The following is a 54,259-nucleotide window of genomic DNA, read 5'->3' on the forward strand; positions in this document are numbered from 1 at the left end:
AACCTGTTGGTGCTCTACTTCACAAGCGAGTCGCACATGTACGACGTGGCGCAGCGGCTCGGTGAGTTCGGCGTCGAGCCGGTGCCCGCCGAGAATCCGTTCTGGGCGGCCAACGGCGGCTTGACCTTTCCCGATCCGGACGGTTGGCGCGTCGTGCTGATGCCGCGACCGGTCTTCTGATGGCGGGACGAACCCGCGACGACCGCATCGACGCCGCGGTGCTCGCCGCCGCGAAGGAACTGCTCGACGAGGTGGGATACGCGGACCTGTCCATCGGGCAGGTCGCGGCCCGTGCGGGTCTGCACCGTCCCGCGATCTACCGCAGATGGCCGTCGAAGCGGCACCTGGTGGTCGACGTCGTCGCCGAAATGCTCGGCTTGCGACCGACCCCGGACACCGGCGACCTGCGCGCCGACCTGAACCGCGCCATGCGGGATCTGGTCGCGGCACTGCGTGATACGTCGCTGCACCGGGTGTTGCCCGCGCTGGTCGCGGACCTGGCGGGTGACGAGCGGTTGCGCGCCCACTTCCTGGCCACGGTCTTCGAACCGCGGCGGCGGACCACGGCGACGGCGTTGCGCTCGGCCATCGCGCGCGGCGAAGTGGACCCGGGCATCGATCCGGATTTCGTGCTGGACGCGGTCGCCGCGCCGATCTATTACCGGGCGTTGTTCGGACACTTACCGCTGACCGATGAACTCGCCGAACAGTCGGTCACGGCAGTGCTGCGCGCGATCACTCGTTGACGGCAGGCAGCGCGCTGAGCGTCGCGAGCACCTCGGTCGCGGCATTGGCCACCGCTTCGACCTCGGCCATCGCCAGCGCGGCCGCCGTGGCGGCCCGCACGCGCGGCAGCAGTGCCAGGCAGGCCGCTGCGGCGGTACGGTCGGCCGGGGCGAGCTCGGCGTCGTCCTCGGCGGCGGATTGCCATGCCGCGGTGGCGATCACCTCGTGCAACCAGTTGAGCAGCTCCAAGCGCAGCGGTTGCGGATCGCGCAGCCAGGCGCGGACATAGGTCACGTCGGTGCGCTCGTGCAGCAGGGCGCCGAGCACGACTTCGGCGGCGGGCGCGGTGACCGAGTAGATCGAACCCTGGTGCAGCACCGCGGAGTACAGGAAGACGATGCCGCGCGCCTGGTCCTCGACAGCCGCGCTGATCAGGTCGGCGAGCATGGCGGGGGCATCGCTCGCGGATCCGTGGGCGTGCGCCAGCCCGGCCCAGTCCGTCTCGCGCAGCACGGTCGCCGCGCGTTCGTGGTAGATCGGCGCGAGCGCGGCCGCCGCCCGGACGCGAGCTTCCGCGTCCGTCGAATCGAGTGCGCGCTGGAATGCCGCCAGCGCCACGTCCGGCTCGCCGAGTTGTTCGCTGAACACCCCGATATCGAAACTGGCCCGCGCGGCCACCGCGGGATCGTCCGAACCGGCCAGGGACCGGCTCACCTCCCTGGCCCCCGGCAGATCGCCCGCCTCGCTCAGATGCTGGACGAGATCGCCCGCGACGATGAGCGACTGATCCTCCGGCCAGCCGTCGATGACGGCGCGGTAGGCGGCCTTCACGCCGTCCAGATCGTCCTCGGAGCGCAGAAGGTAGGCCAGGTTGGACAAGGCGAGCCGGGCGATGTCGCCCGGGCCCGCGTCGATCGCGTGCTGGTAGGCCGTGCGCGCCGAATCCGAGTCCCCGCGCTTGGCGCGCGAGTAGCCGAGATTGATCCACGCCCGCGGCGCCGCGTCGGGATGGCCGGATTCGGCGGCGCGCTCGTACATCGCCTCGGCTGCCGCCGTGTCGCCGCGCTCGGCCAGCAGCAGGCCCAGGTTGTAGGCCGCGCGCGGCCCGGCGTCCTCATGGCCGGAATCGACCGCGACGTGGTAGGCGCCTTCCGCGGCCGGTTTGTCACCCGCCGCGCTCAGCAGTCCGCCCAGCTCCGCGGCGGCCAGCGGCGCCCAGTTCGGATGGCCGGAGGCGATCGCGATCTGGAACGCCTCGCGCGCGGCCGCCACGTCGTTGCGCCTGCGGTGCATCTTGCCGAGGTCGAAGGCCAGGTCCGGCGGCCGCTTCAGCATTGTTCCCATTCCAGCCTCGGCACCGAGTGGTGCGGATCCTTTTCCGAGAGTTCTACATCGGCGCGCGATTCATGGCTACCCGTGGCGTGGGATAGGCCCGGTGCGAGACGGTTCAGTCGGGGCCGATCTCGGTGGCCAACGTGCGCAATCCGGCGATCAGCTCGTCGGGCGACGGCGCGTGGTCGGGATCGACCAGCCACTGGGCCATGAGACCGCCGATCAACGCGTGCAGCACCGCGCCCACGGCGCGGTCGGCCTCCGCGCCGCGGCTCGGGCCGAACAACTGCCAGAGCTGCTGGCGCGCGTGTTCCTCCGCGGTCGCCAGCTCCGCGCGTACCTCGGGGGAGTGCAGCGCCTGCGCGAGGCCTTCGATATTCGCCGACCAGAGCGGCCGGTCCTCGGTGAACGACGCGATGAGCTTGCGCCAGAAGACTTCCAGGCGCGCCGCGGGCGTAACGAGGTCGTCCTGCGGCAATGCCTCGGCGATTCGCTGCACCGCCTCCGTGCTCGATTCGATCATCGCCTGGTTGAGCAGCTTGTCCCGGGTGCCGAAGTGATAGTTGATCGCGGCCAGGTTGCTGCCGGAGGCGGCGACTATCTCGCGCACGGTCGTGCGTGCGTAGCCGCGCTCGGCCAAGCATTGCTTGGCCGCGGCGAGCAGGTCTTCGCGGGTTCCCACTCCAGCACCTTAGCAAGGGGCCATACGTGCGTTTATAACGTACGTTTCAAACAGGCGTATGTGACAAGCGTTTCAAACGTACGTATGGTGGGGTGCGTCCGCATGAGAAGGAACGAGATGATGACCGATCACCGCCCCCTGTCCCCCTTCGAAAGCAGCTACTTCGGCTCCGACACCAGAATCGGCAGCATCCCGGTGGGTGGCATGCCGCTGTTCATCGGTTCGACCGTGCAAGGCGTCCTCGACGTGTCCGCGCTGCGCCGCGTCCTCGCCGAACTGGCGGCCGCGCACCCACTACTGCGCAGCCAGGTGATCGACGCCGAAGGCGCGAAATGCTTCCGGCGCGACGAGTCCTATCGGCCGCGCTTGACGATCACCGAGGGCGGCGAGCCGGAGTACCTGGAATTGGTGAATACCCCCCAGGACTGGACCGGCGGGTTGTTCCACGCGCATCTCCTGCGCGACGGCGACCACGATCGGATCGTGCTGGTCATCCACCACGGAATCGCCGACGGCAGATCCGCTTTCGCGCTGCTCGCCGAGCTGTGGGAGCGCTACACCGCGCAGGTGACGGGCGCGCCTGCGCCACAGGCGAATCCGGATCAACGCTTGCCCGAGGCAATGGACACCGGGCTGGCGCGGATCGTCTCCGACGAGGAGGTCGCGGGCCTGCTCGACCTGATGAGCGCGGGCGTGGCCATGATGAGCCCGGATCTCGCGCCACGGCACCTGCCCGAGCTCGGCGACGGCGCGCACCGGCCGAAGCGGTTGACCCTGGACCGGATCGAACTGGACGAGAGCGAGACCGCCGCGGTGATCGCCGCCGCCCGCCTCCACGGTGTCTCGGTGAACAGCTTGGTCACCGGAGCGGCGCTCGCCGCCTTCCGCGCGGAGCTGGAGCCGTCGGCGGGAGCGCTGCCGATGATCTGCGGTCACGCGGTCGACGTGCGCGCGGAACTCGTGCCGCGGCTGCCCGCGAGCACCGTACTGAACTGCGTGTCGGGAGTGGGCACCTACGCGCTCGTAGAACCGGAAGCCGATCCGATCGCGCTGGCGCATACGGTGGCGTCGGGCATGCGCGCCTCGGTCGAGCGCAGAGAAGCACTGCTGGTGATGCTCGCCGCCCAGCGGGTCACCGACCCGGTGACCGCCGCGCTGTTCTCCTCGCCGAACACCTTCGCCATCTCCAATATCGGTCGCCTGCCCGCGTTCTCGACCCCACCGGGGCTGCGTATCGTCCGCAACGACGTCTTCGCCATGACGGTGGGCATGCCGCCGAAGCTGACGGTGTTCACGGTCGGCGACCGGATGACCATCCAGGTGGAGTACGACACCGCACGGCACAGCCGGTCGCAGCTGGGCGCGGTGAGCCAGGCGCTGACCCGGACGTTGGCCGCCGTTCGCGCCGCCTAGCCACGCGCCGTCGCCGGTTCCCTCCGATGGCCTGCCAGTGCAGATGCCACGACGCAAGCGGGATGGGGCGGGTACGAACTCGACAGGCCGGCGACGCCCGCGATCGGCTCCGGTCGCGGTCTCACTCCGCGGGCGGCTCGTGACGGTCGGCCAGGCGAATGGTCAACTTCCTGGCGAACTTCCGGCGGCGCTTGGGTGAGCCGGTCCGGCGATCGATGTCGGCCTCTACGTCGGCCGGGACGTCATAGCGGCGGATGTAGGCGCCGGAGAACGCCTGCACCGTCGCGGTGACCGGAATGGCGAGCAACGCGCCCGTGGCGCCGAGCAGCGCCGCGCCCGCCAGCACCGCGCCGAAGGCCACGGCGGGGTGCATGTCCAGGGTGGTCGCGGTGATGCGCGGTTGCAGCACGTAGTTCTCGAACTGCTGGTAGAGCACGATGAAGCCGAGGATCCACAGCGCCGTGCTCGGCCCGTGCACCAGACCGACGATCACCGGAAGCGCACCGGCGAGATACGTGCCGACCGTGGGGATGAACTGCGAGACCACACCGACCCACAGCGCGAGGGCGAACGCCGACGGCACGTCCAGCAGCCGCAGCATGACGTAGTGCGCGAGTGTCGAAGCGAGCGCGAGCAGTGCGCGCGAGTAGATGTAGCCGCCGGTCTTGTCCACCGCGATGTCCCAGGCGCGCAACACATGCCGCTGGCGGCGCGGCGGCAGGAGCGAGCAGACGGCGGTGCGGATCCGGGGACCGTCGGCGGCGAAGTAGTACGTGAACAGCAGGATGCCGAGGATCTGGAAGAGCGCGCCGATCGCGGCCGTGCCGATGCCCCAGACGTTGCCCGCCAATCCGGTGAGGTAGCCCTCCAGGGTCGAGCTCCAGTCGGTGGCGTACTTCTGGATGTCCGTACTGGACAGGTCCTTGTGGAAGGTGTGATTGATCCAGTCCACGCCGCGGTCGGCGTATTCGGGGGCGTGCTGCACCAACGTGGTGACCTGCTCGACCAGCAGCGCTCCGAGCGTCCAGAAGAAGCCGACGACGAGTGCGGTCAGGACGAGGAACACCAATCCGGTCGCCGGACCACGCCGCATGCCGCGCCGCGCCAGCCAGTTCACCGCCGGTTCGATCGCGAAGGCGAGAAACAGCGAGACGAGCAGAATCGTCAGCAGACTCCGCAGTCGCTCGAGCACCCAGAAGGCCGCCAGCAACCCGGTGACCGTCGCCGCGGCGAGCAGGAACGCGCGCGGCAGCCACGGCGGCATGCCGCTTGCGGCGATGGCCGGTCGTGGCGTCTCGTCTTCGTCCTCCGCAGGCACAAGGCCAAGGTACCCACGCGACGACCGGTTCGCGCACGACACCGCGCGGCCGCACCGGTGGAGCGAGCGGGCTCACATGGTGGAGACGTCGATGACGAACCGGTAGCGCACGTCGCTGGCCACCACCCGGTCGTAGGCGCCGTCGATCTCGTCGGCGGCGATCAGCTCGATCTCGGCGCCGATGCCGTGCTCGGCGCAGAAGTTCAGCATCTCCTGGGTCTGCGCGATGCCGCCGATCATCGAGCCCGCCAGGGAGCGGCGGTACCCGGCGAGGTTGAGCGCCTTGACGCTCAGGGGCTTCTCGGGCAGGCCGAGGACCACCAGGGTGCCGTCCAGGTTCAACAGGCGCAGATAGTCGTCCATGGGCAGGTTCGCCGACACCGTGTTGAGGATCAGGTCGAACCGGCCGCGCAACTCGCGGAAGGTCTGTTTGTCGCTGGTCGCGTAGTAGTTGGTGGCGCCGAAGAGCTTGCCGTCGTCCTGTTTGCTCAGCGAGTGGCTCAGCACCGTGACCTCGGCGCCCATCGCGGCCGCGAGTTTGACCCCGACGTGGCCGAGTCCGCCCATGCCGATGATCGCGACCTTCTTGGCCGGCCCAGCGCCCCAGTGCCGCAGCGGCGAGTACAGCGTGACGCCCGCGCACAGCAGTGGCGCCGCGACGTCCAGGCCGATCCCTTCGGGGATGGCGACCACGAAGTTCTCGGTCACCACGATCTGCGTGGCGTACCCGCCGAGGGTGTGGCCGCCGGGCTCCACCGCCGGATCGACCGGGGTGTTGTAGGTCATGGTCGCGCCCGCGGTGCAGTACTGCTCCTCGTCGGCGAGACAGGGCGCGCAGACCCCACAGGAATCGACCATGCAGCCGACGCCGACGCGGTCGCCGACCCGGTGCTTGGTGACCGCGGATCCGACCGCGGCGACCACGCCCGCGATCTCGTGGCCCGGCACGCAGGGGTAGCGGGTTCTGCCCCACTCGTTGCGGGCGGTGTGGATGTCGGAGTGGCAGATGCCCGCGAACTTGATGTCGATCAGCACGTCGCGTGGACCCAGGTCCCTGCGGTGGATCGTGACCTTCTCGAACGAGCCATCGGCGGTGGACAGGGCATAGGCGGCGGCAGTACTCATGAGGACATGCCTACCGTCGCATGGGTGCGGTTGCCAACTGTGACACGGAAAAGGCACGCTCACGAGCTATTTTTCCGGCGGGCTGCACGGTTCGATGATCTTCGGCGGCGCGCACCGGCGACAATGGATTCGGGAGGTTCGGCCGAGGCGGGAGAGCCATGGACGAAAAACGGCAGCAGTGGATCGGGGCGCGTCGCGCGCCCGGTGGTGGCCGGGTGTTCGTGCTGGTCGTCACCCTCATGCTCGTGGTCGCCGCGTTCCTCGGGTATCGCGGCGATCTCCCGGACCGCGACCGGCCCGGCCCCGCCGGGACGGCGGCCTCCGTCGCGTTCGTCCCGCCCGAGCCGCTCGACGCGGGACTCGTCACCGCGGTGGTGCGCCCGGCGCTGGTCAACATCAACGCCTCTGCCGAGCGATCCGGGCCAGGTGCCGCGGGCTCCGGCATCGTCCTCACCGCCGACGGCGAGGTGCTCACCAGCCACCACGTGGTCAAGGGCGCGGACACCGTGACCGTCACCGACGTGGGCAACGGCAAGGTCTACGACGCGGCGGTGCTCGGCTACGACGCCGACGCCGACATCGCCCTGCTGGACTTGGCCGCGGCCAACGCGCTGCCGACCGCGACCATCGGCAGTTCGGCCGGATTGCGGCTGCGTGAGGAGCTCTTGGCGATCGGCAACGCGGGCGGGACCGGCGGCACGCCCACCGCGGTGCACGGCCCGCTCACCGACCTGGACAGCGCGATCGTGGCGATCAACGCCGCCGATCTGTCGCGCAAGGCGCTCAACGGGATGCTCGAGGTCGCGGCGGCGGTCACGCCGGGACAGTCCGGCGGAGCCCTGGTCGATCACAAGGCGTCCGTCGTCGGCGTCATCGCGGCGGCGTCGGGCGACGGGGCGCGCACGGCCGACCACCCGGCCAACGGCTACGCGGTGCCGATCGATGCCGCGATGCGAGTGGTCCAGCAGATTCGCTCCGGCACCCCGACCGACACCGTGCACATCGGCCCAACGGCCACGCTCGGCGTGCTCGTCTCCAACGCGCTTCCGGCCGGTACCGGAGCGCGTGTGGACATGGCGATCTACGGCATGCCCGCCTATACCGCCGGTCTGGCCGCCGGGGACGTGATCACCTCGCTCGACGACCACACCGTCAGCAACGCGCAGTCGCTGCGCATCGCGCTGAACAGGCGCAAGCCCAACGAGACCGTCCGATTGGGCGTCACCGGCGCGGGCGGCGCGCGCACGGTGCCGGTGGCGCTGGTCGCGGGGCCGCCGAACTGATCCGGATCAGACCAGCGACAGCCAGTAGTCCTGGAAGCGCAGGAACACCAGCAGCAGCACGACCGCGTAGAACAGCGCGACGATCGTCCAGCGCCACTCGGCGAGCACCCCCAGCGGACCGCGCGAGCGCCCCCACAGCTGATCGGTGCACACCGCGAGCAGCGGCGTGATGATCGCCCACACCACCATGCAGTACGGGCACAGCGCGTTGATCCGGTACAGGCTCTGGAAGATGAGCCAGCAGATGAAGCCGACCCCGAGCAGGGTGCCCAGCCACAGCCCGCCCCAGACCCAGCGCGGGAAGCCGACCCCGGCTACCGACAGCACGCCGAGCGTGACGACGACCGTGAACCCGACGATGCCGATCAGCGGGTTCGGGAACCCGAAAACCGCGGCCTGATCGGTCACCATCACCGACCCGCAGGACAGGATCGGGTTGATGCTGCACGACGGCGTGTAGCCGGGATCGGTGAACAGCTTGAACCGTTCCACGGTCAGCGCCACGGCGGCCAGCCAGCCGGCCAGCCCACCGATCAACAGGACCCACGCGGCCCGGGGCCCCGCGGTGATCACTGGCCCGCGGCGGCGCTGATCACGGGTGCGAGACCGCCTGCGCCGAAGACCTGCTGGCTGGACTCGACCTTCTTGCCGTTGACGAACACCGACGGGGTCGACTGGATACCGCTGTCCAGCACTTCCTTGGTGCGGGCCTGGACGTACTTGTCGTACTTGTGGTCGGTGATGCACTGGGCGATCGCGTCGTCGGTGTAACCGGCGCTCTTGGCGATCTGGACCAGCTGATCGTCGGTCAGGCCCGCGCCGCCCTCCGGGGGCTGCTGGGCGAACATTGTCTTCAGCCAGGCCTGGTACTTCGACGGGTCGGCCTCCGCGACGCAGTAGGCGGCGTTGGCCGCGCGCGAGGAGTAGCGCGTGGTGGACGCCTTGTCCAGGAAGGCGATGATGTTGTACTCGACCACCGCGGTGCCGTTGGCCACCGCTTCCTCGAGCACCTGTCCATTGGCCGCCTCGAAGGCCTTGCACGCGGGGCACTGGAGGTCGGCGACGACCCGCACGGTGACCTTCGCGTCCGGCTTGCCGACGCGGACGGCGCCGTTGTCGGTGATCGAGGCGGGTACGGGGCCCGCATTCGCGGTGCCGGTGGCGGCGATGGACGGAGCGGGGCCGGGATCGTCCTTGTGCGCCTTCTTCACCGCGATGCCGATGCCGATCGCCGCGATCAGCGCGACGAGCACGGCGGCGACGCCCACCTGGATCAAGATCTTGCGGTTGCGGTCGGCGCGTTCCGCCGCCAGCAGCGGGTTCGACTTCCCACCCTGGTTCTTGCTCACCGTGCGCTCACCACGCCTTTCGCTCGCCGGACGGTTTCTGCCGCCACGATCGTAGATCCGCCGACCATCTCCCCGCGTGATCGGCCCACAGCCGCCATCATCGTCGGCCTACCTGAGAGATTCCGTAAAACAGGGCGTAGCGGCGCTTCGGAAGGCGCCGATACGGCCGGGGGCAGGCGGTATGAATGGTGGGATGACTGTTCTCGGTGTTGTGTTCCGCCCGCAAAATCCCCCCGAACTGCTCCGCGAGGCGACCCGCGTGGCCGAGACGACGGGGCTGGAGGAATTGTGGCTGTGGGAGGACTGCTTTCTGGAAAGCGGGATCGCCACCGCCGCAGCCGCGCTGGCCTGGACCGAACGGCTGCGCGTCGGCATCGGGCTGTTGCCCGTACCGTTGCGCAACGTCGCGCTCACCGCCATGGAAGCGGCGACGCTGCATCGGCTGTTCCCCGACAGGCTGATCCTCGGTGTCGGGCACGGCGTCCAGAGCTGGATGGGGCAAGTCGGCGCACGCGTGGAGTCGCCGGTGACCCTGCTCGGCGAGCACCTGTCCGCGCTGCGCGCGCTACTGGCCGGTGAGCGGGTCACCACCTCGGGGCGCTACGTGCGCCTCGACGCCGTCGCACTGGACTGGCCGCCCGCTCGAGCGCCGAAGGTCTACGCGGGCGCGCGCGGCCCACGGTCGATCCGGCTGTCCGGCGAGCACGCCGACGGCACCCTGCTCGATTCCGTCACCGACGCCGACGGCGTACGCGCCGCCCGCACGCTGATCGATGCGGGTCGCGCCGCCGCGGGCCGCACCGACCGGCACGAGGTGATCGCGAATCTACTCGCGGTGACCGGTCCGGACGCCGAGGCTCGCCTGGCCGCCGAACGGACGCCGGAGCACGCGCCCGGCGCGGGCGTCGCCGGTGACGCGCACGCGGTCGCCGGAGCCGTCACGCGGCTGGCCGAGGCGGGCGCCGACACGGTCGTCCTGCAGACCACCGCCGACGACACCGACCCGGCCGCGTTCATCCGCTTCGTGGCGGAGGAGGTCAGGCCGCTGGTCCGCTGACGTTATGCCCGCGCCAGCCGCCGCTTCTGCTGTTCGACGTCGAAGGTCGCCGGGGGCCAGTCGAGGTCGAGCCGCTCGAGGGCCGCGATCAGCAACTCGGTGACGGCGAGGCGGGAGAACCACTTGCGGTCGGCGGGCACGACATGCCAGGGCGCGTACTCGGTGGACGTGCGGTCCAGCACCGCCTGGTACGCGTCCTGGTAAGCGGGCCAGAACGCGCGCTCGTCGATGTCGGACGGGTTGAACTTCCAGAATTTGTCAGTGCGTTCCAGCCGCTCGGCCAGACGCCGCTTCTGTTCGTCGAGCGAGACGAACATGGCCACCTTCACCAGCGAGGTGCCCTCGTCCACCAATTCCTGCTCGAACGCGTTGATCTCGTCGTAGCGCGGCTCCCACACCGTCGGCGGCACCAGATTGTGTACCCGCACCACGAGCACGTCCTCGTAATGCGAGCGATCGAACACACCGAGCTGACCCGCGCGCGGCAGTGCCTTCCGGATGCGCCACAGATAGTGATGGCGGCTCTCCTCCGGCGTCGGCACCCCGAACGCGGCGTGGTCCACGCCCTGCGGATCGACCGATCCGATGACGTGCCGGACGATGCCGCCCTTGCCCGCTGTGTCCATGCCTTGCAGGATCAGCAGCACGTTGCGCCGGTCGCCGCCGGCCCGGCCGTTGGCGTACAGCTTCTCCTGCAGATCCGACAGCACCTGGGCGCGTTCGGCGAGCAAGGGCACGCCCGCCTTCTTGCCGCCGGTGAACCCCGGCGTCCCGGAGGTGTCCAGCTCGGCTACGCGCAAGCCATCGGCTCGCATGGCCTCGGTGGGCGGCACCGTCCACAATTTCGGCATGGCTCCAACCTAACCGCGTGGCGGTTCGGCCACGTCACACTTGCGCGAGCCGCAGTAACTGGGTGGCGAATTCCTCGTCCGCCACCGGGGTGAGGATGAGATCGTGCGCGGTGGTGAGCAAGTAGCGACCGTCGCCGGTGAAGTCCAGCCAGGTGCGATGGCGGGTGGGCGGGGACATCGGGTTCTCCGGCTCCACCGTGACGGTGATGAAGCCACGCCCGTCCACCGGCTTACGCAGGGTTTGGCGGAACTTCGCCGCGCCGCGATGACCGTTGGTGACGAACGGCTCGGTGCGATCCGGATTCAGCACCGCGTCCTGCGGCTCCCGCATCGGGGCGAGCTTGCCCGGTCGCGCCGAGCCGATGATCTGCACCAAGCGTTCGCCCACGGCACGGGCGTGGCACATCTGTACGGTCACCCGGTCCGGTGTGGCGACCAGGATGCCCGCGTGGTTGTGCACCACCGCGGCGAACGCGAGGATCCGTTCGGTCTCGGACCCGCTGCCGTTGCGCGAGAGCGCCGAACGCTCGCCCGAGACGGTGATGGTGGTCGCGTCGTTGCGCGCGCAGAGCACCAGCGCGGCGGCGAGATCAGGATCGGCTTGGCGGGCGAAGCGCTGCGGCAGATGGAGGGCGTGGTACTCCGACTCGGTCCGCGCGGTGGCCGAAGGGACCATGTTGACCGGGTAGGGCCTACGGTCCAGGCTCGTTTCGTTCGTCCAGACATGCGTGAACTCGTCCGGGGTGAGCACCCATTTCACCGTGCGCCGCCTCCGCGCGCGGAATCCGGATCGCCGGGTGCGTTGTCGGCCGCCGAACCTTCCTGCGGCCGGGGGAATCGGGGAACGCGGTCGCCGGTGGCGGGCATCGTCGGGGTGTAGACGTAAGTCATCGTGTCCCGGACATCCGCTTCGATGTCTGCCGCCGCACTATCGTGTTCCATCCTACGTTTTCCACCGTAAACCGCTTCTGCGGCCGGGTCCGCCAGCGGCCGATACCGCTGCGGCGGCGCGATCGCGCCCCGGACCGTCTGCGCGGCATCGCTATTCAACTCCATCAGCCGAGCGACCGCCCGGCACACGTCGTGCGTATCCCCGCCCGCGCGGACGAACTGCCTGGTCGCGCTCACCGCGGCGTCGGCTGCCCGGCCCGACCAGCGCGCGAATTCCCGGTTGGTGGCATCGGAGAAGGCTTGGAACGCTTCGGCCACCGCGGTCGCGTTGGCCTGCCATGCCGCGGCGATCCGGCCCAATGCCGCCGGATCGAGCGCTTCGTGCACCAGCTCCCAGATCTGCTGGTGGGTGTAGGCGCCGAACAGTTCCCGATCCGGCGCGTAGGCGGGATCGGTTGCGTCGTCGGTGAATCCGGCCAGTTCCTGCCGGATGCCGTCGGCGGCGGCGCGTGCCGTGGAGTCTGCCATCCGTCGTCCCCCTCAGTCGGTCCCGGCGCGCGGGTGCGCGCTCAACGGGGCTCCAGATAGTCGGCGACCAGCCGCAGTGCGGCCTGATTCGCCGCCTCGGCGTCGGCCAGCCGATTGGCCGCAGCGAGATATGCGGCCTTGAACAGCAGCGCCGTTTCCTGGAACGCGGCCAGGGTGTCCAGGTATTGCCTTCCCTTGGCGGAGAACCCGCGGGTGAGGCCGTGCCCGGTCGGCAGATCGGGGAAGCCGGTCACCTCGGTGACGAGGTGTTCGCCCGCCATCGCGCGGCCCAGATCGTCGACCAGTTGGTCGCACGCGGCGGCGAGATTCTCCGCGACCGCCGTGTCCAGCTCGAACCTATCGCTCCCGCCCGCGCCGATGGCCGCCGCGTACAGCTCGCGCGCCGTCCCCTGTCCGGTATCGGGTACCGCCACGTGGAAGCCCCCTTCCGCTCGGTCCTGTTCGTACCGCGCTGTACTGGATTCGCACTTTACCGGGCGGTTCAGCGCGGCGGACCGCCTCGGTACGGGCTTGTGTGAAGGCCTCTGCGCCCGTCTCCGCCGTTGTTACACTGACCAGCGGTCCGAGGGGCGGTGTGGGGAAGGCGACCGGTGGCCGGAATCGATGGCGTAGTCCCGAAGTATCTGCAGATCTCGGGGCATCTGCGGGATCTGATCGAGCGTGGGGAGTTGGCTCCCGGCGCCGAGGTGCCGTCCGAGCGCGAACTCGCCGTCCGCTGGAAGGTCGCCCGGCCCACCGCCGCCAAGGCGCTGAACACGCTGCGGCAGCAGGGAATCGTCACGTCACGTCGTGGGTCGGGCACCTACGTGGCCGAACGCTCGGCGCTGATGCGCGAGAGCGCGCCCCGATACGGATCGTCCGCGTCCCAGCCCGATTCGGTGACCGTGCTGGGAGCTGAAATGGTGGAAGGACCGCAGGAGGTCACCGAATCGCTCGGTCTCCCAACGGCGAGTCCGGTGATCAGTGTGAAGCTGTTGTACGAGAACGGCTCCGGGGCGGTTCGGCTGGTCGCATGCTGGTATCCCGGTGAATTCGCCGCGGCCGCCACGCTGGTGCACGGGACGGTGCCCGTGCCGGGCGGAGTCGTGCGGTATCTGGAGGCCGTGATCGGCCGCGCCGCCGCAGTCGTGCGTGAGAGCGTCGGCGCCCGGCTGGCCACGGATGACGAACGCCGCCGTCTCGCGCTCCCGCATCCGGCGGCGGTGCTGGTCGTGCACCGCATCGGTCTGGACGTCCGCGGCGTCGCGCTGGAGTACCGCCAGAGCGTCCACCCGCCCGGCCGCCCGATCATGGAGCACGAGTATCCGGCCAGGTCAGCGACCGATTTCCGCCGTTGACACTCCTGTGCCGCAACTGGCATAGTCCACTTGTCGGAAGTATCGAAGGGTGGGAGGGGCGATGTCCGATCAGTTGACCGTCGGCGGCTGGGTGGTCGTGGGGGAGCAGTGCTCGGTCCGCTTGGCCCCGGTACCGCGCGACGACTTCCTGGCCTTCGTGTTCGAAAGCAGCGGAACCGAATTCGAATTGGCCTTGGCGCCCGCGATCCTGCACCGCATGGTCGATCTCGGGACCGCCCCGTCCGCGCCGTGACATCGGCGAGCCACCACCGCGGCGGATCGCCTTACGCGCACCGTGGGTCGCGGCGGTTCCTGCCGACGCCTGCGGAACAAGCTGATCTCGAGGCCGAAAAGTCAGTGCGGTGCGTGCTTCGGCTATCTCCGCGGTTGTGTTCTACGCGTCGATGAAAAGGTCGTTGGCGAGCGCGCCGGAGCCCGGTACGACTCGGTAGTGGTCCAGGTCGGTGCGGCCATGGGAAGCGAGGACATCCTCGTCGAGGAGGAGCCGGCCGGTGTAGGTCGCGGCGGGGCTGGTCACGATCAGCAAAGCGGCGTCCGCGCAGATGAACGGGTTGCGGGACGCGGCGACGGCTTCCGCGCCGCCGAGCAGATTGCGAACCGCGGCGGTGTCGATCTTCGTGCGCGGCCACAGGGAGTTCACGGCGATGCCGTAGGGCCGGAACTCGTGTGCCAGACCGACGGTGGCGATGCTGACACCGTATTTGGAGACGGTGTAGGCCACGCCGTTGCCCACGTGCTCGGGGTTCATGTTGAGCGGCGGGGAGAGGGCGAGGATATGTGGATTCCGCCCGGCCGTCGCCGCGGCGCGCAGATGCGGCAGCGCCAGCTTGGACAGCAGGAACGGCGCGCGGAGATTGACGGCTTGCATGTGGTCGTAGCGCTGCATGCCGATCTGCTCGGCGCCGGTGAGATCGACCGAACCCGCGTTGTTGACCAGGATGTCGATGCCGCCGAAGCGCTCGGCGATCCGATCGACCGCCTCCGCCATCGCCTTGTCGTCGCGGACATCCGCCACCAGCGGCAGTACCGCGCCACCCGCGGCCTCCGCTTCCGCGGCGGCCGTGTGGATGGTGCCGGGCAGCTTGGGGTGCGGCTCCTGGGTGCGGGCGATCATCGCGACGTTCGCCCCCTCCGACGCGAACCTGATCGCGATCGCCAGGCCGATGCCACGGCTCGCCCCGGTGACAACGGCGGTCCTTCCCGCGAGCAGATCCCCGGTGGCCTCTCCTCGGGCGGACGCGGGCGTGGGTAGGGGACTGTTCATGGCGGGGTCCTCTGGCTGGAATACGCGATCTTGTGGAGTGAGGCTAGCTGGCATTCGCCGGGAGCGTGACAGATCCGTTGTCCCCGAGCTGTTTACAGCGGCTTGCGGGCGGTTGCTCGCCGTGCCCGATGGGACGATCGAAGCCGGTGCGTCCATACGCGGCAGTGGTTGAAAAAGCAATTGGATTTTCTCGGCGATCCGGGGAACCGAGAGCAGTCGGGATGCGTCCAATAACAGTGACGACCTTTTGAACGATGCACAGGCGGGCCTGGGGGTGAGGGGATCGGTGCGATGTCGGACGCGAACAACGGAGGTGCGATGGCGATCCGGACGGTGCCGCAGCCTCCGTTCCCGCCGGGGTTGCTGGCCGATCTGCATGCCGGCAATGTGACGGCCGCGCAGCGCGAGCAGTTGTGGCCGATCGTCTCGCGTGATCCGCAGGCGGTGCGGTATCTGCGCGGGCTGGATGAGATCAGCGCGGAATTGGGTGCACTGAGCCGGGAGGAACGCGTCATCCACTCCATGCCCGAGGACGTCACCGCCCGGCTGACCGAATTCATCGAAGCGCTCCGATCACCCCAGGACACCACGGTCCACGCGATCGCGCGCGGGCGGGCGGGCGAGGCCCGGCTCGATATCGGATATTCCCAACGCGGCACGGCTCCCTCGGTCGCTGTCGACGAGCATCGCCGCGCCAGGGCGCGCTGGTTCGCCGCGGCAGCCGCGGCGATCGTCGCCCTTGCCGCAGCCGGCTCGGCCGTCTCGACGATGGACGGCCGTGACCGCCCAGCCCCCACCGCGCGACCCGCCATCGGAAATGACGAAGTCACCGCCACCATGGCCCTCGGCGCGCTGGGCCGCCACGCCGTCAGCGGCTCCCTCTCCGACCCCGAAGCGCTGCAACGCTGTGTCCACGCGAACGGGCTCGACCGCACCGTCCTCGGCTCGGCCGACATCGCGTTCCAGGGCGGCGACGCGGTGCTCATCCTGCTCAACGGCCCGCACCCGCCCGCCGTCACCGCGTTGATCGTCGGAACCGGCTGCGATACCGGTGACCCGCAGCGCCGGGTATTGCAGGACATCGGCTGACCGCGCGTGGCGGGTCACGCTCCACCGCGCACGGCCGCGCGCACGCCTGCGCGCGATAGGCTATGACAGTCGTCATGAACATGGGAGGAGAAAGGTGGCCGAAACGCCGCAGGCGCGGGATCGAATGGTGGCAGGCGCGGCCGACATGATCCGCCGCCGCGGTCTGAACGCGACCAGCGTGCGGGAACTGGCCAAGCACGCCCAGGCTCCGCTGGGATCCACCTACCACTACTTCCCCGGCGGCAAAGCGCAGCTGGCGGCCGAAGCCGTGCGCTTCGCCGATGCGCTGGCCGCCCGCAAACTCGCGCAAGGGCTGCCCGCCGGGCCGGTCGCGGGATTGCGGTCGTTCGTCGACATGTGGCGAAAGATTCTGGCGGACAATGATTTCCAAGCCGGCTGCCCGGTGCTCGCGGTCGCGATCGAGGGCCCGGGGGACGACGACGAGCCGCAGCGGGCCGCCGCGGCCGCGTTCGAGAACTGGACCGGTCTGCTGACGCGGTCGTTGCGCGACCACGGCGCGAGCGAGGCCGACGCCGAGCGGACCGCCACCCTGATCGTCGCCGCGGTCGAGGGCACGGTGGCGATGTGCCGGGTGGAGCGCAGCACCCTTCCGCTCGATCGGACCGTGGACAAGCTCGAGTTCCTGATCCGGGCCGTCACCGCGGAGGTCTAGTGCGCGGGCTTCGTCGCGCTGACGTACTGGAGCAGGCGATGGACCCGCTGGTCGATCTCCACCAAACCCTCCTCGGCGAACAGGGCGGGAAAGGTCCGGGCGCCGAACACCCGCAGCCCGCTCAAACCGCCGACCACGCGGCTCATCTCACCGATGGGGTTGGCCGCCCGGTGGCTGGTGGTGATGGCGATCCGGCCACCGGGAGCGAGAACGCGAATCATCTCGCGAGCGGCGACGAGTGGGTCCGGAATGAGGTAGAGCGCGCCGAAACAGCAGACCGCGTCGAAGGTTCCGTCCGCGAACGGCAGCCTGCGCGCGTCGCCGCGGAGATACCCGACGCGCGGTCCGGCGTTGTCCGCGACGGCGCGCGCCAGCATCGGCTCCGAGTAGTCCACGCCGATCGCATAGCCCTCGCCGGACAGCGCCTCACTCAGGTATCTGGTGAAATTGCCCGGTCCGCAGGCGATGTCGAGCACCTTCTGCGCGCCGCCGAGCCGCAGGGCGGTGACCGCGTCACGGCGGTCGGACGCGGTCGTCCGCCCACTGGCGAGATAGAACAGCGCCGGCCGCCATGCGCGTTCGTACACCGCGGCGAGCGCGGGGGCATTCATCGTCTTGCGTGCGAGATTCACCGGAGCGCGTCCCTCAGGCGCGGTCGACGGTGATCGTCATGCCCGCCGCGCGCAGTCGCTCGGTGAGGGCGTCGCCCATCGCCGCGGCCGGGGTGAGAATGCCCGCGAGTTCGGGTTGCTTCTCCGTGTCGAACGCCAGGCACAGACCGCTCTCGCCGAGCAGTACGGCGGTGGCCTGGTATCCCGGGTCGCCGGTGCCGGAGAAGGTGGCCACGTACTTCGCGCCCGAGGTGGTGTGCGCGAACGTCTTCATGCTGAACCAGCCGCTCTTGCGGGCCTGCTCGCTCGGTCCGGTGCCCGGCTTGGGCAGCACGCGATCGAGCAGCTTGCGACCCGCCGATGCCCGCGACAACAGCGCCCCCGCGGTCATGCCCGCCACGATGCCGCCCGCCATGCCCGCCGCTACCAGCGGCGCCACCCGGGACTTCCCCGCGCTCATCACTTCGCGGTAGCGGAAGTTCTTGCCGTACACCCAGCCGAGCAGGCCGTTGCTGCGGCGCACGATCTTGGTGTTGTGCGCGGCCATGACGAACGTGCTGACCCATCCGTCCAGGCTGGGGTCGATCGAGCTCGCCCGCGACAGCGCCTGATCGGACTGGCGGCCGACGTCGGGATCCATCGACCTGTCCGGGCTCAGCGAGTACGGGTGCGACATCACCTTGCCCTTGGCCGGGTCGGCGGCGATCGCCTCCATCATGGCGCGGCCGGAATCGATGGTGCCGCCGCTGACGCCGCCCTTGAGCGAAGCCACCAGCGTGACGTCGACGAGCTCACCGGTGTTGTCCTCGACCGTGCGGCGGTAGAGCTGATACACGCTCAGATCGGACGGAATCGAGTCGTAGCCGCAGGAATTCACGATCTTCGCGCCCGTGGCGACGGCCTGTTCGTGATAGTTGTCGATGGCGTCGCGGATGAACAGCGGCTCGCCGGTGAGGTCGGCGTAATGGGTTCCTGCCTTCGCGCACGCCGCCACCAGCGGCATCCCGTAGCGCAGGTACGGGCCGACGGTGGTGACCACGACTTTGGTGCGCGCCGCCAGCTCGTCGAGCGCGCTCTGGTCTGTCGAGTCGGCCACCACCAGACCCCAGTTCGCGGCCGTCGAGCCGAGGTCGTCGCGTACGGCGGTCAACTTGTCCAGCGATCGTCCCGCCAGCGCGATTCGCGCGGATTCCGGCGCGGCCTCGGTGAGATATTCCGCGGTCAGCTTGCCGACGAAACCCGTCGCGCCGAAGAGCACTAGGTCGAATTCCCGTGTGTCTGCCATGGTCTTCCGTTCTGCGGTCGTGCCGCCGTTCGGCGGCTACTTGGTGGTCTTCTTGCGCGGCCGTTGCGGCGCGGCGCGCGGGCGGTCGGCGAGCCAGGCGTGATGGGCCCGGCCGAGCTCGGTGACCGGTGGTTCGTCGTAGAGCCATTCCCTGGAGATGCGATGCCAGTTCGCGGTGCAGCCGAGGTGACCGAGCATGCCGAAGGTCAGGAAGTCGGCGCGGCGGGAGAAGAGGTGCTCCGGCGGCAGATTCTGCTGCTTCATACCGGTGAACTCGCTGGCCCTCGGATCGACCGCGAGCAGGAAGGCGCCGCTGGCGAGCTCGGGAGTGATGGTCAGTTCCTCGTCGATCAGACACCATTCCGAGGCGGCCAGTACGTATTCCAGGCACTCCTCGGCGCCGATCTCCTGCGGCGAATCGATGACGCCGCGTTGGATCATCAACTCGCGCAGGTCTTCCGCGCGATCTTCTGCCGCGGCACGCAGACAGACCAGCTCGAATTGCACGTGCTCGGCGTCCATGCGGTTGAACAATCCGAAATCCAGGAAGCCGACCCGGCCGTCGTCGGCCAGCAGCACGTTGCCCGGATGCGGGTCGCCGCAGAATTCGTTGAAGGTGAACAGCGATCCCACGTAGAACCGGTAGATGATCTCGCCGATCCGGTTGCGCTCCGCTTGGGGCAGCTGCCGGATCTCTTCGAAGCCCTTGCCCTCCACGTATTCGGTGACCAGCACCCGCGTGGTGGAGAACTCCGGCAGCGAGCGCGGGACGATGACGAACGGATGCCCGGCGTACAACTCGGCGATCTGCAACTGGGTGGCCGCTTCGGCCCGGTAGTCCAGCTCGGCCTCCATGTTCAGCCGCAGCTCGTCCAGCACCGCGGGCGTCACCCACGGCATCGCGGACTGGAGCACGCGCCGGAACATCGCGAGATTCTTCAGATCCGCGCGTACCGCGGCATCGATGCCCGGATACTGCACCTTCACCGCGACCTGGCGGCCGTCGTGTAGTCGCGCGCGGTACACCTGGCCGATCGAGGCGGCGGCGACGGGCTCGGCGTCGAACTCGGCGAAGACCGCGTCGAGCGGCTTTCCGAAATCGTCCTCGATCACCTGGCGCATGGCCGCGAAGGAGACCGTCGGGGCCGCGTTGCGCAGCACGGCCAGGCGTTTCTGGAACCGCTCCCGATGGTCCTCTGGCACCAGATCCAGATCGAGCACCGACATCATCTGGCCGAGCTTCATGGCGACGCCCTTCATGGTGCCCAGCACCGTGACCACCTGCTCGGTGGTGCGGATCATCGATTCCTCGGCCATCTTCGCCCGGACGGCCTCGGATCTGCCCCGCATGGTCAACCGCGCGCGCTGGGTGCGAAGCACCGAACTGGCTGCCACCGCGCCCAGCTTCGTGCCACGAGCAAGCCGAGAGGTCGGTACTTGCTTCGCCATCGAGGTACCTCCGTTGGTGCCGCGGTCGGAGCGACGGACGCGGGCGGCAGCGTGCGGGACACCCGCACGGACCGCCGTCGAGTACGGCGCCTGCGGTGACGCAACGCACTCGGCGCACCGCTCGGGTTCAGACTAGCCAAGGATTCGGCAAAGTCGAGAGTGCTGGTGAACTTTTGCAAGCGCTCCAGCTAGCACCAGGGCCGATGGCTCGATTCAGTCTTGCGCCGGCGTCTCGGGGGCGGGCAGCACATGCTGCTGCGCGTTGAACGCGGCGGGCGAACCGCCCGCGCGGGCCATGCCCTCGATGGCGCTCCAGGCGAGCATGGTGAGGTAATCGATCACGTCCTCGCGGGACAGCGACTTGTTGGTGGTCCACCAGTGCGTGGCCAGCTGGATGCCACCGACCAGCACGTACGACGCCAGCGCGGCGCCCTCGGTCGCCACGCCCCGGTCCTTGGCGCGATCGGTGATCACCGCGCACACCACCTCGGCGAAGAGCTTCTCGAACTCCGCGAGCGAGGACTGGTCGGCCGAGCCGTTGCCCATGATGAAGCGGTAGACCTCGGGGTCCTCGTCGACCGTGCCGACGTACTCGGCCAGGGCCGAGCGCACCAGCTGGTATTCGTCCGCGTCCAGGCTGATCGCGCCGTACACCCGCGGCATCAGCGTGGTCTCGATGAACCGCTGCATGGTCGCGTGGACGAGGTCGTTCTTGTCGGAGAAGTAGCGGTAGAGCACGGTCTTGGAGACGCCGATCTCCGCGGCGATCTCGTCCATGCCCGCGTTGCTGCCGCGGGCGCGCACGGCGGCGAGAGTGCCGTCGACGAGTTCCTCCCTGCGGTCGATCTTGTGTTGCCGCCACCGGCGCTTGCGGCCGTCCATCCGGCCGCCGCGCACCGCCGACGGTCGCTCGCCGACATCGACAAGGTCTTCGGTGGACAGCGTGGGCTCCCTCGTTCGTAAGTGCTCCGGTAGCTACCAGCTTAGGTCCCCGATACCCGTGATATGCGCTTTTGAGGCCGGATGCGGTAGGAACCACAGTCCGGGCGTGTCCGGCGCCCGGCCCGTCCGGTTTGTGCGCAGGCACTCACCCCGCTCGCTCACTTCGCCGCGCACAGCAGAATGGGAGGCATGGAGAAAGCTCCCGGCAACACCGCGGTGCTGAACGCCCGGGGCGACCGCGCCGGAGACGCCGCCGCGCCCCTCGGCTTCGCCGCCGTGCTCGACGAGGCGGCCAAGCGTCGTGACCTCTGGCGGATGAAGGCGTTCGCCACCGGGCTGCTCGCCTTGGCCACCGCGATCTATCTGTTCTGCCGCTGGACCGAATCGCGCGGGGCGGGCGGCGACTGGGTCGGCTACCTGCGGGCCGCATCGGAGGCGGGCATGGTCGGCGCGCTGGCGGACTGGTTCGCGGTGACCGCCCTGTTCCGTCATCCACTCGGCCTGCCCATCCCGCACACGGCGATCATCCGGCGGAAGAAAGACCAGCTCGGCGCCAGTCTCGGTACGTTCGTGGGCACGAACTTCCTGGCGCCCGAGGTGGTGTCGGCCAAGGTGAACTCGGCGCAGATCTCCTGGCGGGTCGGGCGCTGGATGGCCGATCCGGGTCATGCCGCGCGCGTGGCGCAGGAGAGCTCGACCATCCTGCGCGCCGTCGTCGGCGTACTGCGCGACGAGGACGTGGAGCAGGTCATCGACAACACCATCGTCAAGCGGATCGCCGAGCCGCTGTGGGGTCCGCCGATCGGACGGGTGCTGGCGGAACTGCTCGCCGACAACCGGCAGTTGGCGTTGCTGGATCTGCTCGCCGAGCGCGCGCACCAGTGGGCGCTCGGATCCCAGGAGACGATCGATCGGATCGTGTTGCGGGACGCGCCGCAGTGGGCGCCGAAATTCGTCAACATCTTGCTTTCCGAACGGATCTACCGGGAACTGGTCGAGTTCACCTGGAAAGTCCGCTCCAATCCGGAGCACGAGGTCCGTCTCGCCGCGAACCGGTTCCTGGAGGAATTCGCCGAGGACCTGCAATTCGATGACGCCATGATCAAAAAGGCGGAGCGGATCAAGGCGCAGATCATGGGCCGGGAGGAGATCACCGGACTCGCGTCGGCCACCTGGCGCGCGGCGAAGCGGCTGATCCTGGAGTCCGCCGACGATCCGAGCAGCACGCTGCGGCGCAAGGTCGCCGAGAACGTGCAGCAGCTCGGCGAGCGCTTGCGCGACGACGCGGACATGCGGGCCAAGGTCGACAACTGGATCGATCGCGGCGCGCGCTACTTGGTGGAAAACTATGCCGGTGAGATCAGCACCCTGGTCACCGACACGGTTGCCCGGTGGGATGCCGAGGAAGCCAGCAAGAAGATCGAATTGCAGGTCGGCCGGGATCTGCAATTCATCCGCATCAACGGAACCGTCGTCGGTTCGCTTGCCGGACTGACGATCTACACGATTTCCCACTTGATGTTCGGCGGTTGATCCGCGGCGTGCGGAACGTTTGCCGAAACGCTGCTAGCAGACTGCTTGCAATAGCTAGCACCCTGACCTAGAATCGAATTCGTACAACCGCCAGAAGGTGAGTGATGGCTGACCAGCCCGAGGTTTCCGCCGAGTACACCGAGAGATCGGACGAGCATTCGTCCGGCATCGGCGAACGAGGGGGTCGCGTCGTCAGTGCGGCGCACGACATCGGAGGCTTCATCAGGGCGCAGCGGGAAGCCGCGCAAGTCTCGTTGCGTCAACTCGCCCAGCTGGCGGGGGTGAGCAATCCGTATCTCAGCCAGATCGAGCGCGGACTGCGAAATCCGTCCGCCGAAGTGCTCACGCAGATCGCGAAAGCGCTGCGGGTCTCCTCGGAGGTCTTGTACGTACGGGCTGGCTATCTCGAGCAGCGGCCGCACAGTCCGGTCCGGGACGCACTGCTCGCCGACACGTTCATCAGTGAGCGGCAGAAGCAGGTGCTGCTGGACATCTATGAATCGTTTCGCCGGGAAAACGGAGGAAACGAGGTAGGGGGGGACGTATGGGACAGCGACGTTCCGCGCACGACAACCGAAACTCCGCCACGCCAGGAGAACGAAACACCATGACCGAGAAGAACGCCACCGTCACCAAGCCCCTGCTCGCCACCGTCGGCGCGGGTGACGCCCTCTACGCCGCCGTCAACGACGTTTTCGCGCAGGTGCGCGAGCGTGCGGCCGCCACCGAGGTGCAGGCCCGGGTGGAGGAGGCGCGCGAGCGCTTCGCCAACGTTCCCGCCGACGTCCAGGACCGGTTCGAGTCGCTGCGTGAGCGGCTGTCCGGCCTGCCGTCGGAGCTGCCGGACGACCTCGCCGAACTGCGCGAGCGGTTCACCGCCGAGGAGCTGCGGGCGCTGGCCGAGAAGTACTACCGGCAGGCGCTGGACATCTACGCCGACCTCGCCGTCCGCGGTGAGGAGACGATCGAGCGGCTGCGCGCCAACCAGGTCGTCGACGAGCGGATCGGCAAGGTCGAGACGCTGTACGGCGACGCGGTCAGCCGCGCCGAGGACGTGCTCGGGCGCGTCAACGGACTGATCGGCCGTCCGGCGAAGGAGGCCGAGCTCGCGGCCGACGAAGAGATCGACCCGGCGCCGGTCGTCGAGGCCGAGGTCGTCGAGGTGACCACCGAGGCCACCCCGGCTCCGGTCGTGAACGGTGAGGCCAAGAAGGCTCCGGCCAAGAAGGCCCCCGCGGCCAAGAAGGCTCCGGCCAAGAAGGCCGCTCCCAAGAAGCCCTGAACGGCCCGCGGCTGAAGCGATTCGACGCCCTCGCGCACCCCTGGTGTGCGAGGGCGTTGCTTCTATGATGGGTGAGGTGAATATGGTGCACGGATTGACCGGGATGATCCTGCTGGTGCTGTGGCTGGCGGCGCTCGGTGCGACGATTTTCGCGCTGATCCACGCCGTGCGTCAGCGTCCGGACGCGTTCACCGCGGTGGACAAACTGACCAAGCCGATCTGGCTGGCGATTCTCGGGGCGGCTGTGCTCGTGCTCCTGCTCTCCCCCGCGGGTCTGGGCCTACTCTCCTTCGCGGCGATCATCGCCACGGGTGTCTACTTGGCCGACGTCCGGCCCAAGGTGGACGAGGTGCAGCGGGGTCCGCGCTGGTGAGGGCGGAGTTCGCCGACAGGTAAGGGTGCTTGCACTAGCAAGCGGCGCAAATCGGGGTTACTGTATCTAGCAGTAACACAAAGGAGTGTCCGATGCGTGCCATGCTGCCGACCGCGTTGACGAGCTTCCGGGGCCTGCTCCGGAGCTGGCGCGACGCGCACAGCGCCGACTTGCGGTCGCGTACCTACCAGACCGCCGCGTTCAACCCGCCGACCGCGCCTCGCGAGGTGATTCCGGTCCAGACCGGTGACGGCGTCCGGCTGCGCGTACACGCCTACGGCCCGTCGGATGCCCCCGTCATCGTGCTCGTCCACGGGTGGACCTGCTGCCTGGAATACTGGAATCCGCAGATCAACGCGTTCGCCGGTGACTATCGGGTGATCGCTTACGACCAGCGCGGTCACGGCGAGAGCGAATACGGGTCGAGCGAGCTGACCATGGAGCTGCTGGCCGACGACTTGGCCGCCGTGCTCGACGCCGCGCTCGCGCCCGGGCAGCGGGCCGTGCTCGTCGGCCACAGCCTCGGCGGCATGACACTGCAGGCCTGGGCGGGACGCTATCCCGAGCGGGTCGCGCATCAGGCGCTCGCGGTGCTGCTGACCAATACCGCGGCGGACCGGTTGATCCTGGAGACGACGGTCGTGCCGCTGCTGAACCGTCCGCTGCGGCTGCTGCAGTTGAAGGTGCCGCTGCCGTTCCTGTTCGGCAGGCTCGGGCTCGGCGCCCCGATGGTCTTCCCGCCCATCGCGCCGGTGCGCTGGCTGTTCGCGCGTCAGATCCTCAGCACCGCGGCCAAAGGCGAGCTGTTGGATTTCAGCATGGCCATCGTGCGGTCGTGTCCCGCGCGGGTGCGCGCCAAGTTCGGATTCCTGCTGGCCACGATGGATGTCGGGGAGTCGGCCCGGAATCTGGTGGTCCCCACGACGGTGATCTCGGGGCAGTTCGACGACATGACGCCGCCGGTGCACTCCGAGCGGATCGTCGAAATGCTCCGGCAGACCGGCAGTCTCGCGCGCTATCAGGTGCTGCCAACGGGGCATCTCGGCAACGCCGAGGCCTACGTGCGGTTCAACGAGGAACTCGCGCGCGTCCTCGCCGCCACGCGCAAGTCCAGCCGCGCCGACCTCGCGGGCTGACGCGCCCAGGCGGTCGCGCCGGTCAGGAGAAGACGACCGTCCGGCGGCCGTGCACCAGGACGCGGCCCTCCAGATGCCAGCGCAGCCCGCGCGCCAGAACCACCCGCTCGATGTCGCGACCTTGGCGGACCATGTCGCGCACTTCGTCCGCGTGGTCGATGCGGATGACGTCCTGCTCGATGATCGGGCCCGCGTCCAGTTCCGGGGTCACGTAGTGGCAGGTTGCTCCGATCAGCTTCACGCCACGGGCGAAAGCCTGGTGGTACGGGCGAGCGCCGACGAACGAGGGCAGGAAGCTGTGATGGATGTTGATCGCCTTGCCCGCCCAGTGTTCGCACAACTCGGCCGGCAGCACCTGCATGAACCGCGCCAGCACCACCGCGTGCGGATCGTGCGCGTCCACCAGGGCGCGGACCTCTTCGAACGCGGGACCGCGCTCGGCCGGGTCCTTCGGGAACGGCACGTGATGGAACTTCACCCCGTGCGCCTCGGTCATCGCCGCCAGATCCGGATGGTTGCCGATCACCGCCTCGATGGTGGCGGGCAGTTCACCGCTGGCGGCGCGTCCGAGCAAATCGTGCAGACAATGGCCGTCCTTGCTGACCAGCAGGACCGCGCGACGGCGCGCGCCGGAGTCCAGCAGTTGCCATTCGCTCTCCGGCCCCAGTTCCGCCGCCACCCCGGCGAACCGGTCACGCAGCTCCGCGATGCCGAACGGCACCGTCGCGGCCCTGATCGCCTGACGCGTGAAGAACCAGCCGGTATCCGCGTCGGAGTGATACCCCGCCTCCACGATCGAGCCGCCGAACTCGGCGATGAACGACGTGATCCGGGCGATGATGCCCGGCCGATCCGGGCAGCCGAGAGTCAGCACGTAGCGGCGTTCGTCCGAGACGGGTGGAGCGGAACTCATGGGGTTCATCCTCCCAGGTGCACCGCCGGGCATTTGCCGCGCCTTCGCCGAGCGCTCGACAAGGTGTCCCCAAGTGCGATCGCCGTCTATGATTGACGGCAATGAAGGCAATGACGCTATTGCCGTCGACTCGGAGTGGGTGAGTGGATATGGCCAGGCTGACCGTTCGTGATCTACCCGACGAGGTACGCGAGGCACTGCGTGTGCGCGCGGCCCAGCATGGACGCAGTACCGAGGCGGAAGTCCGCGCGATCCTCATCGAAGCCGTCACGCCTGTGGCACAGGTCGAACTCGGGTCGTTGTTGGCGGAGATCGGTCGTGAGATCGAACTCACCGATGACGAGTTCGACGCCCTGAACGCCCGTGACCGACGGCCGATCCCTCCCATGGAGTTCGAGTGATCGTTCTCGACACCAACGTCATCTCCGAACCGCTGCGCAAGGCTCCGGACTCGCGTGTAGTCGCTTGGATCAATGCTCAACCTCTGCGCACTTTGTACCTGTCAGCTGTCACTGTGGCCGAACTCCGGTTCGGAATTGCCGCGATGCCTGCGGGCAGGCGGCGAGACACACTGCGCGACAGGTTCGAAACACGCGTGTTGCCTCTGTTCGCCGAGCGAATACTCGCTTTCGACCTGACCACCTCTGCGGTGTACGCCGAACTCATGGCGGCTGCGCGCGCCACCGGTGCGACGATCGGGACTGCCGACGGCTATATCGCCGCGACGGCCAGCGCCGCTCGAATGGCCGTCGCCACTCGCGATACCGCGCCGTTCCGAGCTGCCGGGGTGCCCGTCATCGACCCGTGGGCCTAGCGCCCGGGCCGTTCGTCTGCGGCGCAGGTCGCCTGTCCCGTATGCGTCCGAGTCGAGTGGTGCTCAGAGGTTGTAAAACGGTTCGGCGTAGTGGAATTCGCCGGCGATCTGGGAGTCGTAGGCCGAGAGGGAGCGGACCTGGAAGTGGCTGATCCACGACGGGTCGTCGGGGGTGATGCCGAGGCGGGCGGCGGGGACGAAACCGAAGCGCGGGTAGAACTCCAGGCTGCCGAGCAGGCCGATCAGTGGTTCGTCGAGGGCGTCCGCGGCGCCGAGCGCCGCGTGCATGAGGGCGGAGCCGACTCCGGCGCCCTGATGGTCGGCGAGAACGCCGATCGGGCCGAGCGCCAGCACGGGGAACGGGCCGACGGCGGCTCTGGTCAAGCACAGGTGGCCGACCACGCTGTCGTGCTCGATCGCCACCAGCGAGAGCGTCGGGATCCAACCCTCGTCACTGCGCAGCTGGGCGACCAGGTCGACCTCGGGCGGGTCGGCGCCGGGGCGGCCACCGGACGCGGCGGCGGGGGCATAGCGCGGTGCGAATGCGCTGCGATGCACCGCCGCGATGGCAGCGGCGTCGTCGACGCGTTCGCGACGGATCAGCACGGTCGTCTCCTCCCGAACGAAGTAGGGCCCATCCGCACACGTTAGTCAGCGACCGTGGCGTCACGTTGTCCGATGCGCCATCAGCTACGAGTGTGCGCGAACTGCCGCCAGGCGCGCAACGGAATTCGATTCCGGTGTGCCAGACTCTCACCCCATGGCAAGTTCCACGTCGCTGACCAGGGCCGAAGTGGCCGCCATGATCGATCACACGCTGCTCGCTCCGGAGGCGACGCCCGCGCAGGTCGGCGTGTTGATCGAAGACGCACGGGCGCTTGGCGTCCTGGCGATCTGTGTGTCGCCGTCCATGTTGCCGGTGCGCGCGCCCGGACTGGTGGTCGCGACGGTCGCCGGATTCCCTTCGGGGAAGCATCATTCGCTGGTCAAAGGCGCCGAGGCGCGGCTCGCGGTGGATCAGGGCGCCGCCGAGGTGGACATGGTCATCGATGTCGGTGCGGCTCGCGCGGGTGATTTCACGGCGGTGCTGTCCGACATCGTCACGGTCCGCGAGGCGATCGGGGATCGGGCGCTGTTGAAAGTGATCATCGAGTCCGCCGCGCTGCCGGACGAAGCGATCGTGCAGGTGTGCCGGGTCGCCGAACGCGCGGGCGCCGATTTCGTGAAGACCTCCACGGGATTTCACCCCGCGGGCGGCGCGAGCGCGCACGCGGTGCGGTTGATGGCCGAGACGGTCGGCGACAGGCTCGGCGTCAAGGCCAGTGGCGGCATCCGGACCGCCGAGGCGGCCGCGGAGCTGATCGCGGCGGGCGCGACCCGGCTCGGGCTGTCGAAATCGCGTGAAGTGCTCGATGGTTTCCCGAGCTGACCGTCAAAGCGCAAGGCCCGGAGGCCGTGCGGCGGTGCGCGTTCAGCAGCGCGTGTCGGAGCCGTTGCCCGCCTGCTCGAGCTGGGTACGCCCGCCGGAGAGGTGGACGTCGACGCCGGAGTCGGTGACCTTCAGGTCGGTCGCCGCCATGCCGAGCGGGTAGCTCTGCAGGCTCTTGGTGAACAGGTCGACGATGCTCTGCACCAGGTCGGAGGGCAGGCCGATGCCGAGCAACTCCGCCGACATCGTCTCCACCTTGACCATGCCGTTCACGATCTGCGGCTTCAACTGGAGTTCGGCGAAGCCGCCGAGCACCGACAGGGTGAGCATGCCGGTACTGGCCGAGGAACTCACCCCGCTGACCATGCCGCCGAGGGTCTCTTTGATCCCCTCGTTGCTCCAGGTGACGTCGGCCGAGGAACTGCCGATCTCGCTGCCGTTCTGGTCGGCGACGTCGACGTCGCGGAAGACGGCGTGCACCACCATCCCGACGGCGGGACCGAACTTGGTGTCGGCACTGTTCACCTTGACCGTCGGCACCTTGCCGTCGATCCAGGTGAGCAGCATCGGCTTGGGCCCGAAGCTCACGTCGATCTTCGACCCCATCTCCTTCTCGAACTGCGAGCTGATGCAGTTCGACACCGTGTGCCTGGCGTAGGCCTCGCCGCCGACCAAGACCGTGGCGAGCAGAATCGCTACCACGGTCAGGGCGATCAGCAGGGTCCGCCGGTTGATCGTCGAGGGCGAGGTTGCGTTCGTACTCATGGCCAAAATTCTTCCCGACCTTTCTGTGCCGTCTCTGAGGAGGTCGTGAGGGGTTCGAATGTGACATGAAGCACAAAAATCGAGCGTAGCCTGATGCCCATGGCCGGCGATGAGGCAAGCCGCGCGATCGGATCCGCGGAACAAGGATGGCGTGTTCTGCGCCGCTGGGCCGGTCGGCACGCCGGTTTCTTCACGACTCGCCAGGTGCTGCGCACCGGGTGCGGAGCGCGGGTGCGAGCAGCCCTTGGCGATGGTTCGGTGACGAGGGCCGGAGTCGGCATGCTCCGGTTGGCCGGGTGGCCGGACGGCCCGCTCGACGAGTACGCGATGTGGGCGGCCTGGTTCGACGGCGCCGCGGTCGTCTCCCATCAGAGTGCGGCGGAGTTGCACGGGCTCGGCAGCCTGTGCCCGCGGTTCCTGCACCTGTCGGCGCGTGCGGGACGTCCGCCGGTGACGCCGCGGCTGGTGGTCGTGCGCCGAACGCTGGCAGGCGCCGACGTGGAATCGGCGGGTGCGTTCCTGGTGACGACGCCGGTCCGCACGGTGCTCGACTTGGCCGAGGCCGATATCGGGCAGTCCGCCTTGAACGAGGTGGTGGCCGACGCGGTCGCGATCCACCGGTGCGCGGGCGAGGAGATCACCGACGCGGGTGCGCGCTTGTCGCCGCGCGCCGCGCGACGGGTATATCAGGCGCTTGCCGTAGCGTGACGAAACCGCGCTAGCTCGTACCGAGCGGCGCGACCGCCGACCACGGCACCGAGAGCACGCTGTCGCGCAGGCGGCGGCGGTAGTGGCGGATCGGGAAGCCTTCCGCGTGCAGCGCCCGCGCCGCCGCGCGCCAGCGGACCCGGGGGCCATATGGTGCCATCGGCGCGGCGTGGGCCCACGCGCGATCGGCGGCGGTCAGCAGCGCGTGAATCGGTTCACCGGGAACGTTGCGGTGGATCAACGCCTTCGGCAAGCGTTCGGCGAGGTCGGAGGGACGCTCGACGGTGAAAGGATCCCAGGCCAGCGTGAGCGAGCGCGGCCCGTCCCGGTCGAGCAGGATCCATGCGCAGCGTCTGCCCAATTCGTCGCAGGTGCCGTCGACCAGCACCCCGTCCGGCGCCAGCCCGGCCAGCACCGTCGACCATGCCTCGCCGACCGCCGCTTCCGGGTACTGCCGCAGGACGTTGAAGGCGCGCACCAGAACCGGCCGCAGCCCGGCCAATTCGAATCCGCCCCGTGCGAAGGTGACGCCGTCGCGGCCGGGCACCACGCGCTGCGGGTCGATCTCCAATCCGACCACGCGCACGTCGGCGCGGATCGTGCGCAGCCGAGCGGCCAGCTCGAACGTGGTCCACGGGCTCGCGCCGTACCCGAGATCGACGACCAGCGGATCGGGCGCACCGCGCAACCGGTCGGCGACGAATTCGTCGTTGATCAGCCAGCGGTCGCTGCGGCGGAGACGATTGACGGCGGTGGTGCCACGAGTGATATTGCCGACCGGCTTGGTCAGCGAGTGGGGTGTTGTTCTTCCAGCCACTGAACCGTGAACTCGGCCTCGCCACGGAACAGGTCGACCAGGTTCACCAGCATCAGCTGTTCCAGGCGCGGACCCACCATGGGGATGAAAACTTTCGCCTCCGACGAGAAGCGCATGGTGCAGCCGGTGTCGGTGGGGAACAGGCGGATGGTGCCGCCGAGGCTGCCGGGGCCTGCGGGAATGGACGCCGAGTACTTGCCGGTGGTCTCCTCCGCGGCGTACGGACTGTAGAACTCCTTGCGAGTGATCACCATGTCCTTGCGCATCACCGTCTGCGCGATTTCCGGCAGCATGTCGCGGGGGAGGACGTGGTGCAGCTCGACCGTGATCCCGTCGTCGCCCGCCTCCAGCCGGACCACCTCGTTGCCGGGGGTGTACTTCCGCATCTCGCCCATCCGCGCGTCCCAGTAATCGCGGTTCGACAGCGCCGCGTACAGCTCTTTTGTGGTGTGCAGCGGATAGCGGGCGGAGTAGTCCAATCGGCGTGCCATGGGCTCACACGTTACTGGGTCCGGCGGCGCCGACCTCGATGGGCGGGTGGAGTGCGGAACTGACACGAAGGCCGGGACCGCGCGATGTGACGTCGAACAGTGACCGTGCTCTCGAGACCGGTCAGTGCGCCGTGAGCCACTTGCCGGTGAACTCCGCCTCGTTCTTCAGCAGTTCGGTGAGGTGCTCGGCGATCGCCTTCTCGATCTTGCTGCCGAACAGCGGAATCTTCACCTCGATGGTGCCGTCGACCGTGGTGACGGCGCCGGAGCCGTCGGCGGCCAACGCGATGGCGCCGCGGACCTCGGCGGGCGCGCCTTCGACGCGGGCCTCGAAGGTGGCCTGGTCCCCGGTCCAGTGCTCGACGCGCGGGATGATCAGATCGCCGGGCCGCACCGCGGTGATCGCGGCGGGGAGCTGTTCGGCGGGGATGGCCTGCACCATCTCGACGCGCACCTCGTCACCGCTGATGGTGACCGACTCCAGCCGGGCATTGGGGCCGCCGACCTCCGCGATGCGATCCTTCCAGTACTGGTCGTTCGCAAACGCCGCGCGCACCGCGGCGGTCGGATGGGTGTAGCGGGCCGTGTACGCCAGCGGTGTAGCCATGGGTCCACACGCTACCGTGTGGCGCTCGAGTCACACGAGTCATGCTGTCGGATCTGCTCGCGGGCGGAGAATGCCAGCGTGTAGCTGTCAGCGCACCCGCTGCTGTTCGGCATTCGAGCTGCCCGAGCGGTGCTATCCGATCCGCTCGCGGGCTGATACACCAGCGTGTAGTTGTCGGCGCGCACGCTACCGTTTAGCATCGTGCGAACTTCACGAGTGGTGCCGTCGGATCTCCTCGCCGATACCGGCGCGCGGCTATGCGCCGACGTGCGGTTGGCGGAGCTGACCACGCTGCGAGTGGGTGGACCCGCCCAGGTCGCCGAATGCGCGACGACCGAAGCGTTGGTCGCGACGGTCCGTGCGCTGGACGCGGCGGGTGTCCCGGTGCTGCTGCTCGCGGGTGGCTCGAATCTGCTGATCGGCGACGACGGCTTCGACGGCGTCGTGGTGCGGATCGCCACCGGCGGCGTCGAGATCGGCGACGGCGGCGTGGTCGCCGAGGCGGGCGCGGACTGGGACGCCGTGGTGCGGGCGACGGTCGAGGCGGGTCTCGGAGGATTGGAGTGTCTGTCCGGCATTCCCGGTTCGGCGGGTGCGACGCCCGTGCAGAACGTCGGCGCCTACGGCGCGGAGGTGGCGAATCTGCTGCGCCGGGTACGCCTGCTGGATCGCGCCAGCGGTGAGATCCGGTGGGTGGAGCCCGCGGAACTCGGTTTCGGTTACCGCACCAGCGTGCTCAAGCACCGTGACGACGCCGTCGTGCTCGCGGTCGATTTCGCGCTGCGCGCAGACGGTTCCAGCGTGCCACTGCGTTACGGCGAGCTGGCCTCGGCGCTTGGCGCCGCGGACGGCGAGTCCCGCCCCGCGGCCGAGGTGCGGGAAGCGGTGCTGCGGTTGCGTGCGGGCAAGGGCATGGTCCTCGATCCGGCCGACCACGACACCTGGAGCGCGGGTTCGTTTTTCACCAATCCGGTGGTCGCGCCGGAGCGGGTGGCCCAGGTGCGCGCCGCGATCGCCGCTCATCTGGGCGACGTCGCGGTCCCGACCTATCCGGCGCCGGACGGAGTCAAGTTCTCCGCGGGCTGGCTCATCGAGCGGGCCGGTTTCGCCAAGGGCTTCCCCGGCGACGGTGCGCCCGCCCGACTGTCGACGAAACACACACTGGCGCTGACCAATCGCGGCGGCGCCAGTGCGGCCGATGTGGTGGCGCTGGCCAGGACGGTCCGCGACGGGGTGGCCGAGCGTTTCGGGATCCGGCTGGAACCCGAACCGGTCACGGTGGGTCTCACCCTCTGACCCGTTGAGGCCGACACCACACGCTGCGTCGACGGGTCGGCGCGCGCGCCGCGCGTAGATTCGACGAAGTGAACCACCGCACGATGATCCGCCGATCGGTTGCCGTGGTGTCGGCCCTCCTGCTCGTGGTCGTCGCTCTGGTGGCCGGTTGCACGATAGACCGCGGCGCCGGAAAGCCGCGTCCCGCTGCCGGTCCGATCGCCAAAGCGACGTTGACCCCCGCCGCCGACGCCACGAACGTCAACCCGACAACGCCGGTCTCGGTGACGATCAGCGACGGCACGATCGATCAGGTCGCGCTGACCAACGTCGCGGGCAAGCAGGTCCGCGGCGAACTCGCGCCGGACCGGCGCGCTTACACCATCACCGAGCCGCTCGGCTACGACGCCACCTACGCCTGGTCCGGCACCGCCGTCGGCGCCGACGGCAAGCCGATCCCGATCGACGGCTCGTTCCACACCCTGAAGCCCAAGAGCACCGTCCCCGCGACCCTGAACATCGGCGACAACCAGGAGGTCGGCATCGCGGCGCCGATCATCCTGCAGTTCAAGTCGTCCGTCACGAACAAGGCGGCGGTGGAGAAGGCGCTCACGATCACCACCGACCCGCCCACCGAGGGCGCGTGGGCCTGGTTCCCGGACGACGGCGGCTCCCGCCTGCACTGGCGTCCGAAGAACTACTGGACACCGGGGACCGCCGTGCACGTCTCGGCCCGCCTCTACGGCCTCGACCTCGGTGGCGGCAACTACGGCGATTCCGATCTGACCACCGATTTCCGCATCGGCCGCAGCCAGATCGTCAAGGCGAGCGCCCCGAGTCACCGCATGCAGGTGGTCCGCGACGGACGGACGGTCTTCGATTTCGCCGTCAGTTACGGCGAGGGCAACGAGGCGCGCAACGTGACTCGTTCCGGTGTCCACGTGGTCACCGAGAAGTACGAAGACTTCATGATGTCGAACCCGCCGTTCTACACCAATGTTCGCGAACGCTGGGCGGTACGCATCTCCAACAACGGCGAATTCATCCACGCCAACCCGGAATCGCTGTCGGCGCAAGGGTCGGCGAACGTCACCAACGGCTGCATCAATCTGTCGCCCGGTGATGCCCAGGCGTATTTCCCCACGTCCCTGTACGGCGATCCGGTCGAGGTGACCGGAACCTCGATCCCGCTCTCGGCCGCCGACGGCGACCTCTACGACTGGACCATCGACTGGGACACCTGGAAAACCATGTCGGCGTTGCGGGGCGCGCCGTCCGCCGTGGTCTCCGCCACACCGCTGCCCCCGCAGCCCGCGGGGGCGCGCTGACCGGGCCTAGCGCACCTTCACGTTCTGTTCTTCGGTCGCGTCGTCGGCGTGTTCCTCTTCGACCTCTCGGTCGGCCTGGCGTTGGGCGCGGACCGCCTCGTGCCGCTCGGCGAGCAGGTCGCGAATCTCGGTCAGCAGTTCGATCTGGGTGGGCTCGGCCGCCTTCGGCGTGCCGAAGCGATTCTTGATCGTCTTCATGGGCAGGATCAGCACGAAGTAGAGCACCGCGGCGACCATGAAGAAATCGATGGCGGCCGTGATGATCGGGCCGACGGCGATGAAGGTGGCGGGCTTGGAGGGGATCAGCTGCACGCCGAGGCCCAGCTGGTTGGTGCTGCCGAACACCGCGAGCAGCGGATTGACGACACCTTTCGTCACCGAGGTCACCACGGAGGTGAACGCGGTGCCCATGACGACGGCGACCGCGAGATCGATGACGTTCCCGCGCATCAGGAACTCTTTGAAGCCCTTGAACATGAGCCGAATCACTCCCATCCGATGTCCTTACGCGTGCGGCTTCTCGGATGTTAACGGCTACGGGCGAACAGCGAAGGCCCAGCGATTCGCGGCCGGGCCAGCGCTGCCGAACGAGTAATGCGCTTCAGCTATGAAGTGCGGCGGGCGAACCGACCCGCGTCGGCCTGGTCGCGCGGCTTGATGATGATCTGGTCCAGATCGACGTGCGCCGGTCGCGACGCGACGAACCCGATGACCTCCGCGATGTCCTGGGCGACCAGCGGATCGATGCCCTCGTACACCTTGGCCGCGCGTTCGGCGTCGCCGCCGAAACGCACCAGCGAGAACTCGGTCTCCACCGCGCCGGGCGCGATCTCGGTGAGACGCACCGGCTGCCCGAGCAGCTCTCCGCGCAGCGTGCGGTGCAGCACGGCTTGCGCGTGCTTGGCGGAGGTGTACCCGGCGCCGTTGTCGTAGGCGGTGAACGCGGCCACCGACGTGACGGTGACGATCAGCCCGTCACCGGAGGCGATCAGCTTCGGCAGCAGCGCCTTGGTGACGCGCAGTGTGCCGAGCACGTTGGTCTCCCACATCCAGCGCCAGTCGTCCAGGTCGGCCTCGGCCACCGGAGCCAGGCCCTTCGCGCCGCCCGCGTTGTTGACCAGCACGTCGACGCGCTCGACCGCTTCGGTGAACGCCCGCACCGACTCGTCCGAGGTGACGTCGAGTTCCAGTGCGGTGCCGCCGATCTCGTCGGCGAGGCGGCCAAGGCGATCGAGCCTGCGCGCACCGACGTAGACGTGATAGCCCTGCTCGGCCAGCTCACGGGCTGTGGCCTCCCCGATCCCCGAGCTGGCTCCGGTCACGACGGCGGTGCGAGTGCTCATGCGAACAGATCCTAGGTGCGCGAGGTTTGCCGGGTCCTGGCGGTCCCGCGAGCACGGTTAGCCTCGGTGCATGGCTATTCGGGACGTGGTGAGCGCGGACGGAACCAACATCGTCTACCGGGTGAGCGGCCCGGCGCACGGCAGGCCGCTGGTGCTGCTGCACGGCTGGTCGGCGAATCTGCGCTGCTGGGGTGGAGCCGCCGACGACCTCGCCGCGCACATGCGGGTGGTCGCCGTCGACCTGCGTGGCCACGGTTACTCCGACGCGCCCGCGGCGGGCTACGACGATCCGAAGAACTGGGCGGCCGACGTCGCGGCGGTGCTGGCGGCCGAGGGCATCGCGTCCGGGGCGGTGCTGCTCGGCTGGTCCTACGGCGGGATCGTGCTGACCGACTACTTGACCGCCTATGGCACCGGCGCCGTGGCGGGCGTCGTCTACACCGGCTCGATGGCGAATATCGGCCCCGGTGTGCCCGGCGCGGCGACCGGCAGCATGATGCGGGAGGCGATTCCGGGCGTCTTCGAGGAGAGCGCGGGGCGGGCGGTGCGCGCCTTCGGTGTGTTCGGCAATGCGAACACCGGACCGGGCGCGGACAAGGGGCCGGACGCGCAGCGCTTGTTCGGGGCCAGTCTCGCCACCCCGCCCGCGGTGCGCAAAGCGCTGTTCTACCGGACCGTCGACAACACCGAGACCCTGCGCACACTGGACGTTCCGGTGCTCGTCCTGCACGGGACCGCCGACCGGGTCGTTCCCGTCGACAACGGCCGCTACATCGCCGAGGCCGTGCCGGACGCGCGTGTGTCGTTCTGGGAGGACGCCCAGCACGGCCTGTTCATCGAGGACCGTTCCCGGTTCGTCGCCGAGGTGCGCGCGTTCATCGAGAGTCTGTGATCGGATTCATGTCTGCTCTGTGATAGCTCTCACTTGCCGCGGATAGCGTGTCTGGGCCGGGGAACGCAACGTGCACTATGGATAGTGTGAGTCAGCGCCTGGACCTACGGCCGAACCGTATCGCCGTGTTATCGGTGCACACCTCACCACTCGCTCAGCCGGGCACCGGCGACGCGGGCGGCATGAACGTCTACGTCCTGCAAACGGCCGTCGAGCTGGCCCGGCGCGGCACCGAGGTGGAGATCTTCACCCGGGCCACCGCGTCGAACGTCCCGCCGGTGCAGGAGGCCGCGCCCGGCGTGCTGGTGCGCACCGTGGTGGCAGGCCCGTTCGAGGGGCTGGACAAGCACGATCTGCCCACCCAGCTGTGCCCCTTCACCGCGGAGGTGCTGCGTCAGGAGGCCAGGCACCTGCCCGGCCACTACGACCTGGTGCACTCGCACTACTGGTTGTCCGGCCAGGTCGGCTGGCTGACCAGGGACCGGTGGCGGGTGCCGCTGGTGCACACCGCGCACACCCTGGCGGCGGTGAAGAACGCCGCGCTGGCCGAGGGCGACTGTCCCGAACCGGCGACCCGCGAGATCGGCGAGAAGCAGGTGATCGCCGAATCCGACCGCCTGGTCGCCAACACCGCTGAGGAAGCCCGCCAGCTGGTGGAACTCTATGGCGCCGACCCCGAGCGCATCGATGTCGTCCCGCCGGGTGCCGACTTGACCTGCTATCGCCCCGGTGACAAGGCCGCCGCCCGCGCCGCGCTCGGGCTGGCCGCCGACGAGCGGATCGTCGCGTTCGTCGGCCGGATCCAGCCGCTGAAGGCGCCCGATGTGCTGGTGCGCGCCGCGGCCGAGGTCTTGCGCGCCGACCCGGAGCGCAAACTGCGCGTGCTGATCGTGGGCGGCCCGTCCGGCAGCGGGCTGGAGCGGCCGGACGCGCTGATCGATCTGGCCGCCGAACTCGGCATCGCCGAGCGGGTCAGTTTCCTGCCCCCGCAGCCGCCGCAACGGCTGGTGCTGGTCTACCGCGCCGCCGATCTGGTCGCGGTGCCGAGCTACAACGAGTCCTTCGGCCTGGTCGCGATCGAGGCGCAGGCCAGTGGCACCCCGGTGCTCGCCGCCGACGTGGGCGGTCTCGGCACGGCCGTACGGCACGAGGTGTCCGGCCTGCTCGTCCCCGGCCACCGCACCGTGGACTGGGCGAACGCGCTGCGCCACCTGCTGGACGACCCGGACCGGCTGCACCGGATGGGCGAGCAGGCCGTCGCGCACGCGGCCAACTTCTCCTGGGCGCACACGGCCGACGGGCTGCTCGCCAGCTACGCCGCGGCCATGGCCGGTTTCCGGGACGAGCGGGCGGCTTTCGGCGGACGCGGCCTGGCGCACAGCGCTGTGCGGGAGGATGCCTACGACCGGGTGTCCGACGACCACACCGGTCTCGCCGCGGAGCGGACGGCCGCCCTGCTCGGCGAGAACAGTCAGGCGAGATCGCGGGCGCTGTGGCGGCGCCGGATGGGAGTGCGCCGGTGAACGAGGTACAGACGACCGCGCGGCTCATCGATGAGACGCTGCGGGACAGGGAGATCGAATACACCCGGCCGGGGGAGGAGACCTTCGTCGTCGTCCTGCCCGGTGAGCGCAAACTGAAGACCACGGTGATGGTCACGGTGGGCAAGCACGGGGTCCGCTTCGAAGCGTTCGTCTGCCGCAAGCCCGACGAGAACTTCGAAGGCGTGTACAAGTTCCTGCTGCGCCGCAACCGCAGGCTCTACGCCGTCGCGTACACCCTCGACCGGGTCGGCGACATCTATCTGGTGGGCCGGATGTCCGCGCACGCCGTCACCGCCGACGAACTGGACCGGGTGTTCGGCCAGATTCTCGAGGCCGTCGACGCCGACTTCAACGTGCTGCTGGAACTCGGCTTCGCCGAATCCATTCGGCGGGAATGGAAGTGGCGCGTCTCGCGCGGCGAGTCGCTGCAGAACCTGCGCGCCTTCGAGCATCTGGTCGATTCCGCCGACAAGCCGTAGCCGGTCGTCGCCCCGTCCGGTTCCCGGGTGACAATCGCAGGTGGCTCGGATCGGCGAAGGGACGGCATTGGCGATTCTCGCTCTGGACATCGGCGCGACGAAGTTCGCGGCCGGGGTGGTCGGCCCCGGTGCCGAGGTGCGCGACGTGCGCCGGGTGGACGTGCCGGACGCGGGTGTGTGGGACGTCTGTCGCGAACTGCTGCGCACGGTCGCGGGGCCGGAACGCGTCAGCGCCGTAGGTATCGGTGCGGCCGGGCCGGTGGATGTGCGCACCGGCGTCACGGGTCCGTTGAACATCCCGGAGTGGAAGACGGGATTCCCGATCGTCGCCGCCGTGCGGGAACTCTTTCCCGCCGCCACGATTCGTTTCGCCATCGACGGCGCTTGTCTCGCGCTGGCCGAACATCGCCTCGGCGCGCTGCGCGGGGTGCCCGACGCGCTGGCCATGACGGTGTCGTCGGGCATCGGCGGCGGGATCGTCGCGGGCGGCAAGGTGCTGCTCGGGCGCACCGGCAACGCCGGGCACGTGGGTCACATCGTCGTGCCCGGGTGGGACACGCCCTGCGGCTGCGGCGGCCGCGGCTGCGTCGAGGCGGTCGCGAGTGGCATGTCGTCGGTGCGCTGGGCGCGCGAGCAGGGTTGGCCCGGCACCACGGGGGTGCGGCTGGCCGCGGACGCGCACGCGGGCGACGAGATCGCCGTCGCCGCGCTGCACCGGGCGGGCACCGCGCTCGGCGCGGCGGTCGCCTCGGCCGCCGCCCTGCTCGACGTCGACCGGGTGGTGATCGGCGGCGGGTTCGCGCAATCCGGTGCGCCGCTGTGGGATCCGTTGCGGGCCGCGGTGGACGCGCACGCCGGGCTGAAATTCCTGCGCGGACTGCGCGTGGATCTCTCCGAGATCACCCACGGGGCCACCCTGGCGGGCGCGGGCGTGCTCGCCGCGGAGCACACCGCCGACGAACCGGTCTGACATCGCGCTTTCGCGCCAGGACCGGGGCGGCGGAGGCGGGAACCGATGCGACCCGGCGCAGCGCGCATGGGAGGATGGCCGCATGACGTACACCCTCGTGCTGCTGCGCCACGGCGAAAGCGAATGGAACGCCCTGAACCTGTTCACCGGCTGGGTGGACGTGCACCTGACCGACAAGGGCATCGCCGAGGGCAAGCGTGCCGGGGAACTGCTGGCCGAGCACGGCATCCTGCCGGACGTCGTCTACACCTCGCTGCTGCGTCGCGCGATCTCCACCGCGAACATCGCGCTGGACGCCGCCGACCGGCACTGGATCCCCGTGATCCGGGACTGGCGGCTCAACGAGCGCCACTACGGTGAGCTGCAAGGCAAGAACAAGGCGCAGGTCAGGGAGAAGTACGGCGACGAGCAGTTCATGCTGTGGCGCCGCAGCTACGACACCCCGCCGCCGCCGATCGACCCGGCCAACGAGTACAGCCAAGAGGGCGACGCGCGCTACGCGGGCATCGATGTCCCGAAGACCGAATGCCTGCTCGACGTGGTCAACCGGATGGTGCCGTACTGGGAGTCGACCATCTCCAAGGACCTGCTGTCCGGCAAGACCGTGCTGGTCGCCGCGCACGGCAACTCGCTGCGCGCGCTGGTCAAGCACCTCGACCAGATCTCCGACGAGGACATCGCGGGCCTGAACATCCCCACCGGCATCCCGCTGCGGTACGAGCTGGACGAGAACCTGCGCCCGGTGCGCCCGCACGAGTACCTCGACCCGGAGGCGGCCGCCGCGGGCGCCGCCGCCGTCGCCGGTCAGGGCGGCAAGTAACCCGCATACCGAGGACTCTCGACGCGCTGTCACCCGCCCGGGTGGCAGCGCGTCGTCGTTTCGATGAGGTGTTGCCGTGCGACACGCCGGAGGGATGCCGGTCGATCCGCGGCGCTATGTCGGCGATTTAAGTTACCCACTATTTCTACCGGCAAGTAAGTAGGTACACTCTGGTCGTTCGACCAGCCGAGAGGTGGATCACGTCCGATGAAGAACGCGCTGCGGGCCACGGTGGCGGCGGTTGCCGTCACGATGCTCGTCCCCTTGCTCGCCGCCGGCGCCGATGCCGTCGCGCCGCCCACCGGCCCGGACGGCGGCGCTGCCGGAGCGGCTTGGACTGCCACCCAAGATGATCCGCAGCAGTACCCGAACATCAACATCCAGTGGGACGTCCCCATCACGATGAGTGACGGAACGGTCCTGAAGGGCAACGTCTACCGGCCCGCGGACGCCTCCGGCCGCCCCGTCGACACCCCTACGCCGACGATCGTCAATCTCACGCCGTACACCAAGCTGGTGTCGAATCTGGCCGATCACGCGCAGTCGATCCCCGGCCTGTCCGACGCGCTGATCGAATTCTTCCGGCAGATCGACATGAGCGGCACGCCGCTGTCCGGCGTCACCGACCTGACGAAGGCGTTCGGCGGGGGCGAACTGCGCAACTTCACCGTCGACCGGCAACTGATCAAGAGCGGCTACTCGCAGGTGGTCGTCGACGTGCGCGGCACCGGTTTCTCTCAGGGCGTCTGGGACATGCTGCGCGGACGCGAACAACAGGACACGCTCGAGGTGATCGACTGGGCGTCCCGGCAGCCGTGGTCCAACGGACGCGTCGGCATGAACGGCATCTCCTATTCCGGGATCAATCAGGTGCAGGTCGCGCAGAAGCGCCCGCCCGCCTTGCAGGCGATCTTCCCGGTCGTGCCGGGCAGCGACCTGGTCAACGACGTGCTCGCACCCGGCGGCGGCTTCGGCTTCAACTTCATCCCGCTGTGGCTCACCGCGGTCAACGGGCTCAAGCTGATTCCCGATCTCGCCTCGGTGCTCAACGGGCAACTGGACACCACGTGGCTGGCCGACCGCGCCCGCGATCCGTTGACCTTCATGGACGTCCTGCTCAACGTCTACACCACCGCGCGCATCGAGGATCTCGACCCGCGCGCCAAGGAACTGCTGACCGACGGCTCCGGCCCGCGCCAGGACTGGCTCGGTGATCCCAGCGGTATCCGGACGCCGACCTTCGTCACCGGCGGCTGGCACGACCTGTTCACCTACTCGGAATCCAAGATCTACAACGAGATTCCGCTGCCGCCGGGCCAGAAGCAGCTGCTGATGGGCAACACCTATCACCTCAACTCGGGCAACGAGTACGGCAAGCCGGGCCTGCCGCCGCGGCTGGATGTGTTGCAGCGCGCGTGGTTCGACCGGTGGCTCAAAGACATCGACAACGGCATCGAGCAGTACGGCCCGATCACCCTGCGTCAGCAGGGCGGTGGCTGGATCACCACCGACTCGTTCGCCGCGTCGACCGCCGCCGCGAATCCGGGGCAGGCGGTGCATCGCAGGATGTACCTGTCCGCCGCCGCCAGCGGCACCGCGAACAGCCGCTACGACGGTTCGCTCGATGCCACGGGCACCGGCGAGCCCGCGCGTCTGACCGTGGCGCCCGGCCTGACCAGCCTGTGTTCCAACGACGCCGCCCAGGGCAGTGCCGGTGTGCTTTCGGTCATCGACGGCTGTGCGAAGGACTCCAGGGTCGAGGAACTCAACGGGCTGACCTTCACCAGCGCCCCGGTCGGCGAGCCGACCACGATTTCGGGGCGGATCGCGGTGCGGCTCAACACCGTTCAAGATGCCGCCGAGGGGTACTGGGTGGTCACGGTGAACGATGTCGCGCCGGACGGGCAGTCCAGCGTGCTGTCGTCCGGTCAGCTCATGGCTTCGCTGCGGGCGATCGATGAGGCGAACAGCAGCAAGTCGGCCAACGGCGACTACACCGATCCGCGGCCGTACACCTCGCTGGAGCAGCGGCAGCCCACGGTCCCCGGCGAGGTGACCACGCTGGACATCGCGCTGCCCGCCACCGAGGCGATCCTGCAACCCGGTCACCGCCTGCGCGTCGACGTCTACGCGGGCAACTTCCCCAAGGGCTTGCCGATCCTGCCGATGCTGATCGACACCGGCTTGCGGCCTCAGCATCTGGAGCTGGACCCCGGCCGTCCGAGCTTCGTCAACATCCCGGTCAGCGGCAATCCGGGCTGGTAGATCCGGGGCGGGTCCGGGCGTGCACCCCGCGCATCGACGTCGCGGGGTATGGGCGAGGGTGCACGCTCCGGCCTCATCGTCGTGCGGTCAGTCGACGACGGCGAACGCGGCCTCCACGGGCGGGAACATCGCGCGGGCGTCGTGCCCGGCGAACCAGAGACCGACGGTGAACACCGACATCGCCTCCAGGTACCGGGCCCGGTGCAGCCCGCCCGCCGGGAGCGCCCGCGATCCCAGGTCTTCCGCCAGCCCCGCGACCACCCGCAGCGCGGCCTCGTCGTCACCGCACAGCGGCACCGCCAGGCGGCGCTCGTCGAAGACGCGCGCCTTCGCCTGCCACACCTCGGCGGCGCACAGGTTGAAGGCCTTCACCACGTGCGCTCCCGGCGCCAGCGCAGCGACCCGTTCCGCGACAGCGTCTTCCGCCAGGACGAAGGCGGTGGCTCCTTCCGGCGCCGCCGCATCCGGGGCGAAGGCGTTGGTGCAGTCGACCACCGTGCGTCCGGCCAGCAGCTCTCCGGTCGCGTGCAGCACCTCCGACAGCGCGGGCACCGGTAACGCGAGCAGCACGACGTCGCCGAACGTCGCCGCGTCGGTGATGCTCCCGGCGCGCCCGCCGATCGAGGCCGCCGATTCCGCCGCGGCGGCGGCGGTGCGGGCGCCGATGAGTACTTCGTGCCCCGCCGCGCTCCAGCCGCCGCCGAGCGCCCGCGCCATCGCGCCCGCGCCGATGATTCCGATTCGCATTCGAACTCCTGACTCGAAATGTGTTCGACGACGACGCTAGGAAATCCGAAAGGCACCCGGAGGTGCGCAACGGCGCTGGCAAGCTGGAGCCGTGAACGCAGTACCGATCGACCCGGTCAGCGCCGAGCGGGTGGAATACGCGCCCTACGGCGACTTCGAATCCGACTGCCCGGCCCGGATGGGTGTGGACATCTTCGGCAACTCCTGGCTACCGGTGCTCGTCTACCTGCTGCGCGAGGGGCCGATGCGTCCGGGCGAGCTGCGCGCGGCCATCGGCGGCATTAGTCAGAAGATGCTGACGCAGACGCTGCGCCGGATGGAACAGATGACGCTGGTGCGCCGGCACCGCTACGCCGAGGCCCCGCCGCGGGTCGAATACGCGCTGACCGAGGCGGGCGTGGACCTGTTGACCCCGATCTACGCCCTGGGCGAGTGGGTGGACAAGCACGGTGCGTCGGTGAACGCGGCCCAGGCCGAGGCCGACGACGAAGAAAACCGGCCGCTCGGTGAATACGAGGCGGATACGTGACGTCGAACAGCGCGTAAACATGCGGCTAACGGGGCCGGAAGGGCCTATGACCTGCGCGAAACTTCGTGTACCCCGCGTTGGCCGACCGGTCGGCGACCGTACGATTCAAGTGTGAGTGTTCCCCAGGCCGTGCTGCTGGCCATCTTGGCGGCTGTCGTCGGCCTGGCAGTCGGCGGGCTACTGATCCCGTATGTGAATGCCAGGCAGGCCGCGCGCAGGCAGGCCGACTCCGGTCTCACCATGTCCCAGGTTCTCGACCTGATCGTGCTCGCCTCCGAGAGCGGGATCGCGGTCGTCGACGAGTACCGCGACGTAGTGCTGGTCAATCCGCGCGCGGAGGAACTCGGCCTGGTCCGCAATCGCCTGCTCGACGAGCGGGCCTGGGCCGCGGTGGAGAAGGTGCTGGCCACCGGCGAATCCGCGGAGTTCGACCTCACCGCCAAGAATCCGGTCCCCGGCCGCGGCCGCATCGCGGTGCGCGGGGTCGCCAGGCAACTGTCGCGCGAGGAGACCACCTTCACCGTGCTGTTCGCCGACGACGATTCCGAACAGGCGCGCATGGAGGCCACCCGGCGCGACTTCGTGGCCAACGTCAGTCATGAACTCAAGACCCCGGTCGGCGCCATGAGCCTGCTGGCCGAAGCTTTGCTGGAATCCGCCGAAGACCCCGACGCCGTGCGACACTTCGGTCAGCGCGTGCTCGGTGAATCCCGCCGCCTCGGCAAGATGGTGACCGAGCTCATCGCGCTCTCCCGCCTGCAAGGCGCGGAGAAACTGCCCGAACTCGAGGTGGTGGACGTGGACACCGTGGTGATGCAGGCGGTCGACCGTTCCCGCACCGCCGCCGAAGCCGCCGGGATCACGGTCAGCACCGACCGCCCGAGCGGGCTCGAGGTGCTCGGCGACGAAACCCTGCTGGTCACCGCCCTGTCCAACCTGGTGGAGAACGCGATCGCCTACTCGCCGGCCGGTTCCCACGTGTCGGTGAGCCGCTCACTGCGCGGCGATCACGTGGCGATGGCGGTCACCGACCGCGGCATCGGCATCGCCAAAGAGGACCAGGAGCGGGTGTTCGAGCGATTCTTCCGGTCCGACAAGGCGCGTTCGCGCCAGACGGGCGGCACCGGTCTAGGCCTGGCTATCGTCAAACACGTGGCCGCCAACCACAACGGGGAAATCACCCTGTGGAGCAAGTTGGGCACCGGATCGACGTTCACCTTGCGCATACCCGCCCATCACGAAGCAGGCGCCGACGACGACCACGACGACGCCGTGGTTGGCACGAATGAAACAAGCCCGCGTCCTCTGGGACCGGGCCGACCGAATGGTGTGGAGGCACGCAGATGACGAGTGTTCTGATCGTCGAGGATGAGGAGTCGCTGGCCGATCCGCTCGCGTTCCTGCTGCGCAAGGAGGGTTTCGAGGTCACCGTCGTCGGTGACGGGCCGTCCGCGCTCGCCGAGTTCGACCGGTCCGGTGCGGACATCGTCCTGCTCGACCTGATGCTGCCCGGCATGAGTGGCACCGACGTGTGCAAGCAGTTGCGCACCCGCAGCGGCGTCCCGGTGATCATGGTCACCGCGCGCGACAGCGAGATCGACAAGGTGGTCGGCTTGGAGCTGGGCGCCGACGACTATGTCACCAAACCGTATTCTGCCCGCGAGCTCATCGCGCGCATCCGCGCCGTACTGCGCCGAGGCGCCGGCGACGAGCTGGAGGGCTCCAACGAGAGCGGCGTGCTGGAAGCGGGTCCGGTCCGGATGGACGTCGACCGGCACACCGTGATGGTGAACGGTAAGCCGGTCACCTTGCCGCTCAAGGAGTTCGACCTGCTCGAATACCTGCTGCGCAACTCCGGGCGGGTGCTCACCCGCGGCCAGCTGATCGACCGCGTGTGGGGCGCCGACTACGTCGGCGACACCAAGACCCTCGACGTGCACGTCAAGCGGCTGCGCTCGAAGATCGAGACGGATCCGGCCAAGCCGGAACACCTGGTCACCGTGCGCGGCTTGGGCTACAAACTGGAGGCGTGAGCGCTCCGCGCGGCGAGAACCCGCAACGGCCGAGAGCACTGCGGTGCTCTCGGCCGTTGCGTTCAGCGGTGTGTCAGGGGACGTAGATCCACGTGGTGCCGAGGGGGGTCTCGGTCTTCTGCAGGGTGATCCAGCCCAGATCGTCTTCCTGCATGCAGTCGTAGAGATCGACGGTGTTGGTACCGCGGCAGGCGATGGTGTGGGAGGTGCCGTACGGGCTCGCGATCAGGAGCTTGCCCGCGGCCTTGGCGTTGACCGCGGCCGGATCGGTGGCCGACACGAACTCCGTGGTGAAGTCGAAGAACTTGTGCGGGTCGCCGTTCGGCTCGGCGTGGGCTACTCCGGTCAGCGAGAGGGCGGCGCCCAGGGCGATGGTGGCCGCGGTGAGAACTTTCTTGGACATAACGGCACATCAAACCCGATCCGGGTAAAGCTCGCATGGCGACGGGGTGAACCGCCCGGCGAATCGGTCCGCCGACCGCGGCCGACCGAGCGCCCGACCGGCAAACTGGTCAGGCGAACGGATCCGTGGATTCGCGCATCCGCTCGGCGTGCACCGTCGCCGGGTGGACGGCGATCAGGCCGAGGCCCTCGCGGCGCTTGCAGTGCCTGGCCAGCTCCGCGTAGGCGGGCGCGCCGATCAGTTCGGTCAGCTCCGGTGCGTAGGACTGCCACACCGGCTTGCTGCCGACATGGGCGTCGGGAGAGCCGGAGCAGTACCAGTCCAGATCGGCGCCGCCCGGCCCCCAGCCGCGGCGGTCGTATTCGGTGATCACGGTGCGCAGGATCTGCACGCCGTCGGGCCGGTCCACCCAGTCCTGGGTGCGGCGGATCGGCAGCTGCCAGCACACGTCCGGCTTCACCTCCAGCGGCTCGATGCCGCGCCGCAGCGCCATGGAGTGCAGGGCGCAGCCGATGCCTCCTGCGAAGCCGGGACGGTTGAGGAAGATGCACGCGCTGTCGAACCGGCGCGTGCGCAGCGCGGGCTCGTCGTCCAGTTCGTCGAGTTCCAGGTAGCCGCTCTTGGTGACTTTGCCCTGCGCGTTGGTCGCCTCGTCCCGCAGCTGCCAGTCCTCGGGTGTGAGCATCTTCACAGCCCGGCTCAGTCGTTTGCGGTCGTCCTCGTCGGAGAGGAACGCGCCGTGCGAGCAGCAGCCGTCGTCCGGCCGGTCGGCCAGGATGCCCTGACAGGCCGGGGTGCCGAACACGCAGGTCCACCGCGACAGCAACCAAGTGAGATCGGCGACGATCAGATGCTCGTCATTTGCCGGATCTACGAACTCGATCCACTCACGGGGAAAGTCCGGATCGACTTCCGGGGCCGGGTCGATCTTCCCCGCTGGTCGGGGCCGGGTCGGGCTGCTCGGTGATGCGCCTACCGTCACGAAATAGGACGCTAACAGTTCAGTCGCCTGGGCTGAAGTGCCGCACCACCCAGTACCGTGTTCATGTGCGGCTTGGGGTACTCGATGTCGGAAGCAATACCGTTCACCTGCTCGTGGTGGACGCGCATCGTGGCGGTCACCCCCTGCCGATGAGCTCGACGAAAGCCACCTTGCGGCTCGCGGAGAACATCGACGTCGCCGGTCGAATCACCGAGGCGGGCGCGCAGCGGCTGATCGACACCGTGGCCGAATTCGCCAGCATCGCCGAGACGTCCAGATGCGTCGAACTGATGCCGTTCGCCACCTCGGCGCTGCGGGAGGCGGCCAATTCCGAGGAGGTACTCGGTCGCGTGCGCGAGTCGACCGGAGTCGACCTGCGGGTGCTGTCCGGCGTCGACGAGGCGCGGCTGACCTTCCTCGCGGTGCGCCGCTGGTACGGCTGGAGCGCCGGGCGCATTCTCAACCTGGACATCGGCGGCGGATCGCTCGAGATGACCAACGGCGGCGACGAGGAACCCGACGTCGCGCTGTCCTTGCAGCTGGGTGCGGGCCGGTTGACCAGGGAGTGGCTGCGCGAGGACCCGCCGGGCAAGCGCCGGGTCGCCGTGCTGCGGGACTGGCTCGACGCCGAGCTGGTGGTACCGGCGAAGAAGCTGCTCGAGCCGGGCAAGCCCGATCTCGCCGTTGGCACCTCGAAGACCTTCCGGTCGCTGGCACGGCTCACCGGAGCGGCACCCTCCGCGGCGGGTCCGCGGGTGCGTCGTACACTCACGAGCTCGGGTCTGCGCCAACTGATTGCGTTCATCTCGCGGATGACGGCGGCGGACCGTGCAGAATTGGAAGGCGTAAGTTCCGATCGGTCACAGCAATTGGTGGCCGGCGCACTGGTCGCGGAGGCGAGTATGCGGGCACTTTCGCTCGATACTTTGGAGATTTGCCCGTGGGCGCTGCGTGAAGGGCTGATCCTGCGCAAACTGGATACCGATATGAATGGTGGACCCGAAGCAACGTACTCAGCGGGCACGGCGACCGGTGACGGTCGGCCCGCGCCCGGCGGCGCGCCTTCGCCGGGCTCGATCGGGACGGTGTCGTCATGAGCGAGGATTCCAAACAGCTGTCGGTCGCGGAACTGCTGGCGCGTAACGGCCAGCAGAGCGGAGGCTCGTCCGGCGGTGGCAGACGTCGCCGCAGTGGCCGTGGCATCTCCGTCGCCGAACTGACCGGCGACCTGCCGGTCATCCGGGACGGCGGTGGCCACTCCGCGCACGCGGCGCCGGATTCCGACGCGGAGGAGCCCGCCTACGCGGCCCCCTCCTTCGATCCGCCCGCGCCGGAACCGGTTTCCTACTCACCCGAGCCGCAGCCCGATCCGTCGTCGTATTCGCCCATGTCGGGCCCGATTTCGATGTACGACCCGCTGGCCGGTTACGCGCAGCCGGACCCGCCGCAGGCCGATCCGCCGCCCGGGCGATCCAACCGGGTCATGCCCGGCCGGGAGATGCCCTCTTCGCGGCACGGCACGTCCTTCGATCCGCTGTCGCCGGATACTCCGGTGTCCGATCTGTTCTCGGTCGCGCCCGGTCCGTACGCCCCCGACCCACTGGCGGGTGTGCCCGAGACGCCCCCGCGCTCGGGGCGCAGGCGCAGGCGGGAGGAACCCGAAGAAGAGGCCACCCAGGTACGGTCCTGGCACGAGGCCCCGCCCGAGCCGTTCGGCCGGGACGCGCTGTCCGACCGCGGGGTCGGTGAACCGGGCCGCAACGGCCACGGAGAGCGGGACGCACCCGGCTTCGGCCGTTCGCCGCTGCCCGAACGCAACGGCGCCAGGGGCGGGCGCGCGGCCAGGCGCAGAGCGGCGGAGGCCGCGGAAGCCGCCGAGGATCTCGGTCCGTCCACCGCGGCCTGGTCCCCGTCCACCGGCGGTTTCGCCCCGGAATCGGAACCGCTGCCCCTTCCGCCGCCGCCCGATCCGAGACCGAAGCCGACCAGGCCCGCTCCGCCCGAGCCGCAGCAGGAGGCACATCGAAGATCAGCCCGCCGCGAGGGCGTCGGCGAGAACGGACTACCGGCCTGGTCGGCCCGCCGGCACAAGCCGCAGGCCGATTCCGCGCCGGAATCCGTCGGCATCCCGACCGCCGCGTGGTCGCTGGCCAGCCAGGATCAGCAGTTGCTCTCCGGCCAGACGGTCGCGGGCGACCTGCTGCGCGACGGCGTCGACCGGGCCGAACGCGGCGCGGCGGCGCGCAACGGCAGAGGCGGTCGCGGTAGGCGTGCCGCGGCCGAGGCCGCGGAACTGGACGGCGTCACCGACGTATACGAGCCGATCGCGCTGGACGAGGACGAAGACGACGAGGACGACATCGTCGACGAACCTCGCGTCACCAGCCGGGCCACCTCGCGCCGGTCCCGGGCCGTCAAGAAGGCGGAGGACGACGAGAACCGGCGCCAGTGGATGATCCTCGGCGGCCAGAGCACCGGCGCCGCCGTCGCGGGCATGCTGCTGTTCAAGGGCTTCGAGCGGATGTGGGAGATGCTCCCCTGGGTCGCGCTGGCCCTGGCGATGATCGTGATTCTCGGCCTGGTGGCCCTCGTGCGGATCCTGCGCAGGACCGACGACATCCTCAGCACGGTGATCGCCGTCGTCGTGGGCATCTTCGTCACCCTGGGGCCACTGGCCTTTCTTCTCAGCACGAACTGAGCATGGAGCAAGTCGTGGCGAATATCGGGCAGGCGAACGAGACCGGGTCGCGTACGGGCGAGGGATCGCCAGGAGATACCGGGGGCGCATCCCGGCCGAGGGAGATCCGGGTGGGGCTCTCGACCGCCTCGGTGTACCCGCAGAACACGGAGGCCGCGTTCCGTTACGCCGCCGAACTCGGCTACGACGGCGTCGAGCTGATGGTCTGGGCCGAGCCCGCCAGCCAGAGCATCGCCACCGTGCAGGCGTATTCGCGCAGATACGGCGTTCCGGTGCTCGCGTTGCACGCTCCGTGCCTGCTGATCTCGCAGCGGGTATGGGGTTCGGATCCGGTGGCCAAGCTCGAGCGCAGCGTGCACACCGCCCAGGCGCTCGGCGCGGGCACTGTTGTCGTGCACCCGCCGTTCCGCTGGCAGCGCCGCTATGCGGCCGGGTTCGCGGCGCAGGTGGCCGAGCTCGAGGAGAGCAGCCCGGTGATCGTGGCAGTGGAGAACATGTTCCCGATGCGGGCGGACACGCTGTTCGGCCGACGCGAAGGCGCGGTGCGCCGACTGGAGCGCCGTGGTGGCCCGGGTCCGGCGCTCACCGCCTTCAGCCCCTCCTACGACCCGACCGACACCGGGTTCCGCCACTACACCCTGGACCTGTCCCATACCGCCACCGCGGGAGCCGACCCATTGGCGCTGGCGGCCCGCATGGGCGCGGGTCTGGTCCATCTGCACCTTGCCGACGGCCGAGGCGCCGCGCACGACGAACATCTCGTTCCGGGCGATGGCACCCAGCCGTGCGTGGAAGTGTGCGCGAGCATGGTCCGCAGCGGTTTCACCGGCCAGGTCGTCGCCGAGATCAACACGCAGAACGCGCGCACGACCAAGGAGCGGGCCGAGATGTTGCATCGCACGCTGGCCTTCGCCCGCAAGCATCTGACCGAGGCCGCCGCGCCCACTCCCGCCGGCGCGCGGCACAGCTCGCCCGAACCACCGATGTGACGCTCGTCGCTACTCCGGTATGTGGCCATGGGGTTGGTCGCCGGTTGCGTTGTACGTTGTACGAACCCGTTGCCGACAGTGTGGTCGCGAGGCCGCGAACGACGCCATCGGGTGCGGTCGACGCAGGACAGGAGTGAGGATGACGACGGAGCTGACGGCCGAATTCGGCCCGGCGGCCACGACCGACGCACCGTTCAGCCAGGTGTGCGCGCTGGAACCGGCGCCGCCGCGGACGCCGGACACCGGCCGCTACCTGGGCTTCATCGACGACATCTGGACCATCGGCCCGAAGGTGCACGGCGGGACGATGGTCGCGGGCAGCGCGGCCGCGGCGACGAATTGGCTGCGCGCCGCCGATCCCGCGCTGGTCGGGATGGCGCCGGTCGCCGCGAGTTCCGATTTCCTCGGCGCGCCGAACCCCGGCGAGGTCGAATACGAGGTGCGCCTGCGGAAGATCGGTCGCCAGATCTGCCTGGCCGACGCCGACCTCGTCCAGAACGGCCGCGTCCTGGTGCGCACGGCGCTGACGTTCAGCCGCCTCGACGACGCCAACCCGATCTACGCGCCCGAGCACTCCGACATGCCCACGGAGCCGCCCGCCGATGCCATCGGCTACGAGCCCGGCTCCCAGATGGGCGACATCGTGCACGTCGGCCGAGGCGCCGACATCTATCTCGACCGCGACTGGGCCCGCTTCCTCGCGGGCGCGAAGGGCGAGCCGCGCCTGCGGCTGTGGATTCGTCCGCGACCGGGCGACGAGCAGGACCCGGACGTCGCGATGTACTTCGCCATGATGAGCGCCGACATGAGCCCGCCGGTCCCGATGAACCTCGGCCACTTCGGCTGGGCGCCCACCGTGCAGATGACCACCTACCTGCGTCGTAGGCCCGCGCCGGGCTGGCTGCGGATCGTCGCCACCACGCACGAGGTGGGCGAGCGCATGTTCGACGAAGATCAGCTGGTGCTGGACTCGACCGGCGCGGTCGTGGCGCAGAGTCGTCAGCTGGCGCTCGTTCCCCAGCGCTGAGCCGCCGCGCGCGCCGTCTAGCCTTGAGGCCCATGACGAGAATTGCGGTGATCGGTGGCGGGCGCATCGGGGAGGCGTTGGTCGCCGGGTTGCTGGAGTCCGGGCGGCTGACCAAGGATTTGGTCGTCGTGGAGACGCATCGGGAACGGGCCCATCAGCTCGCCGACCGCTTCGGCGTCCGGGTCACCGACGACCTCGCCGATGCAGCGGTCGGCGCGGATCTGCTGGTGATCGCGGTGAAACCGGGCGATGTGGACGCCGTGCTCGCGCCGCTGGGCAAGGCGGAGATCGGCAGCGACCGCGATCAGGTGCTGGTGTCGCTTGCCGCCGGTGTGCCGACCGCTCGACTGGAGGGCAAAATGCCCGCCGGGTTCCCCGTGGTGCGGGTGATGGCGAATACGCCGATGCTGGTGGGGCAGGGGATGAGCGTCATCGCGCCGGGGCGCTATGCGCGCGAGCGGCATCTGGAACTGGTGGCCGAGGTGCTCGGCGCGGTCGGCAAGGTGGTCACCGTGGTGGAGAGCCAGATGGACGCCGTCACCGCGGTGTCCGGATCCGGGCCCGCCTACTTCTTCCTGGTCGTCGAGGCCTTGGTGGACGCGGGCGTCGGGCTCGGGCTCACCAGGGATGTGGCCACCCAGCTCGTCGTGCAGACCATGGTCGGCTCGGCCGCCCTGCTGGACAGTTCGACCCAGACCGCGGCGGAATTGCGCGCCGCGGTGACCTCGCCCGCTGGCACCACCGCGGCCGCGATCCGCGAACTCGAGCGCGGAGGACTACGCTCGGCATTCTGGGAAGCCCTCTTCGCATCGAAGGAACGGTCGGTCGAACAGGGCGCATCAGCGGAGTGACCGGTCTGTTTAAAATCGGAAAACCCGATTTCTCACACCCGTCGCAGTAACACCACTGGTCCCGCTAAGCTTCAAGGAGCACGTGCGTGTCTGTTCCGCCGGTGGGGAAGCCGGCGGCGCGGACGTGCCGGAGGTCAATGGTGCAATGATGTCTGCGAACAAGATGTCTGCGAATTCCGGAGCGTCCGGCGGCTCCGGTCCCGCAGCAGGTCGGGGGAATTCCCGCGCACAGCGTGAGGCCGCGACACAGGGGCAACCTGTACTCGGCGGCGGCACCCAGTTTCTCACCGTCGCCGAAGTGGCGAGTCTGATGCGGGTGTCCAAGATGACGGTCTACCGGCTCGTGCACTCGGGCGAGTTGCCCGCCGTGCGTGTCGGGCGATCGTTCCGGGTGCACGCCAAGGCGGTGCACGACTATCTGGAAACGTCCTATTTCGACGCCGGATGAGGCGGTTTCGGTACCGCTGGGGCGTGACGGTACGATAGCTCCTCGGTTCGTGTTCGCCCGCCGGTGGCATCGTTGTTCGTTGCCCCGTGGTATCCGGCGGCGCGAACACGGGGCGTGAGGCTTGCCGAGTGACCCCGGCCCGTCGGCCGGGGCGCGGCAGACGGGCGTCCGGCAATCGCGCACGGGCAGCGTGCGCGCCGAGTAGAGAGAACGCGAGGACAACCCTATGGGTTCTGTGATCAAGAAGCGCCGCAAGCGCATGTCGAAGAAGAAGCACCGCAAGCTGCTTCGCCGCACGCGTGTTCAGCGGCGCAAACTCGGCAAGTAGGCATCGCTGCGTGGTAGCTGCGCGAGCCCGTCACCAATAGGTGACGGGCTCTTTTATTTGAAACTTGAAATTTTGGAATCACCGTTTGTATCACGTGACTGAAGTCATCGTTAGATCCTGGTTAATACTCTCGGTGCGCGGGTAGGTAACCGCTACGCTGGGCACTGGGAATAATCACAAGGGCGGCTGGCAA

Annotated in this window: 62 protein-coding genes (1 of these 62 running past the window's edge); 36 read left to right on the top strand and 26 right to left on the bottom strand. The window is 69.1% G+C overall.

The features are described from left to right. Positions 1-180: the final stretch of a VOC family protein gene (locus tag ACIHAX_RS24010; protein WP_364424389.1), read on the top strand. It extends 243 nt beyond the left edge of the window; the window shows 180 of its 423 coding nt (coding positions 244-423); its start codon lies beyond the left edge, outside the window; it ends in the stop codon at positions 178-180. Beyond that, positions 180-746 carry a TetR/AcrR family transcriptional regulator gene (locus tag ACIHAX_RS24015; RefSeq protein ID WP_397279641.1) on the top strand — a complete coding sequence of 189 codons (567 nt, stop codon included), beginning with the start codon at positions 180-182 and terminating at the stop codon, positions 744-746. The genes ACIHAX_RS24010 and ACIHAX_RS24015 overlap by 1 nt, the downstream gene beginning before the upstream one ends. Here the strand turns inward: ACIHAX_RS24015 and ACIHAX_RS24020 are convergent. Both ACIHAX_RS24020 and ACIHAX_RS24025 read right to left on the bottom strand, forming a co-directional pair. Continuing rightward, positions 736-2,061 carry a tetratricopeptide repeat protein gene (locus tag ACIHAX_RS24020; RefSeq protein WP_364424386.1) on the bottom strand — a complete coding sequence of 442 codons (1,326 nt, stop codon included), beginning with the start codon at positions 2,059-2,061 and terminating at the stop codon, positions 736-738. The genes ACIHAX_RS24015 and ACIHAX_RS24020 overlap by 11 nt on opposite strands. A gap of 112 nt (positions 2,062-2,173) precedes the next feature. Continuing rightward, positions 2,174-2,740, bottom strand: coding sequence for a TetR/AcrR family transcriptional regulator (locus ACIHAX_RS24025; protein WP_397279643.1), 567 nt, complete (start codon positions 2,738-2,740; stop codon positions 2,174-2,176). 102 nt (positions 2,741-2,842) lie between these two features. Between ACIHAX_RS24025 and ACIHAX_RS24030 the strand changes: the two genes are divergently transcribed. Further along, positions 2,843-4,153 (top strand): hypothetical protein, encoded by a 1,311-nt coding sequence (locus ACIHAX_RS24030; RefSeq protein ID WP_397279645.1) that lies wholly within the window; start codon positions 2,843-2,845, stop codon positions 4,151-4,153. 121 nt (positions 4,154-4,274) lie between these two features. Here ACIHAX_RS24030 and ACIHAX_RS24035 read toward each other — a convergent pair whose 3' ends face one another. Then, positions 4,275-5,471 (bottom strand): AI-2E family transporter, encoded by a 1,197-nt coding sequence (locus ACIHAX_RS24035; RefSeq protein WP_355071851.1) that lies wholly within the window; start codon positions 5,469-5,471, stop codon positions 4,275-4,277. Between the two features lie 72 nt (positions 5,472-5,543). Then, entirely contained in the window at positions 5,544-6,596 is a 1,053-nt protein-coding gene (locus tag ACIHAX_RS24040; protein WP_364424378.1) for an NAD(P)-dependent alcohol dehydrogenase, read from the bottom strand. Between the two features lie 158 nt (positions 6,597-6,754). Between ACIHAX_RS24040 and ACIHAX_RS24045 the strand changes: the two genes are divergently transcribed. Then, positions 6,755-7,879, top strand: coding sequence for a trypsin-like peptidase domain-containing protein (locus ACIHAX_RS24045; RefSeq protein WP_364424376.1), 1,125 nt, complete (start codon positions 6,755-6,757; stop codon positions 7,877-7,879). A gap of 6 nt (positions 7,880-7,885) precedes the next feature. Here the strand turns inward: ACIHAX_RS24045 and ACIHAX_RS24050 are convergent, their stop codons facing one another. Together ACIHAX_RS24050 and ACIHAX_RS24055 are read right to left on the bottom strand one after the other, a co-directional pair. Next, complete coding sequence (locus ACIHAX_RS24050) at positions 7,886-8,452, bottom strand: vitamin K epoxide reductase family protein (RefSeq protein ID WP_355071856.1); 567 nt, start codon at positions 8,450-8,452, stop codon at positions 7,886-7,888. Further along, positions 8,449-9,228: a thioredoxin domain-containing protein gene (locus ACIHAX_RS24055; protein WP_356962631.1), complete on the bottom strand. Its 780-nt coding sequence runs from the start codon at positions 9,226-9,228 to the stop codon at positions 8,449-8,451. The genes ACIHAX_RS24050 and ACIHAX_RS24055 overlap by 4 nt, the downstream gene beginning before the upstream one ends. A 193-nt stretch (positions 9,229-9,421) precedes the next feature. Between ACIHAX_RS24055 and ACIHAX_RS24060 the strand changes: the two genes are divergently transcribed. Next, positions 9,422-10,285, top strand: a complete 864-nt coding sequence (locus ACIHAX_RS24060; protein ID WP_397279648.1) for an LLM class flavin-dependent oxidoreductase — start codon at positions 9,422-9,424, stop codon at positions 10,283-10,285. Between the two features lie 2 nt (positions 10,286-10,287). Here ACIHAX_RS24060 and ACIHAX_RS24065 read toward each other — a convergent pair whose 3' ends face one another. From ACIHAX_RS24065 to ACIHAX_RS24080, 4 genes are read right to left on the bottom strand one after another with little or no spacing between them, the layout of a single operon-like run. Further along, positions 10,288-11,136 (bottom strand): polyphosphate kinase 2 family protein, encoded by an 849-nt coding sequence (locus ACIHAX_RS24065; protein WP_355071859.1) that lies wholly within the window; start codon positions 11,134-11,136, stop codon positions 10,288-10,290. A gap of 34 nt (positions 11,137-11,170) precedes the next feature. After that, positions 11,171-11,896: an ESX secretion-associated protein EspG gene (locus tag ACIHAX_RS24070; RefSeq protein WP_355071861.1), complete on the bottom strand. Its 726-nt coding sequence runs from the start codon at positions 11,894-11,896 to the stop codon at positions 11,171-11,173. Beyond that, positions 11,893-12,555, bottom strand: coding sequence for a hypothetical protein (locus ACIHAX_RS24075; protein WP_355071862.1), 663 nt, complete (start codon positions 12,553-12,555; stop codon positions 11,893-11,895). The genes ACIHAX_RS24070 and ACIHAX_RS24075 overlap by 4 nt, the downstream gene beginning before the upstream one ends. Before the next feature lie 41 nt (positions 12,556-12,596). Further along, positions 12,597-12,989, bottom strand: a complete 393-nt coding sequence (locus ACIHAX_RS24080; protein WP_397279650.1) for a hypothetical protein — start codon at positions 12,987-12,989, stop codon at positions 12,597-12,599. 177 nt (positions 12,990-13,166) lie between these two features. On the opposite strand from ACIHAX_RS24080, the gene ACIHAX_RS24085 reads away from it, so the two are divergent. Together ACIHAX_RS24085 and ACIHAX_RS24090 are read left to right on the top strand one after the other, a co-directional pair. Further along, positions 13,167-13,913, top strand: coding sequence for a GntR family transcriptional regulator (locus ACIHAX_RS24085; RefSeq protein ID WP_397279652.1), 747 nt, complete (start codon positions 13,167-13,169; stop codon positions 13,911-13,913). A gap of 61 nt (positions 13,914-13,974) precedes the next feature. Then, positions 13,975-14,166 carry a hypothetical protein gene (locus ACIHAX_RS24090; protein ID WP_356962625.1) on the top strand — a complete coding sequence of 64 codons (192 nt, stop codon included), beginning with the start codon at positions 13,975-13,977 and terminating at the stop codon, positions 14,164-14,166. A gap of 141 nt (positions 14,167-14,307) precedes the next feature. Here the strand turns inward: ACIHAX_RS24090 and ACIHAX_RS24095 are convergent, their stop codons facing one another. Further along, on the bottom strand, positions 14,308-15,198 hold the full coding sequence (locus ACIHAX_RS24095; protein WP_397279654.1) for an SDR family oxidoreductase: 891 nt from the start codon (positions 15,196-15,198) through the stop codon (positions 14,308-14,310). A 318-nt stretch (positions 15,199-15,516) separates the two neighbouring features. Between ACIHAX_RS24095 and ACIHAX_RS24100 the strand changes: the two genes are divergently transcribed. Beyond that, positions 15,517-16,287 carry a hypothetical protein gene (locus ACIHAX_RS24100; protein WP_397279656.1) on the top strand — a complete coding sequence of 257 codons (771 nt, stop codon included), beginning with the start codon at positions 15,517-15,519 and terminating at the stop codon, positions 16,285-16,287. 124 nt (positions 16,288-16,411) lie between these two features. Further along, complete coding sequence (locus ACIHAX_RS24105; RefSeq protein ID WP_397279689.1) at positions 16,412-16,960, top strand: TetR/AcrR family transcriptional regulator; 549 nt, start codon at positions 16,412-16,414, stop codon at positions 16,958-16,960. Here the strand turns inward: ACIHAX_RS24105 and ACIHAX_RS24110 are convergent. The 4 genes from ACIHAX_RS24110 to ACIHAX_RS24125 form a co-directional block, all read right to left on the bottom strand. Then, entirely contained in the window at positions 16,957-17,592 is a 636-nt protein-coding gene (locus tag ACIHAX_RS24110) for a class I SAM-dependent methyltransferase (protein WP_364424360.1), read from the bottom strand. The two genes, ACIHAX_RS24105 and ACIHAX_RS24110, sit on opposite strands and share 4 nt — an antisense overlap. 13 nt (positions 17,593-17,605) lie before the next feature. Further along, positions 17,606-18,856, bottom strand: a complete 1,251-nt coding sequence (locus tag ACIHAX_RS24115; RefSeq protein WP_397279658.1) for a saccharopine dehydrogenase family protein — start codon at positions 18,854-18,856, stop codon at positions 17,606-17,608. A gap of 36 nt (positions 18,857-18,892) precedes the next feature. Next, a complete protein-coding gene (locus ACIHAX_RS24120; protein WP_355071875.1) occupies positions 18,893-20,305 on the bottom strand; it encodes an AarF/ABC1/UbiB kinase family protein in 1,413 nt (470 codons plus the stop codon). A gap of 213 nt (positions 20,306-20,518) precedes the next feature. Beyond that, positions 20,519-21,187, bottom strand: coding sequence for a TetR/AcrR family transcriptional regulator (locus ACIHAX_RS24125; RefSeq protein WP_355071877.1), 669 nt, complete (start codon positions 21,185-21,187; stop codon positions 20,519-20,521). A gap of 249 nt (positions 21,188-21,436) precedes the next feature. On the opposite strand from ACIHAX_RS24125, the gene ACIHAX_RS24130 reads away from it, so the two are divergent. The 5 genes from ACIHAX_RS24130 to ACIHAX_RS24150 all read left to right on the top strand — a co-directional run bounded on the left by ACIHAX_RS24130 (position 21,437) and on the right by ACIHAX_RS24150 (position 25,571). Further along, the gene (locus ACIHAX_RS24130) at positions 21,437-22,780 is read left to right on the top strand and encodes a DUF445 family protein (protein WP_355071879.1); all 1,344 of its coding nucleotides are present in this window, start codon (positions 21,437-21,439) and stop codon (positions 22,778-22,780) included. A 104-nt stretch (positions 22,781-22,884) separates the two neighbouring features. Further along, positions 22,885-23,391, top strand: coding sequence for a helix-turn-helix transcriptional regulator (locus ACIHAX_RS24135; RefSeq protein ID WP_355071881.1), 507 nt, complete (start codon positions 22,885-22,887; stop codon positions 23,389-23,391). After that, positions 23,388-24,062 (top strand): heparin-binding hemagglutinin, encoded by a 675-nt coding sequence (locus ACIHAX_RS24140; RefSeq protein WP_355071883.1) that lies wholly within the window; start codon positions 23,388-23,390, stop codon positions 24,060-24,062. Before ACIHAX_RS24135 ends, ACIHAX_RS24140 begins: the two co-directional genes overlap by 4 nt. A gap of 82 nt (positions 24,063-24,144) precedes the next feature. Further along, positions 24,145-24,435: a DUF2516 family protein gene (locus ACIHAX_RS24145; RefSeq protein WP_040870424.1), complete on the top strand. Its 291-nt coding sequence runs from the start codon at positions 24,145-24,147 to the stop codon at positions 24,433-24,435. A 92-nt stretch (positions 24,436-24,527) separates the two neighbouring features. After that, a complete protein-coding gene (locus tag ACIHAX_RS24150) occupies positions 24,528-25,571 on the top strand; it encodes an alpha/beta hydrolase (protein ID WP_364424353.1) in 1,044 nt (347 codons plus the stop codon). Positions 25,572-25,593: 22 nt separating this feature from the next. On the opposite strand, the gene purU is transcribed toward ACIHAX_RS24150, so the two are convergent. Next, positions 25,594-26,484: a formyltetrahydrofolate deformylase gene (purU, locus tag ACIHAX_RS24155; protein WP_355071886.1), complete on the bottom strand. Its 891-nt coding sequence runs from the start codon at positions 26,482-26,484 to the stop codon at positions 25,594-25,596. A 149-nt stretch (positions 26,485-26,633) separates the two neighbouring features. Between purU and ACIHAX_RS24160 the strand changes: the two genes are divergently transcribed. Together ACIHAX_RS24160 and ACIHAX_RS24165 are read left to right on the top strand one after the other, a co-directional pair. After that, the gene (locus ACIHAX_RS24160; protein ID WP_364424350.1) at positions 26,634-26,885 is read left to right on the top strand and encodes a FitA-like ribbon-helix-helix domain-containing protein; all 252 of its coding nucleotides are present in this window, start codon (positions 26,634-26,636) and stop codon (positions 26,883-26,885) included. After that, the gene (locus ACIHAX_RS24165) at positions 26,882-27,298 is read left to right on the top strand and encodes a type II toxin-antitoxin system VapC family toxin (protein WP_397279662.1); all 417 of its coding nucleotides are present in this window, start codon (positions 26,882-26,884) and stop codon (positions 27,296-27,298) included. The genes ACIHAX_RS24160 and ACIHAX_RS24165 overlap by 4 nt, the downstream gene beginning before the upstream one ends. 63 nt (positions 27,299-27,361) lie before the next feature. Here the strand turns inward: ACIHAX_RS24165 and ACIHAX_RS24170 are convergent, their stop codons facing one another. After that, positions 27,362-27,904: an N-acetyltransferase gene (locus ACIHAX_RS24170; RefSeq protein WP_364424346.1), complete on the bottom strand. Its 543-nt coding sequence runs from the start codon at positions 27,902-27,904 to the stop codon at positions 27,362-27,364. Positions 27,905-28,058: 154 nt separating this feature from the next. Between ACIHAX_RS24170 and deoC the strand changes: the two genes are divergently transcribed. Further along, a complete protein-coding gene (gene deoC, locus ACIHAX_RS24175; RefSeq protein ID WP_397279664.1) occupies positions 28,059-28,727 on the top strand; it encodes a deoxyribose-phosphate aldolase in 669 nt (222 codons plus the stop codon). A 42-nt stretch (positions 28,728-28,769) separates the two neighbouring features. Here deoC and ACIHAX_RS24180 read toward each other — a convergent pair whose 3' ends face one another. Further along, positions 28,770-29,492: a DUF2993 domain-containing protein gene (locus tag ACIHAX_RS24180; protein WP_355071890.1), complete on the bottom strand. Its 723-nt coding sequence runs from the start codon at positions 29,490-29,492 to the stop codon at positions 28,770-28,772. Positions 29,493-29,591: 99 nt separating this feature from the next. On the opposite strand from ACIHAX_RS24180, the gene ACIHAX_RS24185 reads away from it, so the two are divergent. Continuing rightward, positions 29,592-30,200 (top strand): hypothetical protein, encoded by a 609-nt coding sequence (locus ACIHAX_RS24185; RefSeq protein WP_355071891.1) that lies wholly within the window; start codon positions 29,592-29,594, stop codon positions 30,198-30,200. Between the two features lie 10 nt (positions 30,201-30,210). Here the strand turns inward: ACIHAX_RS24185 and ACIHAX_RS24190 are convergent, their stop codons facing one another. The 3 genes from ACIHAX_RS24190 to ACIHAX_RS24200 form a co-directional block, all read right to left on the bottom strand. After that, positions 30,211-31,017: a class I SAM-dependent methyltransferase gene (locus ACIHAX_RS24190; RefSeq protein WP_364424343.1), complete on the bottom strand. Its 807-nt coding sequence runs from the start codon at positions 31,015-31,017 to the stop codon at positions 30,211-30,213. Beyond that, a complete protein-coding gene (locus ACIHAX_RS24195; protein ID WP_355071895.1) occupies positions 30,987-31,508 on the bottom strand; it encodes a DUF2505 domain-containing protein in 522 nt (173 codons plus the stop codon). Before ACIHAX_RS24195 ends, ACIHAX_RS24190 begins: the two co-directional genes overlap by 31 nt. 121 nt (positions 31,509-31,629) lie before the next feature. Next, positions 31,630-32,115 carry a DUF2505 domain-containing protein gene (locus ACIHAX_RS24200; RefSeq protein WP_364424340.1) on the bottom strand — a complete coding sequence of 162 codons (486 nt, stop codon included), beginning with the start codon at positions 32,113-32,115 and terminating at the stop codon, positions 31,630-31,632. A 201-nt stretch (positions 32,116-32,316) separates the two neighbouring features. Here ACIHAX_RS24200 and ACIHAX_RS24205 point away from each other — a divergent pair, with 201 nt between their 5' ends. Both ACIHAX_RS24205 and ACIHAX_RS24210 read left to right on the top strand, forming a co-directional pair. Further along, positions 32,317-33,411: a UDP-N-acetylmuramate dehydrogenase gene (locus tag ACIHAX_RS24205; RefSeq protein WP_397279667.1), complete on the top strand. Its 1,095-nt coding sequence runs from the start codon at positions 32,317-32,319 to the stop codon at positions 33,409-33,411. 83 nt (positions 33,412-33,494) lie between these two features. After that, entirely contained in the window at positions 33,495-34,718 is a 1,224-nt protein-coding gene (locus tag ACIHAX_RS24210) for an Ig-like domain-containing protein (RefSeq protein WP_397279691.1), read from the top strand. A gap of 6 nt (positions 34,719-34,724) precedes the next feature. On the opposite strand, the gene mscL is transcribed toward ACIHAX_RS24210, so the two are convergent. Then, positions 34,725-35,213 carry a large conductance mechanosensitive channel protein MscL gene (gene mscL / locus ACIHAX_RS24215; protein ID WP_355071897.1) on the bottom strand — a complete coding sequence of 163 codons (489 nt, stop codon included), beginning with the start codon at positions 35,211-35,213 and terminating at the stop codon, positions 34,725-34,727. A gap of 110 nt (positions 35,214-35,323) precedes the next feature. Continuing rightward, positions 35,324-36,061 (bottom strand): SDR family NAD(P)-dependent oxidoreductase, encoded by a 738-nt coding sequence (locus tag ACIHAX_RS24220; protein WP_355071899.1) that lies wholly within the window; start codon positions 36,059-36,061, stop codon positions 35,324-35,326. A 70-nt stretch (positions 36,062-36,131) separates the two neighbouring features. Here ACIHAX_RS24220 and ACIHAX_RS24225 point away from each other — a divergent pair, with 70 nt between their 5' ends. The 6 genes from ACIHAX_RS24225 to ACIHAX_RS24250 all read left to right on the top strand — a co-directional run bounded on the left by ACIHAX_RS24225 (position 36,132) and on the right by ACIHAX_RS24250 (position 43,031). Next, on the top strand, positions 36,132-36,953 hold the full coding sequence (locus tag ACIHAX_RS24225; protein WP_355071900.1) for an alpha/beta hydrolase: 822 nt from the start codon (positions 36,132-36,134) through the stop codon (positions 36,951-36,953). Between the two features lie 77 nt (positions 36,954-37,030). Next, positions 37,031-38,476 (top strand): D-inositol-3-phosphate glycosyltransferase, encoded by a 1,446-nt coding sequence (gene mshA / locus ACIHAX_RS24230; protein WP_379254021.1) that lies wholly within the window; start codon positions 37,031-37,033, stop codon positions 38,474-38,476. Next, positions 38,473-38,976 carry a YbjN domain-containing protein gene (locus tag ACIHAX_RS24235; RefSeq protein ID WP_355071902.1) on the top strand — a complete coding sequence of 168 codons (504 nt, stop codon included), beginning with the start codon at positions 38,473-38,475 and terminating at the stop codon, positions 38,974-38,976. Before mshA ends, ACIHAX_RS24235 begins: the two co-directional genes overlap by 4 nt. 67 nt (positions 38,977-39,043) lie before the next feature. After that, positions 39,044-39,946 carry an ROK family protein gene (locus ACIHAX_RS24240; protein WP_397279670.1) on the top strand — a complete coding sequence of 301 codons (903 nt, stop codon included), beginning with the start codon at positions 39,044-39,046 and terminating at the stop codon, positions 39,944-39,946. 82 nt (positions 39,947-40,028) lie between these two features. Then, complete coding sequence (locus ACIHAX_RS24245; protein ID WP_355071904.1) at positions 40,029-40,766, top strand: phosphoglyceromutase; 738 nt, start codon at positions 40,029-40,031, stop codon at positions 40,764-40,766. Between the two features lie 207 nt (positions 40,767-40,973). Next, entirely contained in the window at positions 40,974-43,031 is a 2,058-nt protein-coding gene (locus ACIHAX_RS24250; RefSeq protein WP_397279672.1) for a CocE/NonD family hydrolase, read from the top strand. A gap of 87 nt (positions 43,032-43,118) precedes the next feature. On the opposite strand, the gene ACIHAX_RS24255 is transcribed toward ACIHAX_RS24250, so the two are convergent. Continuing rightward, positions 43,119-43,778 carry an NAD(P)-binding domain-containing protein gene (locus ACIHAX_RS24255; RefSeq protein WP_364424332.1) on the bottom strand — a complete coding sequence of 220 codons (660 nt, stop codon included), beginning with the start codon at positions 43,776-43,778 and terminating at the stop codon, positions 43,119-43,121. 91 nt (positions 43,779-43,869) lie between these two features. Between ACIHAX_RS24255 and ACIHAX_RS24260 the strand changes: the two genes are divergently transcribed. From ACIHAX_RS24260 to ACIHAX_RS24270, 3 genes are all read left to right on the top strand, one after another. Continuing rightward, entirely contained in the window at positions 43,870-44,307 is a 438-nt protein-coding gene (locus tag ACIHAX_RS24260; protein ID WP_397279675.1) for a winged helix-turn-helix transcriptional regulator, read from the top strand. Between the two features lie 111 nt (positions 44,308-44,418). After that, positions 44,419-45,654, top strand: a complete 1,236-nt coding sequence (locus tag ACIHAX_RS24265; RefSeq protein WP_364424328.1) for an ATP-binding protein — start codon at positions 44,419-44,421, stop codon at positions 45,652-45,654. Continuing rightward, positions 45,651-46,340 carry a response regulator transcription factor gene (locus tag ACIHAX_RS24270; RefSeq protein ID WP_355071912.1) on the top strand — a complete coding sequence of 230 codons (690 nt, stop codon included), beginning with the start codon at positions 45,651-45,653 and terminating at the stop codon, positions 46,338-46,340. Before ACIHAX_RS24265 ends, ACIHAX_RS24270 begins: the two co-directional genes overlap by 4 nt. Positions 46,341-46,413: 73 nt before the next feature. Here the strand turns inward: ACIHAX_RS24270 and ACIHAX_RS24275 are convergent, their stop codons facing one another. After that, complete coding sequence (locus ACIHAX_RS24275) at positions 46,414-46,743, bottom strand: hypothetical protein (protein WP_355071913.1); 330 nt, start codon at positions 46,741-46,743, stop codon at positions 46,414-46,416. A 109-nt stretch (positions 46,744-46,852) separates the two neighbouring features. Beyond that, positions 46,853-47,725 (bottom strand): hypothetical protein, encoded by an 873-nt coding sequence (locus tag ACIHAX_RS24280; RefSeq protein WP_397279677.1) that lies wholly within the window; start codon positions 47,723-47,725, stop codon positions 46,853-46,855. Positions 47,726-47,790: 65 nt separating this feature from the next. Here ACIHAX_RS24280 and ACIHAX_RS24285 point away from each other — a divergent pair, with 65 nt between their 5' ends. The 7 genes from ACIHAX_RS24285 (at position 47,791) to ACIHAX_RS24315 (ending at position 54,066) form a co-directional block, all read left to right on the top strand. Then, entirely contained in the window at positions 47,791-48,822 is a 1,032-nt protein-coding gene (locus tag ACIHAX_RS24285; protein ID WP_355071917.1) for a Ppx/GppA phosphatase family protein, read from the top strand. Next, complete coding sequence (locus ACIHAX_RS24290) at positions 48,819-50,423, top strand: hypothetical protein (RefSeq protein ID WP_397279680.1); 1,605 nt, start codon at positions 48,819-48,821, stop codon at positions 50,421-50,423. The genes ACIHAX_RS24285 and ACIHAX_RS24290 overlap by 4 nt, the downstream gene beginning before the upstream one ends. Before the next feature lie 110 nt (positions 50,424-50,533). Continuing rightward, a complete protein-coding gene (locus ACIHAX_RS24295) occupies positions 50,534-51,412 on the top strand; it encodes a sugar phosphate isomerase/epimerase (protein ID WP_355071920.1) in 879 nt (292 codons plus the stop codon). Between the two features lie 139 nt (positions 51,413-51,551). After that, the gene (locus tag ACIHAX_RS24300; RefSeq protein WP_355071921.1) at positions 51,552-52,439 is read left to right on the top strand and encodes a thioesterase family protein; all 888 of its coding nucleotides are present in this window, start codon (positions 51,552-51,554) and stop codon (positions 52,437-52,439) included. Between the two features lie 32 nt (positions 52,440-52,471). Then, entirely contained in the window at positions 52,472-53,290 is an 819-nt protein-coding gene (gene proC / locus ACIHAX_RS24305; RefSeq protein WP_397279682.1) for a pyrroline-5-carboxylate reductase, read from the top strand. A gap of 145 nt (positions 53,291-53,435) precedes the next feature. After that, positions 53,436-53,738 carry a helix-turn-helix domain-containing protein gene (locus ACIHAX_RS24310; RefSeq protein ID WP_379254012.1) on the top strand — a complete coding sequence of 101 codons (303 nt, stop codon included), beginning with the start codon at positions 53,436-53,438 and terminating at the stop codon, positions 53,736-53,738. A gap of 226 nt (positions 53,739-53,964) precedes the next feature. Beyond that, positions 53,965-54,066, top strand: a complete 102-nt coding sequence (locus ACIHAX_RS24315; protein ID WP_003402602.1) for a 30S ribosomal protein bS22 — start codon at positions 53,965-53,967, stop codon at positions 54,064-54,066. Positions 54,067-54,259 lie beyond the last annotated feature (193 nt).

The organism is Nocardia sp. NPDC051929 (assembly GCF_044548645.1).
Lineage (GTDB): Bacteria > Actinomycetota > Actinomycetes > Mycobacteriales > Mycobacteriaceae > Nocardia > Nocardia sichangensis.

Bases quoted from the DNA above. Each gene is read 5' to 3' on its own strand.
- ACIHAX_RS24015 (WP_397279641.1), top strand. From the start codon at position 180: ATGGCGGGACGAACCCGCGACGACCGCATCGACGCCGCGGTGCTCGCC.
- ACIHAX_RS24020 (WP_364424386.1), bottom strand. From the start codon at position 2,061: ATGCTGAAGCGGCCGCCGGACCTGGCCTTCGACCTCGGCAAGATGCAC.
- ACIHAX_RS24030 (WP_397279645.1), top strand. From the start codon at position 2,843: ATGAGAAGGAACGAGATGATGACCGATCACCGCCCCCTGTCCCCCTTC.
- ACIHAX_RS24040 (WP_364424378.1), bottom strand. From the start codon at position 6,596: ATGAGTACTGCCGCCGCCTATGCCCTGTCCACCGCCGATGGCTCGTTC.
- ACIHAX_RS24045 (WP_364424376.1), top strand. From the start codon at position 6,755: ATGGACGAAAAACGGCAGCAGTGGATCGGGGCGCGTCGCGCGCCCGGT.
- ACIHAX_RS24060 (WP_397279648.1), top strand. From the start codon at position 9,422: ATGACTGTTCTCGGTGTTGTGTTCCGCCCGCAAAATCCCCCCGAACTG.
- ACIHAX_RS24065 (WP_355071859.1), bottom strand. From the start codon at position 11,136: ATGCCGAAATTGTGGACGGTGCCGCCCACCGAGGCCATGCGAGCCGAT.
- ACIHAX_RS24075 (WP_355071862.1), bottom strand. From the start codon at position 12,555: ATGGCAGACTCCACGGCACGCGCCGCCGCCGACGGCATCCGGCAGGAA.
- ACIHAX_RS24090 (WP_356962625.1), top strand. From the start codon at position 13,975: ATGTCCGATCAGTTGACCGTCGGCGGCTGGGTGGTCGTGGGGGAGCAG.
- ACIHAX_RS24095 (WP_397279654.1), bottom strand. From the start codon at position 15,198: ATGAACAGTCCCCTACCCACGCCCGCGTCCGCCCGAGGAGAGGCCACC.
- ACIHAX_RS24100 (WP_397279656.1), top strand. From the start codon at position 15,517: ATGGCGATCCGGACGGTGCCGCAGCCTCCGTTCCCGCCGGGGTTGCTG.
- ACIHAX_RS24105 (WP_397279689.1), top strand. From the start codon at position 16,412: ATGGTGGCAGGCGCGGCCGACATGATCCGCCGCCGCGGTCTGAACGCG.
- ACIHAX_RS24115 (WP_397279658.1), bottom strand. From the start codon at position 18,856: ATGGCAGACACACGGGAATTCGACCTAGTGCTCTTCGGCGCGACGGGT.
- ACIHAX_RS24120 (WP_355071875.1), bottom strand. From the start codon at position 20,305: ATGGCGAAGCAAGTACCGACCTCTCGGCTTGCTCGTGGCACGAAGCTG.
- ACIHAX_RS24125 (WP_355071877.1), bottom strand. From the start codon at position 21,187: ATGGACGGCCGCAAGCGCCGGTGGCGGCAACACAAGATCGACCGCAGG.
- ACIHAX_RS24130 (WP_355071879.1), top strand. From the start codon at position 21,437: ATGGAGAAAGCTCCCGGCAACACCGCGGTGCTGAACGCCCGGGGCGAC.
- ACIHAX_RS24135 (WP_355071881.1), top strand. From the start codon at position 22,885: ATGGCTGACCAGCCCGAGGTTTCCGCCGAGTACACCGAGAGATCGGAC.
- ACIHAX_RS24140 (WP_355071883.1), top strand. From the start codon at position 23,388: ATGACCGAGAAGAACGCCACCGTCACCAAGCCCCTGCTCGCCACCGTC.
- ACIHAX_RS24145 (WP_040870424.1), top strand. From the start codon at position 24,145: ATGGTGCACGGATTGACCGGGATGATCCTGCTGGTGCTGTGGCTGGCG.
- ACIHAX_RS24150 (WP_364424353.1), top strand. From the start codon at position 24,528: ATGCGTGCCATGCTGCCGACCGCGTTGACGAGCTTCCGGGGCCTGCTC.
- purU (WP_355071886.1), bottom strand. From the start codon at position 26,484: ATGAGTTCCGCTCCACCCGTCTCGGACGAACGCCGCTACGTGCTGACT.
- ACIHAX_RS24160 (WP_364424350.1), top strand. From the start codon at position 26,634: ATGGCCAGGCTGACCGTTCGTGATCTACCCGACGAGGTACGCGAGGCA.
- deoC (WP_397279664.1), top strand. From the start codon at position 28,059: ATGGCAAGTTCCACGTCGCTGACCAGGGCCGAAGTGGCCGCCATGATC.
- ACIHAX_RS24180 (WP_355071890.1), bottom strand. From the start codon at position 29,492: ATGAGTACGAACGCAACCTCGCCCTCGACGATCAACCGGCGGACCCTG.
- ACIHAX_RS24185 (WP_355071891.1), top strand. From the start codon at position 29,592: ATGGCCGGCGATGAGGCAAGCCGCGCGATCGGATCCGCGGAACAAGGA.
- ACIHAX_RS24195 (WP_355071895.1), bottom strand. From the start codon at position 31,508: ATGGCACGCCGATTGGACTACTCCGCCCGCTATCCGCTGCACACCACA.
- ACIHAX_RS24200 (WP_364424340.1), bottom strand. From the start codon at position 32,115: ATGGCTACACCGCTGGCGTACACGGCCCGCTACACCCATCCGACCGCC.
- ACIHAX_RS24210 (WP_397279691.1), top strand. From the start codon at position 33,495: ATGATCCGCCGATCGGTTGCCGTGGTGTCGGCCCTCCTGCTCGTGGTC.
- mscL (WP_355071897.1), bottom strand. From the start codon at position 35,213: ATGGGAGTGATTCGGCTCATGTTCAAGGGCTTCAAAGAGTTCCTGATG.
- ACIHAX_RS24220 (WP_355071899.1), bottom strand. From the start codon at position 36,061: ATGAGCACTCGCACCGCCGTCGTGACCGGAGCCAGCTCGGGGATCGGG.
- ACIHAX_RS24225 (WP_355071900.1), top strand. From the start codon at position 36,132: ATGGCTATTCGGGACGTGGTGAGCGCGGACGGAACCAACATCGTCTAC.
- mshA (WP_379254021.1), top strand. From the start codon at position 37,031: ATGGATAGTGTGAGTCAGCGCCTGGACCTACGGCCGAACCGTATCGCC.
- ACIHAX_RS24245 (WP_355071904.1), top strand. From the start codon at position 40,029: ATGACGTACACCCTCGTGCTGCTGCGCCACGGCGAAAGCGAATGGAAC.
- ACIHAX_RS24250 (WP_397279672.1), top strand. From the start codon at position 40,974: ATGAAGAACGCGCTGCGGGCCACGGTGGCGGCGGTTGCCGTCACGATG.
- ACIHAX_RS24255 (WP_364424332.1), bottom strand. From the start codon at position 43,778: ATGCGAATCGGAATCATCGGCGCGGGCGCGATGGCGCGGGCGCTCGGC.
- ACIHAX_RS24270 (WP_355071912.1), top strand. From the start codon at position 45,651: ATGACGAGTGTTCTGATCGTCGAGGATGAGGAGTCGCTGGCCGATCCG.
- ACIHAX_RS24275 (WP_355071913.1), bottom strand. From the start codon at position 46,743: ATGTCCAAGAAAGTTCTCACCGCGGCCACCATCGCCCTGGGCGCCGCC.
- ACIHAX_RS24290 (WP_397279680.1), top strand. From the start codon at position 48,819: ATGAGCGAGGATTCCAAACAGCTGTCGGTCGCGGAACTGCTGGCGCGT.
- ACIHAX_RS24300 (WP_355071921.1), top strand. From the start codon at position 51,552: ATGACGACGGAGCTGACGGCCGAATTCGGCCCGGCGGCCACGACCGAC.
- proC (WP_397279682.1), top strand. From the start codon at position 52,472: ATGACGAGAATTGCGGTGATCGGTGGCGGGCGCATCGGGGAGGCGTTG.
- ACIHAX_RS24310 (WP_379254012.1), top strand. From the start codon at position 53,436: ATGATGTCTGCGAACAAGATGTCTGCGAATTCCGGAGCGTCCGGCGGC.
- ACIHAX_RS24315 (WP_003402602.1), top strand. From the start codon at position 53,965: ATGGGTTCTGTGATCAAGAAGCGCCGCAAGCGCATGTCGAAGAAGAAG.